The sequence below is a fragment of the Rhodococcus sp. MTM3W5.2 genome (genome assembly GCF_001984015.1).
GTDB lineage: Bacteria > Actinomycetota > Actinomycetes > Mycobacteriales > Mycobacteriaceae > Rhodococcus_G > Rhodococcus_G oryzae.
In genome coordinates, this window is sequence record NZ_CP019572.1 from 4,602,255 (window position 1) to 4,658,500 (window position 56,246).

Genomic DNA, 56,246 nt, shown 5'->3' on the forward strand with positions numbered 1-56,246 from the left:
GTCCAGATCCGCGTCGTCGAACACGACGAAGGGCGCGTTTCCGCCGAGCTCCATCGAGGTGCGCAGTAGGCCCTTCGCGGACTGCTCGATCAGCTTGCGCCCGACTCCGGTGGACCCGGTGAAGGTGAGCTTGCGCAGCCGCGGATCGTCGATCAGCGGCCCGGTGAGCGCGCCCGCGTTCGAGGTGGGCAGCACCGACAGGACGCCGTCGGGCAGCCCGGCGTCGGCGATGAGCTGTCCGAGCAACAGCATGGTCAGCGGCGTCTCGGCTGCGGGCTTGACGATCATCGTGCAGCCTGCGGCGAGGGCGGGCCCGATCTTGCGGGTCCCCATCGCCAGCGGGAAGTTCCACGGGGTGATCGCCAGGCACGGCCCGACCGGGGCCTTGCCGACCAGGATCCGGCCGGTGCCCGCGGGCGCGTGGGTGTAGCGGCCTGCGATCCGCACCGCCTCCTCGCTGAACCAACGGAAGAATTCGGCGCCGTAGGCCACCTCGCCCTTGCTCTCGGCCAGCACCTTGCCCATCTCCAGCGTCATCAGCAGGGCGAAGTCGTCGGCGCGGGCGGTGATCGCCTCGAACACGGCCCGCAGGATCTCGCCGCGTTTGCGCGCCGGGGTGGCCGCCCACTCGCGCTGGGCGGCCGCCGCCGCGTCGAGCGCCAGCAGGCCGTCGGCCGGGCCTGCGTCCGCGACCTCGACGAGGGGCTCGCCGGTCGCGGGGTTGACCACCGTGAACGTCGCGCCGCCGGCCGCGTCCACCTGTTTGCCGCCGATCCAGAGCTTCGTGGGAACCGACTCGATCAGAGTTCGCTCGTCCATGGCTCCATACTGCCCGCCCGCGCGCGTATTGGAAGGCCCCATCGAGTGTGCAGATCCCGCCGCGTCGGCCGAGTGGTCCCGACCGTAGGTGCACACTCGGCGAACCGCCGGACACGATCGATCAAGGAGCACCCGCACCGGGAAGCGCTGAGCGCCGCAGGTTCTCCCCCACTAGTCTCGACGTATGAGTCTCGACATCACCGCCACGGCCGCCTGGCAGGAGCTTCGCGCGCACCACGACGAGGTCGGGACGCGACACCTGCGCGAGATCTTCGCCGAGGACCCCAAGCGCGGCAGCGAGCTCACGGTAACGGCAGGCGATCTCTACATCGATTACAGCAAGCACCGGGTCGAACGCGAGACCCTGCGATTGCTGATCGAACTGGCCCGCGCGGCCGGGGTCGAGGAGCGCAGGGACGCGATGTTCCGGGGCGAGCACATCAACACCTCCGAGGACCGCGCCGTATTGCACACGGCGCTGCGACTGCCCGCCGACGCGGCCCTGGTGGTCGACGGCCAGGACGTGGTCGCCGACGTCCACGAGGTGCTCGAACGGATGGGGCGCTTCACCGATCGGCTGCGCTCGGGCGACTGGCGTGGGGCCACCGGTGAGCGCATCACCACCGTGGTCAACATCGGGATCGGCGGATCCGATCTGGGTCCGGTGATGGCGTATCGGGCGCTGCGCCACTACGCGGACGCCGGCATCGCGGCCCGGTTCGTCTCCAACATCGATCCCGCCGATCTCGTGAGCAAGCTGGCCGGTCTCGACCCGGCGACCACGCTGTTCATCGTCGCCTCGAAGACCTTCTCCACCCTCGAGACCCTCACCAACGCAACGGCGGCCAGGCGCTGGCTCACCGCGGCCCTCGGCGAGGACGCCGTCGCCAAGCACTTCGTCGCCGTGTCCACCCACGCAGAGCGGGTGTCCGAGTTCGGCATCGACACCGACAACATGTTCGGCTTCTGGGACTGGGTCGGCGGACGCTATTCCGTGGACTCGGCCATCGGGCTGTCACTGATGTGCGTGATCGGCAAGGAAGGGTTCGGCGAGTTCCTCGAGGGCTTCCACACCATCGACCGGCATTTCGCGACCGCCCCCCTCGAGAACAACGCGCCGGTGCTGCTCGGCCTCATCGGCCTCTGGTACTCGAGCTTCTTCGACTCGGACTCGCGTGCGGTGCTGCCCTATTCGAACGATCTCGGCCGGTTCGCGGCCTACCTGCAGCAGCTCACCATGGAGTCGAACGGCAAGTCGGTGCGCGCCGACGGGTCCCCGGTGACCACCCCGACCGGCGAGATCTTCTGGGGCGAGCCGGGTACCAACGGCCAGCACGCCTTCTATCAGTTGCTGCACCAGGGCACGAGGCTCTCCCCCGCCGATTTCATCGGATTCGCCGAGCCCACCGATGATCTGCCGACGCTCGACGGCACCGGCAGCATGCACGACATCCTGATGAGCAATCTGTTCGCGCAGACCAAGGTCCTGGCGTTCGGAAAGACCGCGGAGGAGATCGCGGCGGAGGGCACCGCACCGGAACTGGTGCCGCACAAGGTGATGCCCGGCAACCGGCCGTCGACGACCATCCTCGCCCCCCGGATCACCCCCTCAGCACTCGGCCAGCTGATCGCGCTGTACGAGCACCAGGTCTTCGTCGAGGGTGTCGTGTTCGGCATCGATTCCTTCGACCAGTGGGGCGTCGAGCTGGGCAAGACCCAGGCACTCGAGCTCGGCCCTATCCTCACCAACCCCGAAGCCCCTGCGGAGCAAGCCGATTCGTCCACCGACACCCTGGTGCGGTGGTACCGCAGCAGGCGGGGCCGCGCGGTCTGAGTTCCGCGCGGCGCCTAGAGCGTGTCGCCTATACGGTGAGGAACCACAGCGAAGGCATCCAGCGACCTTGCCCGAGTACCGGGAGTCGCGCCGGGTTGAGTTCAACTCACGCACGTTGACTGAGAGAAGCGCATGCCCCTGACCGAGTCACAGCTTTCCGCATTGCCCGAAGGATGGTGCGCGACCGCCCGGCCAAGCGACGAATGCGACTTGTCCCACTCCGGGATCACCGAGGAAGTCGCTGTAGAAGTGTCAGCCGAGCATCCGTTGTTCGGGGTGGCTGTTGAGGTCGTAGCGCACGATGTCGCCTTTGACGACGTTCTTCTCCAGCACGTGGAGGATCCCGAACGCTTTACCGAGGTGCATTTGACCTGGGCTCGACGAGCGGAGAGTTTCGGGCTCCCCTCGATCGAGTGCGATGGCAAATGGGAGGATTTCCTTCACCTGCAACGGGCGATATCTGCCGTGGTCGGTTCTGCTGCCGAAGAAGAGCAGCTCGGCCTACGGGAACCCATTACGGAAGCGGGCACACCGTCCCGACCGATTGTCGTGCGAGCCCCAGCACGCGGGCTCGACTCCGAGTCGGGCCGGTAAGGACGCAGGCGCTGTGAGCACTCGATCACCTGTGACGGCCTAAGTCTCTGTCAGGTCCGCGAAGTTCTCCGTGTATCCGAGGAGGAGCACCGCCGACCCCGCAGCAAGTCCGCGAGCTCGTTCCAGGCGTCGACGTCACGATGCCCGTACAGCTCCCGCAGATCGGCGATCAGGGCGTCGACGTCCCGCTGCCCTGGTTCGACGATGCTGTGGAACCCGAGCGTGGACGCGCCGATCCCGATCAGCGAGTACCCGTGCCGCTCGCCCATCCGGCGCGCCACCGCGTGGCATTCGAACGGCGTCCAGTCGCAGGCGAAGTAGCCGTTCGGCAGGTCGGCGAGCAGATCGGTGTCGTCCGTTGTCGGAAGGCACTGCACCACGTGCACGTCGTCCAGGACCAACCCCGGGTCGCGATTGAGCGCCACCAATGCCTCGATGTCGCTCGGCGCCGTGACGAGCGAGTTGCCCACGCCCTCCCAGCGCACAGCCCGGTCCGGATCTCGGAGCGCCGCTCCGGCCGACTCGAACACCGCCGCGTCGTAGGCGGCGAGCGCGTCGTCGGTGTCGTCGTCCGGGTACGCGATGTCTCCGTCCAGATCGTGCTTGGCGCGCGCATGTCCGCTCGTGTAGAGGCACTGGTTCGGATCGTCGAGCGTCAGAAAGCACCGGCCGACGCGGAGATGCGCCGCCTCGACCCGCCGAAACGCCGCGAGCAGCGCACCGAACGACTCCGGGTCGGTGATGAGCGCGACGCTGAGGCGGTTCGCGCCGCGGTGCTCCTCGTCCGGGAGTGCATGAAGGACCGCGCCCGCCACGTCGCCATAGTCCGCCGGCTGTCGCGTGCCGGAAACGGAGCGTTCCGCCATCACTGTTTCCTCCATCAGGGTTCGACCTTCCCGTGCGTCGTGTCGATCCATGATCGCCCAATTCCCCTGCGCCGAACGAGCCGTCGCCGCTTGAACACTGGCGCGGGCCGGCACCCGCTAGGCGACGTGACCGTGGGGCAGCAGGTGCGTCCACGCGTCGGTGGTGCGCACCGCGCCCCGTCGGTACGCGACGCGGGCGGCGAGTTCGTTCTCGTCGAGCCAGCGCAACGCGGCCACTCCCCGACTCACGGCAGCGGCCGCCGCCGCATAGGCCCAGAGACTGTCCTCGGTGATCACGGTGACACCGTCCAGTCCGCCGTCCGCGTCCCATTCCGCCAGGACCGCGGGACGTGCTGAGGACAGCGCCTTCCCGGTGAGCACCTCGATCGGCGCGCCCGCCCCGATCTCCACCTGCCATCCCCCGATCGGGCAGTGCCCTGCGGTCGAGATGGTGTCACCGATCCGGACCAAGACACCGCATTCGAGTGTGCCCGCGGCGGCTTGGGCCACCCGATCCGCGATGCCCGCCTTCGCGGTGCTGGTGAGGTCGAGATAGACCCCGAACGGGGCGAATACCGTGTCACCGTCCAGCCGAATGTCCTCGAACGTGCTTTCGGGGTGAATGGGAGGCACCCGGCACGGGTCCGCCGCGTCGCGGGAGAGCGGGTCGACGGCGCCCCCGGTCATCCGGGCCGCCCACAGCGCCGCCCGGATCAGCGCGGTGAGCCGTCGGCTGATCTTGACCGGCATGCCCTGGGAGAGGTTGACGGCATGGATCTCGGCATCGCCACGGGTGAGGTCGCAGGCCGCGCGGACCTCATCGAGCGTGGCCGCGGCGATATCGGCCGCAGCGCCGAGCGCGGCCCCCTCGGTCACCTGGATTTCCACCTCGCTACCCCAGGTGTGCCACTGCATGCTCGGAACCATGATTGTGCTCCACGGATGGGCCGCCGATGTGGCGGGTCTGCTGAAACCAGTATGCGCCAGGTTTCTGAGCTGGGACTGAGCGAATTTTCCCGTCGCAGCGATCGAATTGCCCAAAGGCCTGGATTTGCATGCGACTCGCAGTTACAGTTACCTCAACATCGAGACACCGCGGCCCGGAACGCCGCACCGAAGAGACGATGCCGTGCGCGATCGGCTCAGCAACGACAGCGACAGCGGGAGTAGCCATGACACTGACGACAGCGACCGATCGATCCGATCAGGCCCGGTACGACGAGTCCCTGACGATGCTGTCGGAAGCCTCGGTGCACAAGCACTTCGATCCCTTCGAGGACATCGACTGGGATTCCCCGGAGTTCGCGGTGATCCCGAACGATCCCCGATGGGTCCTCCAGAAGGAGAGCGATCCCCTCGGCAGCCATCCGTGGTACCAGGCGCTGCCCCTGGAGAAGCAGATCGAGATCGGCATGTGGCGGCAGGCCAATGTCGCCAAAGTCGGCCTGCAGTTCGAGAACATCCTGATCCGCGGGATGATGCAGTACGTGTTCTCGCTGGAGAACGGCTCCCCCGAGGCCCGCTACTGCACCCACGAGACCATCGAGGAGTGCAACCACACCCTGATGTTCCAGGAGATGGTCAACCGGATCGGCAAGGACACCCCAGGCATGGGGCCGCTGATGCGCTTCGTCTCGCCGTTCCTCCCTCTGGCCGGCTCGACGCTGCCGGTGATCTTCTTCATGGGTGTCCTCGCTGGCGAGGAGCCGATCGACCACATCCAGAAGGCCGTACTGCGTGAGGACGGCGTCATCCACCCGATCATGAAGGGTGTCATGGCGATTCACGTCGCCGAGGAGGCAAGGCACATCTCCTTCGCGCACCAGTTCCTGCGTCGGCGCGTCCCGAAGATGTCCAAGGTGGGGCGGTTCTTCGCCTCGCTCGCGATGCCAATCATCATGCGCATCCTGTGCGACGTCATCGTCATCCCGCCGAAGCAGTTCTGGCGCGAGTTCGACATCCCGAAGCAGGTCAAGAAGGACCTGTTCTGGGGCAGCCCCGAGGCGCGCCAGACCCTGCGTGACTACTTCGCGGACGTGCGGATGCTGGCCACCGACAGCGGGCTGATGAACCCCGCGTCGCGCCTGGTCTGGAAGGGCCTGAAGATCGACGGCAAGAGCTCGCGCTACCGCAGCGAGCCGGTCCGCAGCGCCGCCTGACCAGACCCCCAGATCGGAAGCTGTTTCGCAATGCCCCATGTCGTCACCCAATCCTGCTGCAGCGACGCGTCCTGCGTGTACGCCTGCCCCGTCAACTGCATCCATCCGACGCCGGACGAGCCCGACTTCCTGACCGCGGAGATGCTGCACATCGACCCGGCCTCGTGCGTCGACTGCGGTGCCTGCATCTCCGCGTGCCCGGTGGACGCGATCGTCCCGCACTCGAAGCTCGCGGAATCCCAGCAGCCGTTCCTGACGATCAACGCGGACTTCTACAAGGAGCCGCGCCCCCGGCCCGTGCTGGCGCCCGTCGTGCCCGCGCCCGAGGTCCGCCGCGACCGGGGTCCGCTGCGGGTGGCGATCGTCGGGGCGGGCCCGGCCGCGATGTACGCCGCCGACGAGCTGCTCACCCAGCCAGGGGTGCAGGTCAACGTGTTCGACCGGCTTCCGGTGCCGCACGGCCTGGTCCGCGCGGGTGTCGCGCCCGATCACCAGAAGACCAAGCAGGTCTCCCGGTTGTACGACAAGATCGCCGCCCAGCCGGGATTCGAGTACTTCCTGAACGTGGAGATCGGCGAACACCTGACCCACGACGAACTGCTCGCACATCACCACGCCGTGATCTACGCGGTCGGCGCCTCGACCGACCGCGGCCTCGGGATCCCCGGCGAGGACCTCCCTGGCTCGACCTCCGCGACGAACCTGGTGGCCTGGTACAACGGCCATCCCGACCACGCCGACGATCGCTTCGACCTGTCCCACCGACGTGCCGTCATCATCGGAAACGGCAATGTTGCGCTCGACGTCGCGCGGATACTGACCGCGGACCCCGACCGCCTGGCCGCCACCGACATCGCCCCCGCCGCCCTCGAGGCGCTGCGCGGCAGCCGGATCGAGGAGGTCGTGATCGTCGCGCGCCGCGGAATCGCCCAGTCCGCCTTCACGGTTCCCGAGTTCACCGGCCTTCTGGATGCCCCCGACGCCGACGTGGTGGTCCGTCCCGACGAGATGGTGCTCGACCCGACGACCGAGCGCCTCGCCCTGGACGGCGGACTCTCGCACGCGGTGGCGCAGAAGTTGTCGCTGCTCCGGTCCGCCCGCCGAGAACGCGAGCCGGGTCAGGATCGGCGGCGGATCTCGCTGCGCTACCTGTTGTCCCCGACCGCGATCAGCGGCGACGACCGGGTCACCGGCGTCGAGTTCGCCCGCAACGCGCTGACCGTCGGGAGGACGGCAGCGTGCGAGTCGAACCGACCGGCGAGACGGAACGACTCGAGGCAGGCCTCCTCCTCACCTCGATCGGCTATCGCGGGGTGCCGATCGCGGGGGTGCCGTTCGATCATTCGGCCGGAGTGATCCCCAATACCGACGGACGTGTCCTCGACGGACCGGGCGGATCCGTGCTCGCGGGCGCGTACGCCACCGGCTGGATCAAGCGCGGGCCGACCGGGTTCATCGGCACGAACAAGTCCTGCGCACAGGAGACCCTGACTCGGCTCGTCGACGATTTCAACTCGGGTCGGCTGCGCGAGCCCAGGTCGAGCGCGACCGCATTGAACCGGCTGGTGCGCGAGCGGCAGTCTGCGGTGATCGACCGCGCGGGCTGGAAGCTGATCGACGAGGCCGAGCGCAGGCGCGGCGCCGAACGGGGCCGCATCCGCGAGAAGATCACCGACCAGGCCGAACTCGCGCTCATCGCAGGGGAGGCGGGACGGGGCACCGAGGCGTCCGTGCTCGGGCGGCTCCGTCGGCGCCGGTAGTCTCCTGGCGCCGGACAGTGGACACGGAACCGGCCTATGGTGGATCGCGGAACCCGCAGTCCCCTAGGAGTGGAGTTCACTGATGAGCGAACAGGACATCCTCGCGAGCATCCGCCGGCTCGTCGACACCGAGCACCAACTGCGCGCGAAGACCGAGGCGGGCGAGCTCGATCCCGAGCAGGAGCAGAAGCAACTCGCCGCCATCGAGGAGACCCTCGACCAGTGCTGGGACCTGTTGCGCCAGCGCCGGGCACGTATAGACGCCGGCCTCCCGCCGGACGAGGTGCCGGTCAGCCCCGCAGGCCAGGTCGAGGGCTACCTGCAGTAGCCACCGGCGGAAGCGATCACAGGAACCGGCCGGTCAGCCGCTGAGGCAGAACCCGCAACGCCAGGTCGATCGGGCGCCACGGCCAGCCCGGGACGACGGCCCGCCGCGGCTCCCGCTCGATCGCCTTCACCATCGACCGCACGCCTGCGACGGTGTCCGCCATCAGCGGTGTCTTGGCCACCTTCTCGTTGATCGGGGTCCGGATGTAGCCGGGCAGGATGGTGGTGACGGCGATCGGGCTGCGCGAGAGTTCCGCGGCGAGCCCCTCCCCGATCGCGGACACCGCCGCCTTGCTCGCCGAGTAGGCGGTCTGCGCCTTCGGCAGTCCGCGCACCGCGCTCATCGAGGACACCAGCACCAGATGGCCTGCGCCGCGGGAGCGGAACAACTCCATCGCGGCCTCCGCCTGTGCGAGCGCACCGAGGAAGTTCGTCTGCGCGGTCTCCAGATTCGCCTCGGGCTTGCCGGTGCCGATCGGCGCGCCCTTGCCCAGCCCGGCGTTGACGACAATCCGATCGAGCCCGCCCAGCTCATCGTCGAGTTCGCCGAACACGCGGGACACCGCGCGGTGATCGTTGACGTCGAGGGTCCGGACCGCGACCCTGATCGACGGGTGCGCGGCGAGAAGTTCCGCGCGCAGTTCCTCGAGCCGATCGATGCGGCGGGCACACAGCGCGAGATCGCGCCCCTTGGAAGCGAACTGGCGCGCCATCTCCGCGCCCAGCCCGGAACTGGCGCCGGTGATCAGGATCGTGGTTCGCGTCTTCGCCGTGGAGGTCACAGCGGATGAGCCTAGCGCCGCGTCGGGGTCATCGCCGGGTGCGCACGTGCGCCCGCTCGCCCTGCGGCCCGAACAGGCTCAGGATCTCCGCGGGCTCTGGCCCGGGGTTGCCGAACCAGTGCGGGACGCGGGTGTCGAACTCCGCCACCTCGCCCGGCATCAGGATCACGTCGTGCTCGCCGAGCACCATCCGCACCCGACCGGACAGGACGTAGAGCCACTCGTAGCCCTCGTGCGTCAACAGCCGGGGCTCCACGGACGGAGTGCCAGGAGGGAAGACGTGCTTGAAGGCCTGGATCCCGCCCGGCCTGCGGGTCAGCGGGATGATCGTGACGCCGTTGCGGCTGATCGGGCGGGGGTGGATCCGCGGGTCGCCGGTCGCGGGTGCGTCGACGAGCTCGTCAAGGGGCAGCTGGTGCGCGCGGGCCAGCGGGAGCAGCAATTCGAGTGTCGGCCTGCGCTGCCCGGATTCGAGCCGCGAGAGGGTGCTCACCGAGATCCCGGTGCTCTCGGCGAGCTGCGCCAGCGTCGCGCCCCGCTGCTTGCGAATCGCCCGCAGTCGCGGTCCGACCGCGTCGAGAACGTCGTCGAGCGCGTGCGGGTCGTCGGCCATGCACCCATTTTGCCACTTTCGCAACGCAGCTTGCGGGAATCCTCCCGAGGGACGGACAGTGCAAGGACGAGGCGAACGAACGGAGGAGACGACGGTGGAGCAGAAGTACGACGTGGTGATCGTCGGAGGCGGTGCTGCCGGGCTCAGCGGGGCGGTGGCCCTGACCCGCGCGCGGCGCTCGGTATTGGTGGTCGATGCGGGCGAGCCACGCAATGCCCCCGCGGCACACGCGCACAATTACCTGACTCGCGAGGGCACCCCACCCGCCGAGCTGCTGACGGCGGGCAGGGCAGAGGCGCGGGGATACGGCGCCGAGTTCGTCAGCGGCACCGTGTCCTCGGCTCGGGCCGTGGACGACGGCTTCCGCGTGGAACTCGCCGACGGCGTGGCCGTGTCGGCCCGCAGGCTGCTGGTGGCCACGGGCCTGGTGGACGAGCTGCCGGACGTGCCGGGCGTCGCCGAGCGCTGGGGGCGCGAGGTGCTGCACTGCCCGTACTGCCACGGCTGGGAGGTCCGCGACCGGGCGATCGGGATCCTTGCGACCGGCCCGATGGCCGCGCACCAGGCGCTGATGTGGCGGCAGTGGAGCGCGGACATCACCGTGTTCCTGCACACCGCGGCCGAGCCCAGTGCCGAGGAACTCGAGCAGTTCGACGCCCGCGGCATCGTGGTCGTCCGCGGCGAGGTCGCCGGCCTGGAGGTCGACGACGACCGGTTCACCGGGGTCCGCCTGCGCACCGGCGAGCTCGTGTCGCGCGACGCGATCGTGGTCGCCCCGCGCTTCGAGGCCCGCGCCGGATTCCTGCGTGAACTCGGCCTCGAGCCCACCGAGCAGACGATGGCCGGGCACGTGATCGGCAGCTACGTCCCCGCAGATCCGATGGGCGCCACCGCGGTCAAGGGGGTGTGGGCGGCGGGCAACGTCTCCGACCTCAAGGCCCAGGTGATCGTGGCGGCCGCCGCCGGGCTGAACGCGGGCGCGGCCATCAATGCCGACCTCATCGCGGAGGACACCCGCCTCGCGGTGACCGCCAACGCGCACTCGGAGGATCCGGCGCCTGGCGGCCCGATGAGCATGTTCGACGAGCGGGCATGGGAGGAGCGATACCGCTCGAGGTCCGGGATCTGGAGCGGTAGCCCGAATCCCCACCTCGTGGCCGAGGCCGCCGAGCTGACGCCGGGCACCGCACTCGAGGTCGGCGCGGGCGAGGGGGCCGACGCACATTGGCTGGCCGAAAGGGGCTGGCGGGTGACCGCGGTGGACTTCTCGACCACCGCGCTGCAGCGGGCGGCCGCGCGCGCCGAGGCCCTCGGCGCGGACGTGGTGCACCGGCTGAACTGGGTGCACGCCGACCTGACGGCCGAGCCGCTCGAGGGTCTCTTCGACCTCGTCACCGCACACTTCATGCACCTGCCGGAGCCGCAGCGCGGTGTCCTGTATGCCCGGCTGGCGGCGGCCGTCGCGCCGGGCGGGAGCCTGCTCATCGTCGGGCATCACCCGTCCGACCTGCAGACCACCGTGCCGCGGCCACCGGTGCCGGAGCTGTTCTTCACCGCGGAGGAGCTCGCGGGCTCGCTCGACCCCGACCAGTGGGACATCGTGGCAGCCGAGGCACGGGCACGCACGGCGACGGATCCCGACGGCCGGGAGGTCACCATCCACGACGCGGTCCTGCGCGCCCGCAGGCGCGCCTGACCCGTCGCCCGCTATCCGGCGATCACTCCCGCTCGGCTGCGGCGGCCATCGCGGCCACCGCTGCGCCGACCTCGGCCTCGATGGTCGCCCTGTCGAGGCCGAGGCCGGTGAGCACGCCCGAGCCGTCCTCGAGTTCGAGCAGGGCGAGCAGGATGTGCTCGGTGCCGATGTAGTTGTGCCCCAATCGGAGTGCCGCGCGGAAGGTGAGTTCGAGGGCCTTCTTGGCCTGCGCATCGAAGGGGATGAGTTCGGGCAGCTCCCCTGCAGGCGCGGGCAGGGACGCCGTCGCGGCGGCACGGGTCGCCTCGAGCGCGACGCCCTGGGCGACGATCTGCACCGCGGCGAGGCCCTCGGGCTCGGTGAGCAGGCCGAGGACCAGGTGCGCGGGACAGATCTGGTCGTTGCCCGCGGCGCGGGCCTCGTTCTGCGCCGCCATCACCACGTTCTTGGCCCGGGGGGTGAACCGGCTGAAGCCCTGACTCGGATCCAGGTCCGGCGATTCGCCCTTCGGCACGAAGCGCTTCTGCGCGGCCTGCTTGCTGACGCCCATGCTGGCGCCGATGTCCTTCCAGGACGCCCCGGACCGGCGGGCCTGGTCGACGAAGTGCCCGATCAGGTGGTCGGCCACCTCCCCGAGGTGATCGGCCGCGATGACCGCGTCGGACAGTTGGTCGAGCGCATCGGTGTGCGCCTTCTTGATTCCCTCGATCAGGTCGTCGAGGCGGACGGGGTTCGTCATCTTCGTCGGATTCGCCATGCGTCAACCCTAGGTTGACATTCCCCGAGCCGTCAACCCTCGGTTGACGATCCGTTCACCACACGCGCCGTGGTGTCGACGCCGCCCGCGGCCGCGATGTGCTTCGCGGTGTCCACGTAGTGCCGCATCCGCGAGATCTTCCCTGTCCCGTCGAAGGACCACAGGTGCAGCTCCTCGTCGCGGTAGTGGCCCCCGCCAGGAACCACGGCGTCGATGCTGATCTCCGCGGCCACCTGGCTCTCGCCCGCCATGATCGACAGGACCGCGAACTCGCCGATGTCGAATCCGCCCACGATCCCGAAGAACTCGGCCGCGCCCTCGCGGCCGCCCCGCCGACGCAGCCACGGCACGTCGGCGCGTTGCGCGAAGTTGTCGGCCCAGTCCTCCCAGCGCACGTCCTCGGCGAGCATGCCGAGAACCGCACGGATGTCGCCACGCGCGAACGCGGCGTAGAGGGCGCCGACCGTCGCCGCATGGTCAGCGGCGGCGGCGCCGGGTTCGGTGCTCATAACGCCCCTCCTGCCCGAGGGTGTCTCGCGAACGGAAGTCCCACCTTGGAGTATCGGCCGGTCGAAATGCGCAGCGCAAGCATTGCGGAACCGTGATGCGCCGCCGCGCGAATGTCTCGCCCGCCGCCGCTGACCGCTCTACGGTGGGAACCATGGCCACATCGACGGACGAGTACGACGTCATCGTGATCGGCGGTGGGCCGGCGGGCGAGAACGCCGCCGCCTATGCCGTCGCCGGTTCGGATCGGAGCGCCGCGATCATCGAACACGAACTGCTGGGCGGCGAATGCTCCTACTGGGCCTGCATGCCCAGCAAGGCCCTGCTGCGTCCCGCCGAGGTGCTGGCGGCGGGCCGCGCCATGCCCGGCGTTCGCGAGACCATCGGCGAGGCGACACTGGACCGCCGCGCCGTGTTCACCCGTCGCGACGAATTCACCAGTCACCACGACGATTCCGGCCAGCGGCAGTGGGCCGCGTCGGTCGGCGTCGACGTGATCCACGGGTCCGCCGCCCTCACCGGCGAACGCACCGTCGAACTCTCGACAGGCGGCCACGGCGATCCCCCGACCCGAACATTGCGGGCGCGGCACGCGGTGGTGCTCGCCACCGGCACCCTCGCCTCGATACCGCCCGTGCCGGGGCTGCGCGAGGCGCTGCCGTGGATCTCCAGGGACGCCACCAACCTTCGGGAGGTGCCCGAACGGGTCGCCATCATCGGCGGCGGGGTGGTCGCCACCGAATGCGCGACGTGGCTGCTGGCCCTCGGGGTACGCGAGCTGACCGTGATCGTCCGCGGATCAGCACTGCTCGCGTCCGCCGAGCCGTTCGCGGGCGACCTCGTCACCGAGTCCCTGCGGGCGTCGGGTGCCACCGTGCTGTTCGGCACCAGCCCCGGCGCCGTGCGCCGCGAGCAGCCGCGCGACACCGGTGTTGGCCGGATCCACGGCGGACCTGTGACCATCACCCTCGACGGCCGGGAACGGGGCGAGATCACCGTCGACGAGGTGATCGTCGCGGCCGGACGCCACCCCGCCACCTCCGGTCTCGGCCTCGCCTCGGTGGGACTGACGGACGGGCGCACGCCCACCGACGACCACCTCGCCGTACTAGGCGTGCCCGGCGAGTGGCTCTACGCCGTCGGCGACGTCAACGGCCGCGCGGCGCTCACACACATGGGCAAGTACCAGGGTCGGGTGTGCGGCGACGTGATCTCCGCCCGGGCGGAGGGCCGCGCGTTGGACGGGGCGAGGTTCACCGCGAGTGCGGACCACGCCCAGGTGCCACAGGTGGTGTTCACCTCCCCCGAGGTCGCGTCCGTCGGGCGGACCGAGCGCGCGGCCCGCGCGGACGGCATCGATGTCGAGACCGTCGAGATCGATATCGCGGTGGCCGGATCATCGCTGGCGCGAGACGATTTCGCCGGTCGGGCGAAGCTGGTGATCGATCGCGGCACCGACACCCTCGTTGGCGCGACCTTCGCGGGAACCGAGGTGGCGGAGTTGGTCCACGCGGCCACCGTCGCGGTGGTCGGCGCGGTGCCGATGGAGTCACTGTGGCACGCGGTGCCGTCGTACCCGACGGTCAGCGAGGTATGGCTGAGGCTGCTCGAGGCCCGGCGTGGCTGACCCGTTGACCGTCGCCACCGACGCGGGTCTGGTCCGCGGCCGGGAACACGACGGGCTCAGGTCCTGGCGCGCGATCCCCTACGCCGCACCACCGGTGGGCGACCTCCGGCTGCGGGCCCCGCAGCCTGTCGCGCCGTGGCCAGGGGTGCGCGACGCGCTGGACTTCGGCCCGGCCGCTCCCCAGTCCGGGCGAGCCGAGCGGCTCGGGACCCGCACCGACGAGGACTGCCTGACCATGAACGTGCTCGCGCCCGCCGCGCGGAGTTCCACCCCGCGGCCCGTGATGGTGTTCATCCACGGCGGCGCGTACAGCGGCGGATCCACGGCCACCGGGCTCTACCGGGGCGACACGCTGGTCCGGCGTGGCGACATCGTGTACGTGTCGCTGAACTACCGGCTCGGCGCGCTCGGCTATCTCGACTTCAGCGAATACTCCACCCCCGAGAGAACTTTCGATTCCAACCTCGGTCTGCGCGATCAACTCGCGGCGCTGCGGTGGGTGCGCCGCAACATCGCCGCGTTCGGCGGCGATCCGGACAACGTCACGCTGTTCGGGGAATCCTCAGGAGCCAACGCGGTGACCACCCTGATGTGCGTACCCGCGGCCGAGGGCCTGTTCGCCCGCGCCATCGCGCAGAGCCCGCCCGCCGCCTCCGCGTACGGACCCGGCCGCGCCAAGGCCTGGGCGGCCGAATTCCTCGAGATCCTGGGCGCCGCCGACGATCCGGCCCTCGCGCTCACCACCGCCGACCCCGACGCCCTGGTCCGCGCGGGCGACGCCCTCACAGCGCGCGGCGCCGACGAGGCGCCCGGCACCAGGGCGTTCGCCCCGCTCGTCGACGGCGACCTCCTGCCGCGACACCCACTCGACGCGTTCGCCGAGGGCCTCGCGCATGCCGTCCCGCTGATCATCGGCACCAATGCCCGTGAGGGCACGATGTTCCCGCGGTTCCTCGACATCATCCCTACCGACCCGGTCCGGATCGAGAAGATGTTCTCGGAGACGGCCCCCGAGCTAAAGGCCCGCATCCTGGCTGCCTACCCGGGCTACCCGGATCGCAGGGCCGCCGTGCGGATCGGCGGTGACGCCACCTTCTGGGAGCCGTCGATCCTGGTCGCGCAGGCACACACGGCCACAGCACCGACCTTCGGCTATCGCTACGACTTCGCCCCACGGCTGCTGAACGTCACCGGCTTCGGCGCCACCCACGCGACCGAGCTACTCGCGGTATTCGGCGACGGCGATCGGATGCTCGGCCGGGCGGCCACCGCGCTGGGCGGGCGCCGTGGACTGCGGGAGGCCACGGCCATCATGCAGTCGCACTGGTTGCATTTCGCGCGGTACGGGGCGCCCCGGTCCACCTGGCCCGCCTACACGGTGGCGCGGCGCGAGACGCTGATCATCGACACCACGGCGCGGATCGAGCACGACCCGCAGGGCGACCTCCGCCGGGCATGGATCGGGTACCGGCACCGGCGCTGAGGGAGCGGCGAACCTATTTCAGCAACCTCGACAGTCGCCGGTCGGCGAGGATCTTGCCGCCGGTCTGGCAGGTCGCGCAGTACTGAAATGACCGCTCCGCGAAGGACACCTCACGGACGGTGTCGCCGCACACCGGGCAGGGCATGCCGGTCCTGGCGTGCACCCGCAACCCGGAGCGCTTCTCACCCTTGAGCCGCGCGGCGTCCTGGCCAACCGAGCGGTCCACGGCGTCGGTCAGCTCCGCCCGCATCGCCGCGTGCAGGGTGGCCACCTCCTCGGCGGTCAGCTTGTTCGCGGTGGCGAACGGCGACAGCTTGGCCAGGTGCAGGATCTCGTCGGAATACGCGTTGCCGATCCCGGCCAGCACGGACTGGTCCGTGAGCACGGTCTTGATCCGCTGCGAGCTCTTGCCCAGCAGCTCGGCGAAGGCCGGCTCGGTGATGTCGAGCGCGTCGGGCCCGAGCTTCGCGATCCCCGGCACCTCGGCGGGGGTGCGCACCACCCAGACCGCGAGCCGCTTCTTGGTGCCCGCCTCGGTGAGGTCGAAGGCGGGGGTCCCGCCGTCGGGGGTGAACAGGTGCACCCGCAACGCCAGCGGGCTCTTGCCGCCTGGCTTCGGCGGCGTCGCGCTCGGGTTGTCGGCCCAGCGCAGCCAGCCGGCGCGGGAGAGGTGCGTGATCAGCCACAGCCCGTCCTCGTCGCCGCACCGGATCCCCAGGTGCTTGCCGAACCGGGCGGCGCCGACGACGTCTTTGCCCTGCAGGTCGGTGATCGGCGGGTCGAATGTCTTGAGCACGCTCAGCGCCGCGATGTCGATCCGGCCCACCACCGAGCCGACGGCATGCGTGCGCAGGAACTGTGCCAGGGCCTCTACCTCGGGCAGTTCGGGCATGAGACCAGGGTAGGCGGCTTCGCCGCCCGTGCGCGCTTAATGAGTCCAGGGACTCGTCAACCGCGCACGGGCGCGTCAGCGCCTCAGCAGGTAGGTGTCCATGATCCAGCCCTTGCGCTCGCGCAGCTCGGCCCGCACGCGGATGATCTCGGCCTCGACCTCACGCAGATTCCCGGAGATCAGCACCTCGTCGCCGGTGCCCAGGTACGCGCCCCACCAGATCTGCACGTCGTCGCCTGGCACCTCGGTGAAGCTGCAGTCGGCGTCGAGCATCACCACGGCGTCCCGCACGCCCTCGGGGAGGCCGTCGCGCAGGCGTCGGCCGGTCGTGATGTGCACGGGCTCGCCGATCCGGTTGAGCACGATGCGGTGCTGCGCGGCCAGCGACTGCACACTCGTGACGCCGGGGATCACCGAGTACTCGAACGTCTCGATGCCCCGGGCGAGCACCCGCTCGACGATCCGCAGGGTGCTGTCGTAGAGCGACGGATCACCCCACACCAGGATCGCGCCGACGCCCTCGACGGCACCGAACCGCTCCTCGAAGATCGCGGCCCGCCGGTCGTGCCAGTCGTCGACCACGGTGCCGTAGTCCGCGGGGGTCCGGTCGCGCGGCGGGTCGACGATATCGACGATCCGATAGTCGCCGCGCATGTGCTCGTCGAGGATGCCGGTGCGCAGGTCGACGAGGTCCTGTTTCTCGGCGCCCTTGCCGATGACGAAGAACACCTCGGCGCGGTTCATCGCCTTGATCGCCTGCACGGTCACCTGGTCGGGGTCGCCGGCGCCGATGCCGATCACGAGGAGTTCACGCATGACGGCAGGCTATCGCCCGTGAGTCTTTCCGGTCCCCCGCGGGCCGAAAGGACTCACGGGTGGCGGAGCCGCCTAAACTGGCGGCCGTGCACACGCCCTACGAAGACCTGCTGCGACTCGTCATGGAGACCGGTACCCCGAAGGCGGACCGCACCGGCACGGGCACGCGCAGTGTATTCGGCCACCAGATGCGGTTCGACCTGTCCGAGGGCTTCCCGCTGATCACCACCAAGAAGGTGCACCTCAAGTCCATCGTCTACGAGCTGCTCTGGTTCCTGCGCGGCGAGTCGAACGTGAAGTGGCTGCAGGACCGCGGCGTCACGATCTGGGACGAGTGGGCCTCCCCCGAGGGCGAGCTCGGCCCGGTGTACGGCGTGCAGTGGCGGAACTGGCCCACGCCCAGCGGCGAGCACATCGACCAGATCGCCCAGGTCATCGAGACCCTCAAGACCGATCCCGACTCACGGCGGATGATCGTCTCGGCGTGGAACGTGGGCGAGATCCCGCAGATGGCGCTCGCGCCGTGCCACGCCTTCTTCCAGTTCTACGTCGCCGACGGCAGGCTCAGCTGCCAGCTGTACCAGCGCAGCGCGGATCTGTTCCTCGGCGTGCCGTTCAACATCGCGAGCTATGCGTTGCTCACCCACATGGTCGCCGCGCAGACCGGCCTCGAGGTGGGCGAGTTCATCTGGACCGGCGGTGACTGCCACATCTACGACAACCACGTGGACCAGGTCACCGAGCAGCTCGGCCGCGAGCCGTACGAGTACCCGAAGCTCGTGCTCGCGCCCCGCGATTCCATCTTCGACTACGAGTTCGAGGACATCGAGATCGTCGACTACCGCCATCACCCCGCCATCAAGGCACCGGTGGCGATCTAGTGCTCGGACTGATCTGGGCGCAGAACCCGGCAGGCGTCATCGGCCGCGACGGCGCGATCCCGTGGCGGATTCCCGAGGACATGGCCTACTTCAAGGACGTCACCTCGGGGCACCCCGTGGTGATGGGCCGAAAGACCTGGGACTCGCTGCCACCCAGGTTCCGGCCACTCACGGACAGGCGCAACATTGTGGTGACCCGCGACCCGGACTGGCGGGCCGAAGGCGCCGAGGCCGCGCACTCGGTCGAGTCCGCCATCGCGCTGGCGGGACCCGGCGAGACCTGGGTGATGGGCGGCGGTGAAATATACACCGCGGCAATGCCGTTCGCCGACCGACTGTTCGTGACCGAGGTGGACCTGGACACCGAGGGCGACGCCTACGCGCCGAGCATCGGCGAGGACTGGACGCCCGCGACGACCGGCGACTGGCTGACCTCGGAGCGGGACGGACTGCGGTTCCGGTTCCGCACCTACATCCGCGGCTGATCGGTTCCGTCAGTAACGCCCGATGGGTGGGGTGGTGCGTCATACTCCAAGGGCAGGTCTTTCCCCAAGCCCAAGGAGAGGCGCTTCATGGACAAGAAGTCATTGACAGCCGTCGCCCGGCAGCAGCTCAAGCTGGCCGCCGCGGCCACCAGCGGGCGCAGCTCGCAGACCATCTACGGGGGCCATCAGCGCAGCCTCCGGCAGACGGTCGTCGGACTGAGCGCGGGCGAAGTGATGGCCGAGCACGACAGCCCCGGCGAGGCCACACTGCTGGTGCTCAGCGGCAAGCTCGCGCTGATCAGCGGCGAGGACTCATGGAAGGGCTCGACCGGCGACATGCTGGTCATCCCTGCGGCCCGGCACAGCGTCGAGGCACTCGAGGACGTCGCGTTCCTGCTGACGGTGGCCGTGCCCAAGTAGCGGCCAGGCCGAGCGGGAATCACCCAGCGCCGCGCACCAACTCCGGATCCGGCGCGGGGATGAACGCGATCGACAGCAGCGAGCTGACGAACTCGCGCAGCGACTGCTCCTGCGTGATGTCCACGATGCCTTCGGTGACGATCAGCGACCCGATGATCCGAAAGGCCCACTCGGAGATCGCCTTCGGGCTGACCTCCGCGAGCTGCTCGGGGGTGAACAGCCGCTGGAAGTGCGGGGTCAGCAGGTCCGCACCGAGCTCGACGAAGGGCTTGGCCTGCACCGTGAACCAGGGCAGCACCACCTGCGGATCGTCGTGCAGGCCCTTCTGCAGCAGCGGGTGCGCACGCGCGTACTGGACGGCGAACACGATCGCGTCGACGAACCCGACCCGCAGGTCCCGTTCTTGTCCCCGCAACACCGGATCGAGCACGACGAAGAATTGGGTGATCTCCCGCTGGAACAGGGCGCCGAAGATCGCGTCCTGATCCCCGACGTACTTGTAGACGGTGGGCCGCGACAGTCCCGCGCGTTGCGCGATGGCCGCGTGCAGGCGGGAGGTGTACCCCAGTTCGATGACGCACTCCTTCGCCGCGTCCAGGATCTGCTCCCGGATCGCGTCCGGATCCACTGGTCTCACTGAAGGCCTCACCGGCCGATTCTATGGCGCGGCCGCCTCGGACGACGCCGACGCCAGGAGCCCAAAAGAATGTGAATTCGGTTCACAGGTATCTATTGACCTCACTCGTCGAGCGGTTTACGTTTTTACAGAGAACGAAAACGTGCACGCGAAATACCCGGCACCACACAGTGATCAGTCACGGAGGACAGCCATGTCGCAGGCCGCCACACCGCTCGACCGGGAGACGGTCGCGGATCGACTGCTCAAGGGCTCGGTCAAACGCTCGTACGCCCCCGTCGTGGACATCGACTGGGACGCGCCACTCGAGGAGGACAAGTACTTCCTGCCCCCGCACGTGCTGTCCCTCTACGGGACGCCACTGTGGGAATCGATGACCGAGGCGCAGCGGATCGAGCTCTCCAGGCAAGAATCCGCGAACATCCTCAGCGTCGGAATCTGGTTCGAGAACATCCTCAACCAGGCCCTGCTGCGGGCGTTGCTGCACAACGACCCGGCCTCGCTGCACACCCGGTACGTGCTCACCGAGATGGGCGACGAGTGCAGGCACATGACCATGTTCGGCCGGGCGATCGAGCGGATGGGCGCCAAGCCCTACCAGCTACGACGACACCAGGCCCTGGTGGTGAACCTCCTACCCAAGACGTTCCGCGGCACCATGCTGTGGGTGGCCGCCCTGATCGGCGAGGAGATCTTCGACGCCACCCAGCGCCGCGTACTCGACGACCCGCAGCTGCAGCCGATGATCTCGCGACTGATGAAGATCCACGTCACCGAGGAATCGCGGCACATCCGCTTCGCGCGCGAGGGCGTGCGCCGCCGGGTGGCGCAGAGCCATCGGATCGAGCAGCTGTGGGTCGGAACGGTGCAGGGCATCGGTGGTCCGCTGTTCCAGCGGTTGTTCACCAACCCGGTGATGTATTCGCGGGCCGGGCTCGACCCCAAGGAGGCCCGCAGGCAGGCACTGGCGAACCCCTACTTCCGGGAGAACCAGCGCCGCGGCTTCGAATCGCTCGCCGCGTTCCTGGAGGAGAACGGGCTGATGCGGGCGAGCTCCCGGGCGATGTGGCGGCGCGGCGGCTTCCTGTGATGCCCGAGACCGGGATCCTGGTCGTCGGCGCCGGATCCGCGGGACCGGGCATCGCGCGCGCTCTCGAGGGCTCCGGACGACACGGCCACCTGGTCCTCGACCTGTCCGGCCGGCCGGGGCCGGTCTCCTGCGACTTCGACGAGGCGACCGACCGATGGCGGGTGCGGACCGAGTCGGGCGAGATCCACCACCCGCGGATCCTGGTGGCAGGTCCGGGAACCACCATCTCGATCGCGGGCAGGGGCGGGGTGAGCCTCGAGGATGCTATGCGCGGCGAGCAGGCGGCCTATCTCGGCATCGCGCACACCGGCTTCCCCAACCTCTTCCTCGTCACCGACCGGCACGCCGCGGACGAGTCCCGTCACATCCGCACCTGCCTGACGATGATGGCGACCGAGGAGGCGACCCGGATCGAGCTGCGCGCGGGGGCCCAACGGGAGTTCAACCGGATCATCCACCGCACGCCCGCACGGTCCCTGTGGAAGCCGCGCGCCGTGCGCGGCCCCCAGCGGAACGCCTTCGAACTCAGCAATGTCGACGAACGCGAGGACGACGACGCCTACGCCGGGGCCGCGGCGCTGACGACCGACGAGGTCACCCTGTCGGTGCAGGTGCATCTGAGCGGCCATTTCGAACCACTCGACGGGAACTACCACTGGTACGGCCGGATCGCGGGCGACGAACTGACTGAGCTCAAGCAGCGGGGCCGATCCGCGATGCACCTCACCATCCCCGGCGGACCCGAGACGCCCGCGACGCTGGCCGAACAGGACCCATGGGGCAACTACCGGATCACCGGGGTCGGCGCTCCCCCGTTCCCGCTCGAACCGGTCGAGATCGTGGAGGTCCGCCCTCAGCAGGGCGCGGGGGCACGCTCTGTTCGAAACGGAACACGTTCTCCGGGTCATAGGCGGCCTTGACCTGCCGCAGGCGCTCGCGGTTGGGACCGTAATAGTCGCGCTCCCAATCCGATGCGGAGGCGTTGGGCACGTTGACGTAGGCACCGTCGCTGAACGGGCGCAGCGCGCGCCAGAAGCCGGCCGCCCAGCCGAGAGCCTTCGAGTTCAGCTCCGGATCGTTCCAGGCCGCGCCCGGCTCGCAGTAGAACAGCGCGTCGCGGTGCGGGAACGCCGACCCGCCGGGCGGGGCGTGCCGCACGGCACCACCGAAGCTCGAGCAGAAGAAGTTGCTCGGCGCGCTGGGCGTGTCGGCCATGTAGCGGACGACCAGATCGATCGCCTCGTCGGGGAACGGACGGGTGATGAAGTGGGAGTAGAACTTCCAGTTGGCCACGTCGTCCGGACCCCTGTCGACGCTGCCGTACACCGCGGGCCAGGCGTCCTCCATGACCGTCACCTCGGGGTCGCCGATCGTCAGCAGCGAGCGCAGCTGGTCGGTCAGCTCCCCGCGCGAGCCGTCGTAGAGCAACGCGGAGAGCTCGACCGCGATGGAATCGATCTCGAGCGCGCTGGTCAGCCGCTCGTCGGCGACCGGCGCATCCCGCTGCCACGTGCGCAGCAGCGCGCCCAACTCGGCGTGCCCGGTCCACCTGGCGATCAGGAAGGTGACATCGGATAGCTCGTGCAGCCTCAGCGTGTAGGACGTCGCGATCCCGAAGTTGCCGCCGCCCCCGCCGCGGCATGCCCAGAGCAGGTCGGAGTTGGTGGTCTCGGTGGCCTCGACCATCTTCGCCGAGCGCGCGCCGTCGGCCACCACGACCTCGGCGGCGAGCAGGTTGTCGCTGGCCATTCCCATGCGGCGGGTGAGCAATCCGAAACCGCCGCCCAGGATCACGCCGCCGAGGCCGACACCGCCCTCGGAGCCGGTAGGGACGACATATCCGCGCTGCCCGAGCGCCGCGACCACCTCCGCCTGGGTGAGCCCCGTCCCCACGGTCGCCGTGCGCGCCGTCTCGTCGATCTCGACGTCCTTCATCCGGCTGACGTCGACGACCAGGCCGCCGTCGAGCGAGGACCAGCCCTCGAGGCTGTGGCGGCCGCTCCTGGCGCGCAGGGCGATGCCCTCCTCCCGAGCCCACTCGACCGCATCGACCACCTCGTGCGCGTCGCAGCAGAACACGATCGCCTCGGGATAGCGGGAGTACAGGCGGTTCCAGCCGACCCGCGCCGCCTCGTAGCCCGGATCGCCAGGACGCACCACCTCACCTGTCAGCCTGGCGATAGCACTCACTCGGTCACCTCCGGTCAATGCTTGTAGACGCTGATATCGCCTGGCTCGGTCTCGAGAACCTCGCGGTCGAAGAACCACATGGCGAGGAAGAACAGCCCGCCCAATACGAGCAGACCCCCCACGATCAGGACGGGGACGAACGCCTCCCCCGGGGAAATCAGCACGAACAGCACGACCGCCATCCACACCAGCGCCCCGACCGCGACGGGCAGTTCGAACCGCCCGAGATTGAATCCGCCCTCCTTGCGGTCCAACCGCTTGCGCACCGCAAGGTAGAGGACAACGGTCGCTGCGTAGACGATGGCCGTGAGGAGCGTCCCAGCCACGATCAGCTTCAGCAGCGCATCGCCAGGAAGCGCGACCATCAGGACGACCCCGACGACGAGGATCAGGATCGTCGCCTGGATCGGGGTCTGCGTGCGCGGGTTGATTCGCCGCATCACGCGGTACGCCGGGAACCGGGAGTCGCGCGCCATGGCGAAGACGATGCGCGAACACGCGGCCATCGTCACCATCCCGGCGGCGAAGAAGGCGAACGTGATCGCGACCAGGAGTGTTCGCTCCATCACGGGACCGAGCTGATCGCGCATGATCGCGGCGACCGGCGACTCGCTCTTGCTGATCCGGGGGATGTCGTCGATCGCGACGGTGAGCGCGATCAGGAACACCATTCCCAGCGCCCCGGCTGCCACCACCGATCCCACGATCGCGCGCGGGACGCTGCGGAAGGGATCCTTGGCTTCCTCGGCAAGGTTCGCCGCCGCGTCGAAGCCGACGAGCGTCGCCAGGCCCATGATCATCGCGGCCATCAGCCCGCCGCCGACGGCGAAGTAGTCGGGTGCGTTCTCGGTGACACCGCGCGAGGTGAGGTTGCCCGCCCCGCCGTCACCCGTGATCAGGACGGCGACGATGAGCGCGATCGCCAGCACCACGACGATCACCAGCTCGAGCCCCACCGCGCTCGCGTTGATCATCGCGACGATGCGCGTGGAGAACACCACGAGCAATGCCTGGACGAGCATCATCACCAGCGTGATCACGCGCGCGGTGTCTTCGTCCGGCGCCATGCCGAAGAGCGGCATGAACGCCTGGCTGGCAAGGGCATTGTCGGTAGCCACGACACCGAACGACAGGTAGCAGACGGTCAGCCACCCGAACCCCCAGCCGATCTTCGGGTTGGCCAGGCGGGAGGCCCACTGGTAGGTGGAGCCGCTGAGCGGGATGCGTGCCGCGAACTGCGCATACACCAGGGCCACCAGGATCTGCCCGACCACCGCCATCACCCAGAGCCAGATCCCGACCGGCCCCGCGTTCAGCAGCACGTCGTCGTAGGTCCCGAAGATGCCGACAGCCACCGAGATGAACGCGAACGAGATCGCGAACACCTGAAAGGAACCGAGGGTCCGCTTCAGTTCCTGGTGGTAGCCACCACTCTCGACGGAACTCTCGGCGTCCGCCGCGCCCGCCGTAGCTTCGACCATCGCAGCCACCCCGTCTTCCGTCGGAAACCCGCGGGAGTTGTCGTGACAGGTCTCCGGGAGGTCAGAGCGAGACCGGTCTGTTTCATCGTCCTCCGATCGCGTACGGATGTCTGCGTTGGTTCGGGCTCCTAAACACTCTGGTCCGAGTCGCGATAGCGTCGAGGTCATGACCGATCTGTTCGAACGCGAGGGCGTGAGCGGCGTTCTCCATCGGCCCGCAGGGGATCCGACCGGCGCCCTTCTGCTCGCACACGGCGCAGGCGGCAACCGCGACGCCAAGATGCTGCAGCGGGCGGCAACGGAATTCGCGGAGCACGGGCTGCTCGTCCTCCGCTACGACCTGCCGTTCCGCCAGCGCAGGCCGAAGGGCCCGCCGAGCCCGTCCACCGCGGATGGCGATCGCGAGGGCATCGCGGCAGCCGCGACTGCGGTGCGCGAACTCTGCTCGGGCCCAGTGATTCTCGGCGGGCACTCCTACGGCGGCCGTCAGTCCACCATGCTCGCTGCGGAGCATCCCGAATCCTGCGACGGACTGGTGCTGTTCTCGTACCCGCTGCACCCGCCGGGAAAGCCGGAGAAGGCGAGGACCGCCCACCTCCCGGACCTGCGCGTTCCCTGCGTTTTCGTGCACGGCACCCGGGACCCGTTCGGGACCCCCGACGAGATGCGCGCTGCCCTCGAATTGGTGCCGACGCCGACACGACTGGTCCTGGTCGAGGGCACCGGACACGATCTCGCCCCTGACAAGAGCACGGCCGCGCCGCTGGCGGTCGAGGCCGCCGCCGAGCTGTTCGGATTCTGAGCCGACCTAGCGACCCGTCGCCCACCCGAGCGAGGCACCGAGCAGGGCCCGACTGTGCGGCGCGAACGGCCACGACGGGTCCGCGATGCGTCGCCGAAGGCTCGCCTCGGTCCACCACCCGCCGTCGGCGATCTCCTTGTCCTGGTGCCGGATCGGCCCGTCGTACTCCCCCACGAACGCATGGAGGTGGCACCGCAGCGGTCGGCCGGCCCAGCTCCCGTCCCAGGAGATCCGAGCCAGAGGCGACAGTCCGACGCCGGTGACCCCCAGTTCCTCCCCCAGCTCGCGGCGGGCGGTCTGCTCGGGGCTCTCCCCCGGGTCGACTCCACCGCCCGCGATGCAGTCGTGCAATCCCCCGAACACCTCCTTGTTGTGCGAGCGGCGGTGCACGTAGATCCACCTGCCGTCGAGGGACCTCAGCAGTACCCCCGCGCTGGCCAGCCACAGTCCTTCCGCGAACACCCGCGACCTGGGCGCGGTGCCGATCTCGCGGCCCGCGTCATCGAAGATCGCCAGCACCTCGTCCCTTGACCGCAGTTCGGTGCGCTCACTCATGCGCGGGATCACCGGCCTCACCCGAGGGCCGCGCGAACAGTCGCGCCGCGGCGGCCGCGATCCGCTCTGCCGTGAGCCCGTGCTGGGCCAGCAGGTCCCCGCGCCCGCCGTGATCGATGAAGGCACGTGGGAGGCCGAGTGGCAGAACGGGCGTCGTCACGTCTGCGTCGGCGCAGGCCTCCACGAGAAGTGCCCCCATGCCCCCGGAGCGGGCGGCATCCTCGACCGTGACGACGATGCGGTGACGCGCGGCCAGCTCGATCAGGGCCGGGCTGATCGGGGTGATCCAGCGCGGATCCACCACCGTGACTTCGATCCCGGAGCCGTGCAGGAGTGCGGCGGCGTCGAGGCACGGACCGGCCATCGCTCCGGCGGCGACCAGCAACACCTCCCGCGACGCCGTCCCAGACGAGTACACGATGTCCAGACCGTCCACCCGGGCGATCGCCGGGATATCGATCCCCGCAGTCGCTTTCGGATAGCGGATCACCGTCGGCCCACGATCGTCGGCGATGGCCTCGTCGAGGAGCTCGCGCAGGGAGGCGGGATCCCGCGGCGCCGCGACGCGCAGCCCCGGCACCACGCTCAGGATCCCGGTGTCCCACATGCCGTGGTGGGAGGCGCCGTCGGGACCGGTGATGCCGGCCCGGTCCAGCACGAAGGTGACCGGCTGCCGCTGCAGCGCGACGTCCATCAGCACCTGGTCGAAGGCCCGGTTGAGGAAGGTGGCGTAGAGGCACACCACGGGGTGCAGTCCACCCATCGCCAGGCCCGCGGCCGAGCAGACGGCATGCTGTTCGGCGATTCCCACGTCGAAGACCCGGTCGGGGAACGACCGGGCGAAGGGCCGAGCCCGACCGGGTTCGTCATCGCAGCGGTCACGCAGACCACGTCGGGACGACGCTCGCCGATCCGCACGATCTCGTCGCCGAAAACATCTGTCCACGTTGGCTTCCCCGGCGCCGCGGCGGTACCCGTCGCGGGATCGAGCACCCCGATGCCGTGCATCCGGTCGGCGTCGTCTGATTCCGCAGGCCCGTAGCCCTGCCCTTGGCTGTGACGACGTGCACGAGGACCGGCCGTCCGAGCGAGCAGGCATGGTCGAACGCGGACTCGAGGGCCGCCACGTCGTGGCCGTCGACGGGCCCGATGTAGGCGAGACCGAAGTGCTCGAACACGGTGTTCGCGACCCATCGGGGAGCAGCCGACGGTCCGGTGGCAGAGGCGTCCTCGGGGCGAGTTCTCCGCAGCGCGGCCAGGTGCGCCGCCAGGCCGCCGATCGTGGCGTCATAGGAGCGACCGTTGTCGTTGAGCACCACCACCACGGGCCTGCCCGATCCCGGGACGGACAGGTTGTTGAGTCCTTCCCATGCGAGGCCGCCGGTCATCCCGCCGTCCCCGATCACCGCGACGACCCGGCGCCCCTCCTCGCCCCGCAGCTGGAAGGCCTTGGCCAGTCCATCGGCGTAGGAGAGCGCGGTCGAGGCGTGGGAGTTCTCCACAGTGTCGTGCGCCGATTCACCCCTGCTCGGATAGCCCGACAGTCCGCCCTCCTGGCGCAGCCCGCCGAAGTCGGCACCGCGGCCGGTCAGGATCTTGTGGACATAGGTCTGGTGTCCGGTGTCGAAGATCAGGACGTCGCGCGGCGAGTCGAAGGCCCGGTGCAGGGCAACGGTCAGCTCGACGACCCCCAGGTTCCCGCCGAGATGCCCGCCGGTGGCGCACACCTTCTGGATCAGGAAGTCCCGGATCTGCGCGCACAGCTCGGCGACCTCATCGGGATCGAGGCCCCGGATATCAGCCGGACCGGTGAGCGTCGCGAGCAACGGCCATGCACCGAGATCACCCGCATCCACCGCGGTGGTCCGAGCTGGCGCCGACACGCCGGCCGACAAGCCGACGACGGCCACCTCAGCGGCCCAGCCTCGAATCCAGGTCTCGTACGAGCACTCCGGACAGAACTGAACTGGTGGTCATCGCAACGCCCCCTGAATCGAAGTGTTCTCACATTTCCTTCAGTACGCATGTGCCCGCTCGCTGCCTGCCCACACCCCCGGCAGGCGGCCGACTCACCCGACGGCCTGGCATGACCCTATTTCAGAGATTCCCCGATTGCACACCTATCGCGTGGGACACGACTGCTCTGGAAGCACATCCCGGCCCACGAAATCATTTGATCTTCAACATCTTCTGCCGGTTCGGCCTGGTCCCGACGCGCTCGATGCAGCAAAATCGAGACCATGACCGAACCCGAGATCGTCATCGAGACCACCATCGCGGCCGTGCCGGAACGCGTGTGGCGGGCGTTGCGCGATCCCGCACTCATCCGGCGCTGGCACGGCTGGGAATACGAAGTTCCCGGCGGGCTCGACGACGAGATCCGTGAGATCTACATCGACGGCGCCGACGCGGATGCCGAGGCGCTGACGCTGACGTTCCAGGGCGGCGACCGGTTCACCCTGAGGCCCGCCGCCGAGGGCACCGTCGTACGGATCACCCGACCCGCCAAGGGTTCCCACCCGGAGTGGGACGACTGGTACGAGGACGTCACCGAGGGCTGGACGACGTTCCTCCAGCAACTGAAGTTCGCGCTCGAGCGGCACGATCTCGCCGAACGGCACACCCTGTACCTCGACGGCCCGACCTCGGGGGCCACCGCGATGGAATTGCTGGGCGTGGCGGCGATAACCGGACCGCCCGGATCTGCCTACACCGCCCTCGTCGCGACCGGTGATGCCCTCAGCGGCACTGTGTGGTTCCGCGCGCCCAAGCAGCTCGGGCTGACCGTGGACGCCCTCGGCCCTGGACTCCTGATCCTCGCGATCCAGCCGCAGAACGAGCAGCGCCCCGGCGGCGGCGCCCAGATCATCCTGAGCGGCTACGGCCGGGGCGCCGAGGAGTTCGAGTCTCTCGCTGACCGGTGGACCCACTGGTGGGAGACCAGGGAGAGTCCCGGGACCTGCTGCTAGCTCATCACCATGCCCATGCTCGGCATCCAGATGGTGCTCTTGACGACGTCCTCCGGCTTCGGGCCGACCTTGTGCCAGAGCGAGCCGTAGACCGCGCCGACGACCATGCCCTTGCCGACGTTCAGCGGTGCGGTCGAGATGACGGTGGGGACGACCTTGTTGTTCTGATCGAGCCGGGTGATGCCGCTCGTTCCGTTGGCAAGGCTGTACCAGACGACGTTCAGTTCGGCGCCCGTCTGATTGTCGGCGATGCTCCCCGGTCCGCCGAAGAAGCCGAAGCGGAACTCGTTGTTCATGTTGGTGGCCACCCCCGAGCCGTAGAGCTGGCCGAGGACCTCGCCGCCCTGTCCGGTGTCGGAGTACGCGGGCACCGGGAAGATCTGCCCTGGCAGGGTGAGGACGGGCTTGCCGAGACCCTTCGCCACGTCCTGTGGCGAGGCGATCAGCCGCTCGATCGCCGCCTCCGCGTCGGCGTTGCCCGCGGCGGCGGCGCGCAGCCCGGAGGCGGCCGCGCCGGGGTCGGCGGGCTGGGCGGCGGGTGCGGCGGCGGCCGTCCCGGTGAAGAGAGCGGTCGCGGCTGCTGCGGACGTGAGGGCCACGGCAATCCGGCGGCGGACGGTGAATCGCTGCTTCATTGAGGCTCCTTTTACCGAAGGGTTAGCTATCAAAAGCATCGGAACCGGTCTGTTTCCGTTACAGCGACTACGCTGCGGCTCATGGTCGAAATTCCAGCCGACGGCCTGAATGCCCTGCTCAGCGACGTCCACGAACGGCTCAGCGAGGTCGTCACGTCGCCCGAGAAACTGCGCGATCTACTCCGCGCGACCCTCGTGGTGGGGGCGGGGCTCGAACTCGACCCCACCCTGCAGCGGATCGTGCAGGCGGCCACCCAGCTCCTCGGCGCCCGGTACGGCGCACTCGGGGTCCGGGCACCCGGCGGCGGGCTGTCGGAGTTCGTCTACGAGGGGATCGACGCGGGAGAACGAGCGACGATGGGACACCTGCCCGAGGGCCGTGGGCTGCTCGGACTGCTCATCGACGACCCCCGGCCCGTTCGCATCCGCGAACTCGACCGGCACGCGGCCTCGGTCGGGTTCCCGCCGAACCACCCGCCGATGAGCAGCTTCCTCGGCGTCCCGATCATCGTCCGGGGCCGGGCGTTCGGCAGCATCTACCTCACCGAGAAGCGGGACGCGCCTGAGTTCACCGACGAGGACGAAGTGATCCTCACCGTGCTCGCCGAGTCCGCCGCGCTCGCCGTCGACAACGCGCGGTTGTTCGAGGAGTCCCGTACCAGGGAACGCTGGCTGCGCGCGGTGGCGGCGATCAACTCGAGCCTGCTGATCGGCGGGTCCGTCCCGGAGACCCTCGACCTGCTGGTGCGCCGGGTCCGGGAGCTGACCTCGGCGGAGGCGGTCACACTGCTCGATGCCTCGTCCGGCACCGCGATCGTCGCGGCCACCACCGACCACCGGCGCGGCGACGCGGTGGCCGAGCTCGCAGGCACGCCGGTCGAGGAGGCGCTCCGGACCGGCCGGGCCCAGCTCGCCGAGCCCGCCTCGGGTGCGGGCCCGGCTGCGGCCCTCCCCGTGTCCGGGCCGCAGCACATCCAGGGCGCGCTGGTGGTGACCCTGAGAACGGGCGCCGACGCCTGGGAGGCCGACGAGCTCAGCAGGCTGGCCTCGATGGCGGATCTGGCGGCGGTCGCGCTGGAGTTCGCGCACCGGCAACGTCAGCAGCGACTGCTCGACGTCCTCGCCGACCGCGACCGCATCGCCAGGGACCTGCACGACAACGTCATCCAGCGCCTGTTCGCCACCGGCATGAGCCTGCAGAGCATCGCCTTGCCCGCGCCCGATGGCGAGGTGCTGGCCAGGTCCGTCGAGCAGCTCGACCGGACCGTGCGGGAGATCCGCACCACCATCTTCGACCTACAGACCGGCGACACCGCCGCCCCTGCGAGTCTGCGCAGGCGGCTGCTCGACGTGATCGGCGAGGTCACCCCGCAGTCCGCGATCACCCCCACGGTCCAGTTCTCGGGGCCGATCGACACCCTGGTCCCGGCGCCGGTCCACCCGCACGCCGAGGCGGTGTTACGGGAGGGACTGAGCAACGCCAGGCGACATGCGAGCGCCTCATCGATAGCCGTATCCATCACCGCCGCAAAAGAATTCACGATCGCGATCACCGATGACGGGATCGGCATGTCCGGCGACGAGCCACGAAGCGGACTGGCCAACCTGGACCGTCGCGCGGCCACGTGCGCCGGTCGGTGTGAGGTGACCGCGGCCGTCGGCGGCGGAACCGTCCTGACCTGGCGGGTACCGATGGGCGTGCCCGGCTAGCGGTCCCGTCCCGGCCTGCCCCGCAGCTCGGTGGCCAGCACCGCGGCCTGGGTCCGGCGCTGCATGCCGAGCTTCGCGAGAATCCTTGACACGTAGTTCTTCACCGTCTTCTCGGCCAGGAACAGGCGCCCCCCGATCTCCCGGTTCGTCAGCCCCTCACCGATGAGCTCGAACACGGCCCGCTCCTGCTCCGACAGCCCGGACACCGCGGCGCCCTGATCGCGTTGCGCGCGGATCCGGCCCAGCACCGCCGCGGTGGCGTCGGCGTCGATCAGGGAGCCGCCTGCGCCGACCGTCCGGATGGCCGCGACCAGGTCCGTGCCGAGGATCTGCTTGAGCAGGTACCCCGAGGCACCCGCCATCACCGCGTCGAACAGCGCCTCGTCGTCCGAGTAGGAGGTGAGCATCAGGCAGCGCAGGTCCGGCTGCGCCGAGCGCAGGTCCCGGCACAGCTCGACGCCACTGCCGTCGGGCAACCGGACGTCGAGGACCGCGACGTCGACCTCCGCCTTCGGCACCGCCACCAGCGCCTCACCCACCGAGGCCGCCTCGCCGACGACGGTGAAGTCTGGGACGCCCGCGAGCAGGTCCACCAGACCGCGGCGGACGATCTCGTGGTCGTCGACCAGGAAGATCCGCATGCTCATGGCATCGATCCCAGCACATCGGGGACCTTCGGCCCTAGCCCGGTCCGCCCGGCCCCGGGAATCCTTGACGCGGACCACCGGCACTGCGAATGGGGATCGACCGTGACCCGCGAACTGACCGAGCTCGAATTGCTGCACGAACTGGAGGCCGTGGCCGAGGAGAACGTGCATCGACACCTGTCGATGACCAAGGACTGGCACCCGCACGACTACGTGCCGTGGGACGACGGGCGGAACTTCGCCGCGCTCGGCGGGATCGACTGGGACCCCGGCCAGTCCACCCTCAGCGACACCGCCAAGGCGGCGATGATCACGAACCTGCTCACCGAGGACAACCTGCCCTCGTACCACCGCGAGATCGCCGAGCACTTCTCCCTCGACGGGGCATGGGGCACCTGGGTGGGCCGGTGGACGGCGGAGGAGAACAAGCACTCGATCGTCATGCGGGACTATCTGGTGGTCACCAGGGGCGTCGACCCGGTGGCGCTGGAGAACGCCAGGATGACGCACATGACCAACGGATTCGCGCCGGGCGGGAACGCAGGACTGCTCGATTCGGTCTCGTACGTGACGTTCCAGGAACTGGCGACCCGGGTCTCGCATCGCAACACCGGCAAGGCCTGCGGTGACCCGATCGCGGACCGCATGCTCGCCCGCGTCGCGGCCGACGAGAACCTGCACATGATGTTCTATCGCAACATCTGCGGGGCGGCCCTCGATGTGTCCCCGATCAGACCATCCGGGCGATCACCAAGGTGCTGACCAACTTCCGGATGCCGGGATCCGGCATGCCAGGCTTCCGCCGCAACGCGGTGCTGATCGCGAAGGGCGGCATCTACGACCTCCGCCAGCACCTCGACGACGTGGTCATGCCCGTGCTCCGAACCTGGAAGATCTTCGAGCGCAACGACTTCACCGCGGAGGGCGAGGAACAGCGCGAACGGCTGGAGCGGTTCCTGATCGGCCTGCAGGCCGATGCGGAACGATTCGAGGATGCCCGCGATCGTGCGCTCGCGCGCGCGGCTGCCCGCGACGAGGAGAAGGTGTCCGTGCGATGAGCGAGACGTCGGCGATGTTCGATGCGGTCCTGGAGATGGCGGCGGCCGCCAAGCGGGGCAACGTCATGCGGTGGACGGAGGCGAAGACCACCCAGCACCAGTCGGAGGGTCTCGCATTCATGAACTCGGTGCTGCTCGGCGTGCTCATCGAGAACGATGCCGTCCGCCGCGGGGTGCACCCGGCCGACGCGTGGGCCCAGCTGCGCGCGGGCGGTCTGGCGGACTTCGGCTGAAGCCCCGACCGCCCGCGGCCCCGACTAGGCCTTGTCCGTCGGGCGGACGATGAGCACCGGGCAGTCCGCGGTACGCATCAGCGCGTTGCTGGTCGAGCCGAGCAGCATGCCCTTGAAACCACCTCGGCCGTGGCTGCCGACCACCAGCAACTGCGCGCGCTCGGCGTACTCGCTGAGCACCCGCACCGGGCGATCCCTTGCCACGACCCGCTGCACGGAGACGTCGGGGTAGCGCTCGGTCCAGCCGGCGAGCCGCTCGGACAGCACCGCCTCCTCGAACGACTGGATCCCGCTCCAATGCGGGTCGTCGGCGGTAGCGCCAAGCGAGGGCTGGACCGACACGTCGCTCCAGACGTGCACCGCGACCAGCGTGGCGTGCCGGGTCGCGGCCTCCTCGAACGCCACCGCGACGGCCGCCTCACTCACCGCCGAGCCGTCGACCCCGACGACGACGGGACCCTCGGTCGGCGGCCTGCCGTCGAGGGTGCGGCCGCGGACGACCGCGACCGGGGCCGTCGAGTGCGAGGACACCGCGACGGTGACCGATCCCATCAGCGCTCCGGTGAACTCCCCGAGACCACGCGACCCGAGCACGATCATGGTCGCGCCGTCCGAATACTGCAGCAGCGTGTCCGCGATCTGCCCCTCGTGCAGCTTCGTGCTGATGTCGACAGGCGCGAGGCCGTCCACGGCCTGCGCGGCGAGCACCGCCGCGGAGTCCAGGTGGGCGCGGCCCGCGTTCATGAGGTCGTCGCCGTAGCCCCTGGCGAGGTACGGCTCGGAGTAGTAGTACGCAGGGACGTGCACCACCGACACGAGGACCAGCGGCGTCTTCCTCATCGCCGCGGTGCGTGCCGCCCACGCCACCGCCGCCGTCGAGGATTCCGATCCGTCCACACCCACCACGATGGGCTTTCCTGCGCTCATGGTTCTCCCTTCACGATCACGATTGGTCTGCCCGGACCATTGTCCTGAATTTGCCTGCGCGCTGTCAGGGTCGAAGGTCACTCTTGCGGACCGATCGGTGTTGCGCTGGTCACCCGACCGCCGGGATCACGATCTCCTGGACCGCCCACTTGTTCCCGTCGGGATCGCTGAAGTACACGAAGTTGCCCCACGGCTGACGGTCGATCGGGCTGATGTCGATGCCTCGGCTCTTGAACTCGCGCTCGGCTTCCTCGATGTCCTTGACCACCACCTGCATACCGACAACCGAGCCGGGCTCGGCATCGGTCACGCCCTTGCCGATACAGATCGAGCAGGCCGACCCGGGCGGCGTGAGCTGGACGAAGCGGAGGTCCTCGTTGACAGTGTGGTCGTGGTCCGCGTTGAAACCGAGCCGGACGTAGAACTCCTTGGCGCGGTCGATGTCGGTGACGGGGATCGCGACCAGTTCGAGCTTGATGTCCATGACCTGTCCTTCGTTTCGAATTGACTGAGCGACCCATCGAGTGTTGCGCGAATCGCGGTCAGGAACGGTCCTCATTCGTTTTCGACCCGGAAGGTTTCGCAAATGTTCAGTGGTGACCGCGCGCGGCGTCCGATTGCGGCATCGGCGGTGGCACCGGCTGCTGACCCGGTTCGACCACCACGAACTGCCCCATCAGCCCGTTGTCCTCGTGCCGGAGCAGGTGGCAGTGGAACATGTACGGGGTCGACGGGTCGGAGAAGTCGGTGAACCGCATCAGCAGTCGCAGGGTCCGTCCTGGCGGCAGATAGACGGTGTCCTTCGGCCCGGTCAGCGCGGGATCGTCCGTGTCCAGGACCTGGAACTGCACGTCATGGACGTGAAAGTTGTGCACTCCCCCGCTCACGTTGCGCACCTCCCAGACCTCCGTCGTACCGATTGTGACCACCTCGTCGATCCGCCCCATGTCCATCGACTTCCCGTTGATCTGCGTCGAGCTGGTCAGGTCGAACTTTCGGGTCACGCTCGGCACTCCCAGATCATCTTGCGCGGCAAGCGAACTCGGGACGATGGCAGTCGACTCGAGCCGGTCGGCCGCGCGCAGTTGCAAGATGTCCATGGTGTCCGACCCGCCTGCGAACCGGGTGCCCCAGAAGTCGGCACCGAGGTCGGGCGGCGTACTGCGCAACACTGGCGAGGTGCCCGCCGGAACGGCGACCACGATCTCCGCTCGTTCACCGGGCGAGAGCTGAAGGCTGGTCATCTCAACGGGTTTCGGCAACAGACCGCCGTCGGTGCCGATGAGCGAGAACCCGAGACCGGTGTCGAACCCGAACCGGTACACCCGCGCGTTGGACGCATTGAGCAACCGCAGCCGCACCCGCTCGGTGGTGACGTCGAGGTAGGGCCCCGGGGTGCCGTTGACGAGCACCTCGTCGCCGAGCACCCCGGTGTCGCTGAACATCGCCGCGCCGTCGTCCAGGCGGTCCCCGTCGAACTTCTTGTCCTGCACGATCACCGGGACGTCGTCGATGCCGTATCGGTCCGGAAGCATGGGCCCGGCAGGGTCGTCGACGAGGAACATGCCCGCGACACCGCGGTAGACGTGCTCGGCGGTCGCCCCGTGCAGGTGCGGGTGGTACCAGAGCGTGGCCGCAGGCTGATCGACCGTCCAGTGCGGCGACCAGGTGGTGCCGGGATCGACCATCTGATGCGGCCCGCCGTCCATGGCCGCGGGCAGGTGCATGCCGTGCCAGTGCAGCGTGCTGGCCTCGTCCAGGCCGTTTCGCACGTTCATCCGGACCCGCTCGCCGCGCTCCGCGCGCACCGTCGGGCCGAGGTAGGAGCCGTTCACGCCCCAGGTCTCGGTGCCGGGACCGTGCCCGAGGTCGGTGGTGCCACTGCGCAGTTCGAGGTCGAATTCCCTGGTCCCGTCCGGGGCAATCGTGGACGCGGCGAGTGGCGGGATCGCCAGCGGGCGATCGAAGCGCACCTGACCGGCGGTGTCCACCCTGGCGCTCTGCCACGCATAGACGACACCGCCCGCCACGACGCCGATCACGATGGCGACGGCGGCGAACAGACCACCGATCACCCGCAGCCACCGAACGCGTGTTTTATCCATGCCCCCGATGCTCGCCGGTCGGCCACGCCGCCACATCCAGGAAGCCACCCAGATTCGCACCCCGAGAAACCCCGAGTGGCGCCGGCGTCAGCCCCGCTCGGCGTCGCCGAGGTAGTCGGTCAAGCGCCCAGCCCGGCGACCCGCCAGGACCGCCGTGCCCCGGATCGCCGCGAACCAGGCGAACAGCGACACCACGCTCGCCGACACCACGAACCCGACCCGTCCGTCCGCGGTCAGCACCGCCCCGACGTCGAACGGGGGCAGCAGGTGGAACATCAGCAGGGGCACCGCGAGGACCACCACGATCGCGGCCGGGAACACCCCGTACGGCAGCACCACCAGGATCAGCCAGCGCGCCACGACCGACCGGAACCGGCGCCGGTTCGCCCATCGCCACCTCAGTGGACGCTGGTGATAGGGGAAGACGACGCCGACCCAGCCGGACAGCGCGAGCGGGCCGAGCGGGATCACGCACAGCCCGACCATCATCAGCGCGGCCAGCGTCATGTCGTGTTCGACGACCCCGAGTGCGAGGGCGACCGCAGTGCAGGCCGGTGCGACCATCAGCCACAGCACGATGGTCTTGGCCCGCAGCAACCGTTCGATCGCGGCGCCGTCGGACAGCACGATCATTGCGTCGGCCGGGTCCTGTCCCAGCACATTGGTCGCGGACACGTCCGCGTACATCCACCCGGCCATCGCGATCGGGAATCCCCACGCGCCGGTGAAGTCGAACAGCCAGCTGCGCGGGATGAGGAACCAGGCGACGCAGACGAGCGCCGCATTACCCAGCACCGTCATCGGCACCTGTGCGGGCCACCGCCACGCTCGCACCCACTCCGAACGGACGGCCGCGACCATCGTGTGGCGCATCCCCCGACAATAGGCACCAGGTCCCGGTGTTCGCAGCTCAGCCGACATCCCTCCGACACCGCAGCATCGCAGCGCGGTGACGGTGGGTGGCCTGCGCCTCGCTCAGTGCGCTGTCGTCTGCCAGGTCTCGGTTTGCTGATTCGCGATGCCGACGAGTCGGTCGAGCCCGAAGTTGATGTCGAGCAGGTGCGTGTCGAACAGGGGTAGCTCGTTGATCGCCTCCGGAACGGTCATCTCGAGACGGTAGCGGTGGAAGCCGTTCGTCTCGACGCATTGCCCGACGCCGCGGCCCTTGCTCGTCGTCCACGTGGATGCCGAGGTGGGCAGCCCCTCGGGCAGCTTCGTGTAGTCCATCAGGACCGCGATGATCCCGAACGAGTAGGGCGCGCTCGGCACCGTCGCACCGACGGGGCGCGCATCTCCGCTCAGCACTGCGGGATCCGTGCACGCGACCTGGAACCCAGGTCCGTTGGGCAGCCCGAGTCGCTGCGTCAGCAGGTCATGTGAACTGTTCCCGAACAGCGAGGGCAGCCCGATCAGTTCGGTGGAGTACGCGGTCACGCACCCGGCCTCGCCTCGGCGAGTACACACCGGAATGTTCGCGAAGTCCCCTCCCACGGTGCTCCCCGCGGCGGTGGTGACGTTGCCACCCATCAGGAACGCACCGACCAACTGCTTGCGCAGCTGGGGGTTCGGGTCGACGTGCTCACGGATGAGCTTGCGCAGCATCAGCGTTCCCTGCGAGTGCCCGACGAAGATGACACCGCGACCGTCGTTGTCGTGCGCGAGGTAGTCGTTCCACGCAGCGAGGACATCGCCGTAGCCGACGTCGATCGGTGCATCCAGTCCGGCGAGCGCGACGGGCATCCCCAGCAAGGGCACCTGCCGGTAGACCGGCGCGAACACCCGGCAGACGCTCGAGAAGTGGGCGGCCTGGAATCGCGCGATGGATTGCACCTCTGGCGATGCGACCGGGTCGGCGTTCAACGCCACCTGGTTGCTGACAGTCGGGTACACGTAGAAGCAGTCGACCGGCTTGTCCGATTCCTCGACCGGCGCCGGGTCTGCGACCTCGCCGGTGAGCAGGTCGGTGGTATCCCGCGGAAGGTCGCAGGGGTCCGAGGCAGTGTCCGGATTGCACAGCCACTGCGTGTTGGTACTCGGCGCGGCGACGGCCGGAGCCTGTACGCCGATCGCCAGCACGGGCCCCGCGATCACGGATGCGAGGACAGCACCCAGCCACACTCGCCGTCGTGACTCCGATCGCCTTGGCCGCCGGATGCCGGGCCGAGATTGCCGAGCCTTCATTGATACCCCCTCGATGTGGTCTGCCGCACAGTGAGTGGGCAGCGATTGTCCAGGCGTTTCTCGATCGGTCGAGTCCCCGACAGGCCTGGCATCCGGGACTCGTGGTGTGGCGCCGGCCAGGTCTTGGCGTCCAGCGCGATCGATCCGACATCGACTGTCTTGCAGCCTTGTTGAGCGGGGACTCCAGCGAACCGGTCCCGCAGCCACAGGATCACGCTCGGGACGGCGGCCACCTCCAGGCTGAGGTGTTCGCCGTCGGCAACGCTGAGGGCGTCATGGTGCTCCTGGTTCGCTCGGGCGCTGGAGACGGTGCTGCGCGTGCCGTTCTGCGTGACGGCCCATGGGATGTGCGTCACATTCTCGGACGATTAGAGCACGATTGATTGTTCGAAACAAGAGAGCTTTTCCATAAGCGAGAGTGGCCGAGGTAGCCTGTCGGCGTGGCCACGACATCACCAGAGCTGCCGAAGTCGCGCCGGATCCGTGGGCTCGACGCCGAACAGCGCCGGGCCCAACGGCGAGAGCAGATCCTCGATGCGGCACTCGAGTTGTTCGCCACGCGCGGCTACCTGAACACCTCGATCGAGTTGCTGTGTCAGACGGCGTTTGTCAGCACCAAGAGCTTCTACGAGGTGTTCGGCGGGCGTGAGGAGTGCGCACTGGAATTGTTCGAGCGCACGTCCGATCAGCTCCGCGTCCAGCTGGGGGCGGCGATGGCCGAGGCATCCGACGATGCGGCCGCGGCCCACGCCCTGCTGGCTGCCTTCGTCGGCGCGCTCGCCGAGGATCCGCGCCGGGCGCTGGTCACCTTCGGTCTGGCCGGCGCGGACTTCCCCGGATTCGAGAAAGTGCGGCAGCGCAACAGGGGTTGGGCGGCACGGGAACTCGAGGAGTTGTGGCGACGCAACGGCAGAGTGGGCGACCACCAGCGGGTCGCGGTCGCGGTGGTCGGCGGGATCTTTGATGTCATCGGGGGTTGGCTAATCGACGCCGACGTGACGGATACAGCCCTCGCCCGCGAGCTCGTCGACGACCTCGCGGCCTACTACAACGCGGTCGTCCGCGGCCTGGCCCCGAGGGAAGGCGAGTCGATCAACTGACGACGGCCCGGGGGCTGCCGCTGAACCCCCTCGTCGAGGGCGCAGCTCCCGTCGCCGCCTCTCGGCCGACGCGACGGGAGCTGCACGCTCGAGGGATTCAGTCGACGAGCTTGCGGAACTGGTCGATCAACGCGACGCGGCCGGCGGAATCGCCCGCCAGCGGGCTCACGGTCAGCGTGGTGACGCCCGCCTCGGCGAACGCCGCGACCCGCTCCTTGACGTAGCCGGCGGGGCCGATGAGGGAGATCGCGCGCACCAGCTCGTCCGGCACGGCCGCGACGGCCTCCGCCTTCTTGCCGGACAGGTACAGCTCCTGGATCGTCGCGGCCTCGGTCTCGTAGCCGTACCGGCAGGCCAGGTCGTTGTAGAAGTTCTTGCCCTTGGCGCCCATGCCGCCGATGTACAGCGCCAGGCTCGGCTTGACCCACTCCAGCAGGTGGTCGACGTCGTCGCCGATCGCCAGCGCGGGGCCCGCGTAGATCTGCAGCTCGCCCAGGCTGGGGTCGCGCTTGGCCTTGCCCTGCGCGAGGGACTCGCCCCACACGTCGTTCGCGCGCTCGGGATCGAAGAAGATCGGCTGCCAGCCCTCGGCGATCTCGGCGGTCAGCGCGACGTTCTTCGGGCCGAGCGCGGCGATGACGATCGGGATGCGATCGCGCACGGGGTGGTTGATCAGCTTGAGCGGCTTGCCGAGTCCGGTGCCCTTCTCCGCGGGCAGCGGGATCTGGTAGTACTTGCCGTCGTACTGGACCTTCTCGCGCCGCCACACCTGACGGCAGATGTCGACGATCTCGCGGGTCCGGCCGAGCGGGGCGGTGTACGGCACGCCGTGGAAGCCCTCGATCACCTGCGGTCCGGACGCGCCGAGACCGAGCACGAACCGGCCGTCGGAGACGAAATCCAGGCCCGCCGCAGTCATCGCCATCAGCGACGGCGTCCGGGTGTAGATCTGGAAGATTCCCGACGCCAGCTCGATCGTCGAGGTCCTCGCCGCGAGGAAGCCGAGCTGGCTGACCGCGTCGTAGGAGTACGCCTCCGCGATGAACGCGATGTCGAGGCCGGCGCGCTCGAGGTCGGCGACCTCCGCGACGGTCTCGGCGAACCCGCCGCTGTAGGTGATCTGCATTCCGACTCGCACCCGGACACCTCTAATCGACTCGATGTGAATATCACCTCGCACCCTACGCAGTACCGCCGCGAAATCGAATGACAGAACCGACCGGCATTTGTGACCGAAGTTCTACGATCGCGCGGTGGCGAAGAGATCCCGGTTCGACTGGCAGCGCTCGCACGTCATCGTGACGGGCGGCTCGCAGGGCATCGGTGCCGCGGTCGCCCGCGCCGCGCGGGCAAGGGGCGCGGCGGTATCGGTCATCGCCCGCGGCGAGGAGCAACTCCGGGCCACCGCAGAGCCGATCGGCGCGGCCTGGGCCTGCGCCGACGTCACCGATCCGACGGCAATGCAGCGGGCCGTCGACCAGCTCGAGGCGCGCTCCGGTCCCTGCGACGCCCTCGTCGCCTGCGCCGGGACCGCGTTGCCTGGGCGGTTCCTCGAGGTACCCATCGACGAATTCGAGTCGCAGATGCGGCTGAACTACCTGGGCGCGGTGCACGCCGCGCGCGCGGTGCTGCCCGGGATGGTGTCCCGTGGGCGCGGCCACCTCGTGCTGACCAGTTCCACGGCGGGAGTGATCGGAGTAGTCGGCTACACCGGATACGGGCCGAGCAAGGCCGCGGTGCACGAGCTCGCGCACTGCCTGCGCTACGAGGTCGAGCCGGCGGGCGTCACGGTCGCCGTGTTGTATCCCCCGGACACCGACACCCCCGGTTTCGCGGCGGAGAACACCCGCAAACCCCCGGAGACCGCGGCCGTGTCGGGCGCGATCACCCCGGTCTCCGCGGACGTGGTGGCGGCGGCCGTGATCGCCGGAATCGACAAGGGCCGCCACCACATTGCGATCGACCTGCTCACCCGGGTGCTCGTGCGGGCAGGCGGCATCGTCGAACCGATCGTCCGCCCGATCCTGGTCCGCACGATCCGGAGGGCTAGGGAATCAGGATGAACTTGCCGCGCGGATGGGGCCGCTGGAGCTCGGCGTGTGCGCGAGCGGCCTCGGCGAGCGGAAAGGTCTTGGCCACAACGACTTCGAGTTCGCCGCGCGCGGCCGTCTCGATCAGCCCGAGCCGGCCCGCCTCTCGGAGACCGACGCTGTCGGGATTGCCTCCGCCGATCGCGACGAAGCCCTCCCCCTGCGCCCGGCCGAACGAGACGATGGTGACGATCCGCTTGCGGTCGGAGACCAACGCGAGCGAGACGTCAACCGCCTCATCCGTTCCGGCGGTGTCGAAGGCGGCATCGACACCGTTCGGGGCCAGCTCGCGCACCCGGGCCTCCAGCCCGTCCCCGTAGGTCACCGGGATCGCCCCGAGGCCGCGCAGGTAGTCGTGATTGGCCGCCGCCGCGGTTCCGATCACCGTGACGCCCTTGGCGACCGCCAGCTGCACGGCGAGCGAGCCGACGCCGCCCGCTGCCCCGTGGATCAGCAGGGTCTCGCCCTCGATGACCCCGGTCACGACGATCGCCTCCGCGGCGGTGCCGCCGGTCACCAGCAGCCCCGCGGACTGCTCCCAGGTCAGTGCCTGCGGCCGCGGGAACACCGACTCGGCCCCGAGCACGAGCCGCCGGGTGTAGGCGCCCGCGCCCGCATAGGCGATCACCTCGTCGCCCACGGCGATGGGGCCCGCGGGACCGACCGCCGCCGGACCGACCGCGAGCACCACCCCCGACGCCTCGACTCCCGGCCGGATCGGCAGCATGGACGCGTCGGCACCGAAGGCGCCGCTGTAGAGCTTGTGGTCGATGGGATTCACGCCCACCGCGCGCAGCTCGAGAAGCACCTGCCCCGGACCTGGATCGGGCAGCGCCTCCTCGATCACCGTGAGGACCTCGGGTCCTCCGAACGCGTTCGCAACTACGGACTCGGTGGTGGTCATGATCACGGCAACCACCGACAGCGGCGAGTGATTCCCGACACCCGCTTGACCTGAACAATGGTTGAGGTTGCACGCTCTGTCCATGCAGCGCGAACCCGCGCGGCGGAAACCCGGTTACTAGGAGCGCGCCATGTCCACCATCCTGCGTCCGACCACCTCCCCCGACTCGACGACCCTCAGCCTGGGGCGGTGGCAGACAATCCTCGCCGCGACCGTGGCGGCCGTGGTGGGCAACCTCGCGATCTACCTGATCGCCCTGATCGCGGGCGGCTCGCTCGAGGTCATCGACAAGGGCACCGCCAAACCGATCTCCGCGACCGGAATCGTGGGGATCTCGGCATTGCCGACCGCGATCGGCGTCGGACTGGTCGTGCTGCTGTCCCTGCGGTGGGCGGTCCTGATCCGGGTCGGCCAGGTGGTCGGCGCGGCTCTTCCCCTGCTCACCATCGCGCTCGCCGCGATGGCCGACACCGACGGCGTCACGAAGACCGCCCTGATCCTGATGCACGTGCTGATGGCGGCGGCGATCGTGGCGAGCCTCGAACTGCTCCGCCGCCGGGTCGTCGGCCGGGCGAACGGCTAGGAATCAACCCGTACCCGCTACACTCCTACCGTGCAATACGGCCCGCAGGTGCTCTGCGGGCCGGACGCCCTCGTAGCTCAGGGGATAGAGCAACCCTCTCCTAAAGGGTAGGTCGCAGGTTCGAATCCTGCCGAGGGCACCACCACGGCCCGACAGCGACGCCCGCTCAGGTGGGCTGCCGCCTCCCCGTGAACGCGATGAGCCGCTCGAGAGCCCCAGCGCCCTCCTCGACGGGTACCGGGTCCCCGAAATCCCCACTCTCCCGCTGCGGCGGCCCGATGACCGTGTTCGCCAGTCCCAGTACGTAGCTCGCGAGCTGGTCGGGAACCTCGAGCCCTTGCCCCGTCGCCACCGCGAAATCCCATGCGTGGACAAGGAATTCGATCGACAGGATGCTCACGGCCGTCGTCGCGGGCATCGGGGTCGAGCCCGGCGACACGGTGCCGTGCAGACCGCGGCGGTGCCAGCCCTCGGTCGCCGCCGCGGCGGCGTCGGCTATCCGCACCTCCACAGCCTCGTCCGCGGCGGCGACCGGCATCGTCGCGCCCCCAGCCGACCCGAGGCTCGCGATCGACCCGAGCAGGTGCTCGGCCAACTCGGCGACCGTGAAGTCGCGGCACGGGGTCCGCCGCTGCATGTCGTCGGCGGTGAGTCCGCGCAGCACTCCCTGCAACACCACAAGCGTGGCTTCGGCGCAGGTGAGTTCGTCCGTCGGTTCGAGCGCGACCGCCCAGTCGTCTGGTCCCGCGTCGCCGCTGCGGGCGGCGACGGCCAACCGGTCGAGGTAGTGATTCCACACCTCGGCGTGGCTCGGCGCCTGTGCGTCGGTCAGGCCATCGTGCACCCACCGGATCTCGGTCGAACCGTCAAGCGGGGTCAGCGTCATCGCGACCGTCGAACCACCCGGCGGCAGGTCGTCGCTGTCCTCCCACCACCACCGGAGCTTGAGTCGTTGACCGGGCACGACCTCTTCGAACGTGCCGGACGCGGAGTGGCCGGGCACCACCGTCCACCGGTACCGCCCGCCCTGACGCAGATCGACCCTCGCGGCCACGGTCAACCATCGTCGCAGCCGTTCCGGACGGCTGATCAGCTCGAACGCCGCGTCAGGCTCGAGCGCAACCTCGACGGTCCTGTCGAATTGCGTCACGGGTCTCCTTCCAGGCGACCCCCATCTATGAATATATCGCCGATGCCCCCGGATCGACCCCGAAACCGACCACCCGACTGGTTACCACCTGGACGGCAGACAAGGTGATCAGGGCGGGTTTTTTCGCCGCTACGCGCTGCCCGCACGGGCTCCGTGGGTTAGCGTGTTACGCGTCTACCCGGGAAACCACCGTCACAGCGTTCGACCGTCACTGCATTGGATCGATGCAAGGGAGCTCGGAGTATGCGTCAGCGCCTCCGCTTTTTGACAACAACGCTCGGTGTCCTGCTCCTGCTGGCGGGGCTGGCCCTGCCCGCGACTGCCACACCGGCGGGACCCCTCTACCCCACGCCCGATCCGGACCCCTTCTATCTGGCCCCGCCCGACCTTGCGAATCTGCGTCCCGGCGATGTGGTCCGGGTCCGCCCCATCGACGCCTCGCTGTACGCGAACAGCGACGGCTGGCAGGTCGCGTTCCGCTCGACCAACTCCACCGGCAAGCCCATCATGGGCATGACCACGGTGTTCCTGCCCCACGGCATCAAGAATCCGCCGCTCGTCTCCTACCAGGCGATCATCAATTCTCTGGGCACCAAGTGCAACCCCTCGCGGGCGCTGTTCAACGGCGAGTTGAACGACGCCCCCGGCATGTACCTGCCGATCAACCGCGGTTGGGCGGTCTCGGTGCCCGATCACATCGGGCCGACCGGGGCCTACGGTGCCGCCAAGCTCGGCGGCCTGATCACGCTCGACAGCGTTCGCGCCGTGCAGAAGGTGGCCGAGCTGGGTCTCGCGAACAGTCCGGTCGCCCTTGCCGGGTACTCCGGCGGCGGCATGGCGAGTGCATGGGCGGCGGCGCTGCAACCGACCTACGCACCCGAACTGAAGCTCGCCGGGGTGGCCGCGGGCGGCATCCCGGCGGACCTCTGGGAGATGGTGCAGGGCCTCGGCCTCAACCCGCATCCGGGCTTCGGCCTCGCCTTCGCGGCGGCCATGGGACTCGAACGCGAGTATCCCGAGCGGCTGCCGGTCTCGTCGCAGCTGAACCCGACGGGCCTGTGGTTCCGCGACTGGGTGACCAACGAGTGCCGTCGATTCCTGCTCTTCCACGGCGTGTTCCGCAACGCGGAACAGCTCGCCGCGTCGACCAGCCTGTTGGGAAGTCCGGAGGCACTCGGGGTCCTACGCGAGAACAGCCTCCGGTACTACCCGACGATCCCGACCGTACCGATGTACATCTGGCACGGCATGTACGACGGGCTGACCCCCTATGACGCGGTAGCCGATGTCGCACACCGGTATTGCGCGGCAGGAGCACCCCTGACCTTCGTGCCGTACGACATCGCCGAGCACATGACCACCGCTGCGGCCGGGTTCGGCGACGCCTGGAACTACGTCGAGGCGCGCTTCCGTGGGGAGCCGGCTCCCACTCGTTGCTGAGTTAGTCCGCACGCGATGCTCACGGCGCCGGGCACACCGCGGCGGTGAGTGCGCGACTGGCGGCGGGAGACCGCGCTTCATCGGTGAAGTCCTGGTTCAGCGAGATGGTTACGGCCCGCCCGGTCGCCGGAACCACACCGGCGTAGGTGATCGACCCTGAGATGCCTCCGCTGTGGCCCCAGAAGTACTGTCCGCACGGCATCGATAGGCGCATCAACCCGAGACCGTATGCCATCGTGCCGCTTTCGCCGATGGCCCGGACATTCTGCATCTCGGCCAATTGGGCTGGCGGAAGCAGTTTGCCGTCGAGGAGAGCGGTGAAGAAGCGGTTGAGGTCCGCGCCGCTGGCGACCATCGCGCCCGCCGCACCGGCCGCGGACACGTTCTGGCTGGTGTAGTCGGTCCGCCGGCCGCCGACCTCGGTATAGCCGATGGGATGCGGGCCACGCATATCGGTTTCGTCCGGTGCCGGGTAGTAGGTGTCGTGGAGGCCGAGTGGTTCGACGATGCGACGGGTGATCTCCACGCCCACCGAAGCACCGGTGATCCTCTCGATCACCATCCCGACGATGGCGTAATTCGTGTTGGAGTACTCCCATTTCGCTCCGGGCTCGAACGCGGCGGGACCGGTCAGCGCGGTGCGCAGGACAGCGGCCATATCCGCGGTCTGCCACCGTGCCTGTTCGCTGAGGATCTCCATTTGCCAAGGCATCGGCGTCGCACCGAACTCCGCCGCATACTCGGGGAGCCCGCTGGTGTGCTGCAGCAGATTTCGGATCGTGATCCGGTTCCCGTCGATACCCGGCCCATGCACCACTCCGGGCAGATACCGCTCGACCGGGGCGTCCAGTTCGGCCTTGCCCTCGGCCACCAACTGCAACATGACCGTCGACACGAATGTCTTTGTGTTGCTGCCGATCCGGACCCGGGCATTGTCAGCGAACGGCTCTCCGGTAGCCAGATCGCCGACGCCCGCGGTGACCCGCCAGCTGCGCCCCCTGTCGTCGATCACCGCCTCCGCACCCGGATATCCCAGCTGCACGGCATCATTGAGAGCCGCCGCGACCTGCTCCCTCCCCAGTTCTCGCACGTCGGACGCATCGTCCACACCGCAGGACGTCGCCGTCACCATCGCCGCCACCAGCACCGCAAGTTTCACCTTCACACCATCAAGCTACGACGAATGGCCGTCTGTGATCAGGCAGCCACCACCCGAATCTCGGGTGGTGCTGGCACCACCGTCCACCAGGCCGAATACGAAAGTCCCACCCAGCGGGAGACACCGGACGCACCGCTCTCGGCGCCTACCTACGGTGCTTCAGGACCGCGCGCCGTTCCGGCGCCGAAAACTGATTCGAGAGTGGGTCTTTCGTGCAGGCAACCAATCAGGTCATGCGTTCCGCCCGAAATCGGGTTCATCTCGTCAGCACCGTCGCGGTGTCCGCGGCCCTCGTCCTGTGCGCCGCACCGTCCGCGAGCGCCGTTCCCGACTTCGGATCCACCGGGTCCAGCGGCAACGGCGACCTGGAGCTGACGTACGTCAACTCGCTGACAGTGCCCACCGGCACCCCGTTCGACGGGTTCCCGATCGGCGGGCTGTCGGGCATCGACTACGACGCGCAGCGCGGCGAATACGTCGCCATCAGCGACAACCGCGGCGAGCAGGGCCCGGTCCGCCACTACTCGCTGCGCCTGCCGCTCGACCAGGCCGGCAGGCTGACCACGGCCGACTTCACGGCCCAGGCCGCCCTGCTCGACACGAATCAGGCTCCCTACGCCCCCAAGACCGCGGACACCGAGTCGATCCGCTTTCTCCCCGGCTCCGGCACCCTCCTCTACACCAGCGAGGGATCCGCTCGCATCGGCCTGCCCGGCTTCGTCCGTGAGACCGCCCGCGACGGCGCGTTCGTGCGGGACTACGCGCTCCCCGAGGCATACGCGCCGACGGCCGCCCCGCCGTCGGGATTCCGGGACAACCTCGGCTTCGAGGCCATGACCGTCGACCGCGCGGGCACCACCGTCACCGCCGCGAGCGAGAACGCCCTGGCCCAGGACGGCCCGGCCATCTCGGATCAGGTGGGCAGCTCGTCCCGCGTCCTGCGCCTTGACCGGGCCACCGGCGCCAACCTCGGCGAGTTCGTCTACGAGGTCGACCCCGTCCGCCTCGCGCCCGGCGAGGCGTTCAATCCCGTGTCGTCGGTGAACGGGATCGGCGAGATCCTGGCGATCGACGACTCCGACTATCTCACCGTGGAGCGCAATGTCTCGGCGGCAGGTGGATTCTCGGTGAAGCTGTATCGGACCAGCATCCACGGTGCCGAGAACGTCGCGGGCAGGGCCGTCCTGAGCGGAACCGAACGGAAGATGCGCAAGGAATTGGTCTTCGACTTCGCCGCGGCAGGGGTGAACCCGGAGTGCATCGAGGGCATCACCTGGGGTCCCACCCGACCGGACGGCACCCGCACCCTCGTGCTGGTGGCCGACGACAACTTCGGCATCGCAGGAAAGACCACGTTCCACCTGCTCACCGTCGGACGCTGACATACCGACCGTTCCTATTGCTCTGGCTCTCGATTCTGGGCACTATGACCGGGTGTCCAGAATCGGCCATCGTCCCGCCGTCCTCGTTTCTCTCGCCGCGGTGTCCGCGCTGATCCTCGGCGGGTGTTCTGCCGGGGCCGAGTCCGAGGCGGGGCCGACATCGATTCCCGAGGCGTACACCAAGCTGCCCGCCACCGCGGCGGTCGGCAACTGCGGCCCGGGCAGCGGGGCCACCGTGGCCGACGGCGAACTCACCATCGCCACCGATTCACCGGCCTACGAGCCCTGGATCGTCGGCAACGACCCGTCGAACGGCAAGGGCTTCGAGGGCGCGGTTGCCCGCTCGGTGTCCGAGAAGCTCGGGTACCGACCGGATCAGGTCGAGTTCATCCGGGTGCCCTTCAACGACGCGATCGCGTCCGGCGAGAAGAACTTCGACTTCGACATCAACCAGGTCACCATCGTGGGCGACCGGCGCGATGCCGTCGACTTCTCGTCGCCGTACTACGCGGTTGCACAGTCCATCGTCGCGATGAAGGGGACCCCGGCCGCGGCGATCGATTCCCTCAACGGGCTCGCCCCCTTCCGGCTCGGCGCGCAGAGCGGCTCCACCAGCCTGGCCTCGATCACCGGGACGATCCGGCCGTCCCGGCCGCCCGTCGAGTTCGCCACCAACGACGAGGCGAAGGCCGCACTGGCGGCGGGCACGATCGACGCGCTGGTCGTCGACATCCCGACCGGATTCCAGATCACCGCAACCGATCTGCCGAACAGCACACTGATCGGCCAGTTCCCGCGCCCGAACACGGTCACCGAGTTCTTCGGCCTGGTGCTCGAGAAGAACAGCCCGATGACGGCATGCGCCTCCGCGGCCGTCGACGCGCTCTACGCCGACGGCACGCTCGACCGGCTCGCCCAGACCTGGCTGGCCGACACGGCCGGGGTTCCGGTCCTGGGCTGACAAAGGCGGATTCCGATCGAACGCCGGTGCCGATCGTCGATCTGTCGTAGCCTCCCCTCGGATCCCGGCGGGACGACCGGGTGCGCAATCACGAGGGGCGGACGGCGATGACACGCGGAGTTCGGGCACGGTTGATCGGTTCACTGCTGGCGGCGACGGTCGTGCTCACGCCCGGCCTGCTGGTCCCGGCGGCCGCCTCGGCCCAGCCGACCACCCCGACGTCCAGCTCGAGGGCGCCAAGAACTTCCGCGACATCGGCGGCTACCTGACCGCCGACGGCCGCCGGGTACGCGAGGACCTGGTGTACCGGTCGAACAGGCTCAGCAAGCTCACCGACGCCGACCAGGCGAAGCTCACCGCGGCGAATGTCACCCTTGACGTGGACCTGCGCAACGCCATGGAGCGCAAGGACGAACCGGACCGTCTGCCCGCAGGCGTCGAGTACAAGGTCGCGGATGTGGTGAGCCTGAACAACGGGCTCGGATTCCACGAGTTCGTGCCGATCACCCTGGGGCGGGCCATCATCGACGCGGCCGTCAAGGGTTCCTCCGACATCGGCCAGAGCATCGGCTACCCCTTCATGGTCAGCTTCCAGGGCTCCGACGTCGCGTTCCGCGACCTGCTCACCGCGATCGCGCAGCAACAGAGCGGCGCGGTCGTCTACCACTGCAGCGCGGGCAAGGACCGCACCGGATGGGCGACCGCCGTCCTGCTGACGATCCTCGGCGTCCCCCGCGCAACGGTGAACGCGGACTTCCTGGCCAGCAACACCTTCCTCGGCCGCAGCGACGCCGTCGAACAGTCCTGGCTCGACGCCGCGTTCGATCAGGTCAACCGGCTGTACGGCAGCTTCGACCGCTACGTGCGCGACGGGCTCCGGCTGGATCAGAACACGGTGAACACGGTGCGGGCCAAGCTCCTGGTCTAGTCCGACCTAGGCGTAGAGGGTGACGAACGTGCGCAGCGAGCCCTCGATGTCGCCCTTGAGGGCGCGGGCGACGCCGGAACCGATCGGGCCGAACAGCGGCGCCCCGCCGAGGTCGATGTTCAGACCGACCTCGGCGCCGTCACCCTTGGGCGTCACCGAGAGCGTGAGGTTCACCTTGACGCCGCCCTTGCCGTCCCCCTTCAGGAGCAGGGTCTTGGGCGGGTTGTACTCCTTGATGACCCACTTGATCCGATTCCGCATCCCCTTGACCGAGACCACCGACTCGGCGGTGGTCCCGGCCGTCAGCTGCTCGGGGATCTCGGAGCGCCAACCGTCGTGAATCGAGAGCCACTTCTCGAATTCCTCCAGAGCGCTTGCCTTCTCCCACGCTTCCTGTGGGGACAATGGCACATCGATCGACACCTTCAGCTTCGCCATTGACGAATCGTAGCGAACAGTCAACGCTCCGCTAGTGGGCGACGGCCTTCTCGACGCCGACCCCGGTCAGGGAGCGAACCTCCATCTCGGCCTGCTTCGCCGCGTTCTCCTGCTTGGCCCGGCCGACGTGGGTGCCGACGATGCCGAGCAGGAAGGCGAGCGGGATGGAGACGATGCCGGGGTTCGCCAGCGGGAAGAAGTCGAAGTCGGCGCTCGGGAACATCGACGAGGCCTTGCCGGACACCGCTGGCGAGAACACGATCAGCACGAGGCAGCTGATCAGGCCGCCGTAGATGCTCCACAGGGCGCCGGTGGTGTTGAACCTCTTCCAGAACAGCGAGTACAGCAGCGTCGGCAGGTTCGCGGAGGCCGCGACGGCGAAGGCGAGCGCGACCAGGAAGGCGATGTTCTGCCCCATGGCGAGAATGCCGAGGACGATCGAGACCAGTCCGATGACCACCACGGTGATCCTCGAGACCCGGACCTGCTGCTCCTCGGAAGCCTTGCCCCGCTTGATGACACTGGCGTAGATGTCGTGGGCGAAGGAGGCCGAGGCGGTGATCGCCAGGCCGGCCACGACGGCGAGGATGGTCGCGAAGGCCACCGCGGAGATGACCGCGAGGAAGATGGTGCCGCCGAGTTCGAACGCGAGCAGCGGCGCGGCGGAGTTCTCCTTGCCCGGCGCCGCGAGGATCTTGTCGGGCCCGACCATGCGGGCGGCGCCGTATCCGAGTACCAGGGTGAACAGGTAGAACGCCCCGATCAGGCCGATCGCCCAGGTCACCGATCGCCTGGCCTCCTTCGAGGTGGGCACGGTGTAGAAGCGCATCAGCACGTGCGGCAGTCCTGCGGTGCCGAGCACCAGCGCGATGCCGAGCGAGATGAAGTCCAGCCGCGACATGGAGCTGATGCCGTACTTCGCGCCGGGCGCGAGGATGTCGCGGCCCGCGACCGCCTCGTTGGCGGAGCCGTTGACCATCGCCTGCGCGTCCGCGAGCAGCTGCGAGAAGTTGCCCTTCACCGCGAAGAGCACCAGCACGAACATGATCCCGGCGCCCAGGATGAGCAGCACGGCCTTGACCATCTGCACGTAGGTGGTGCCCTTCATGCCGCCGATGAGCACGTAGACGATCATCAGGACCCCGACCACCGCGACGACGACGGCCTGGCCGACCTTGCCGTTGATGTTCAGCAGCAGGGCAACGAGTCCGCCCGCGCCCGCCATCTGGGCGAGCAGGTAGAACAGCGAGACCACCAGTGTGGACAGCGCGGCGGCCATCCGGACCGGACGCTCCCGCAGCCTGAAGCTGAGCACGTCGGCCATCGTGAATCTGCCTGTGTTGCGGAGCAATTCGGCAACCAGCAGCAGCGCCACCAGCCAGGCGACCAGGAAGCCCACCGAGTAGAGGAACCCGTCGTAGCCGTAGACGGCGATGGCCCCGCGATGCCGAGGAAGGAGGCGGCCGACAGGTAGTCGCCCGCGATGGCGAAGCCGTTCTGCGGGCCGGAGAACTGGGCGCCGCCGGTGTAGAAGTCGGACGCCTTCTTGGTGGTGCGGCTCGCGCGGATCACGATGGTCATGGTGATCACGACGAACGCCACGAAGATCGCGATGTTCAGTGCCGGGTTGCCGACCGAGGCCGTACCCGCTGCCAGAATGGTCACTTGGCCGGTCCTTCCAGCTCTTCGCGGATCGCGGTGGCGCGGGGATCGAGCTCGCGGTTCGCGAACCTCACGTAGAGCGCGGTGATGACGAAGGTCGACACGAACTGGCCGAGCCCGAGGATGACGCCGAGGTTGACGTTGCCGATCACCTTGGTGGCCATGAAGTCGGTCGCGTAGGTGGCCAGCAGCACGTACGTCGCATACCAGGCCAGGAAGAACGCGGTCATCGGGAAGACGAAGCGCCGCAGCCGGCTACGCAACTCCTGGAACTCGGGACTGGCCTGCATGTCGATGAAGGCCTGCGCGTCCGGGGTCGGTCGCTCGGGCGACCTCTCCGGGATCAGGTCGGCTGTGGTCACTGCGGACTCCTCGGTCGGTGGGGCCAGATCCCGTGAGGACCGGCAGGTCACAGACGCTAGTGAGACCCAGGTCACAGAGACAGACAGTGGCGGCGGTCACACGCCGAAGCGTCGGATCCCTCGCCGGACGGTCGCCACCACACGACGAACGGCGAACGGCGTAGGCGGCTGCGCCGCCTGTGAGTACGTATGGGGTCCATAGGGGCCATAAGTACTCACAGGGACCGGAGGTCCCCTTCCCGGTCCCTTCCGACGCCGAGCCGTTCCGGCGCGTGCATTCGGGCGAAGGTCCGGCCGATGTCCTGGGGCACCCGGCCGCGGGTGCCCCGGCTGACGAGCACCATGACCAGGAACGCCAGCGGCACGCTCACCGCAGCCGGGTAGCCGACAACCGCCCCTGGCCAACCGGTCAGCGTCCAGTCCGCCCATCCGCCCGGCGCCCCTCCGACCGAGGTCAGCAGGGCCGCGGCCCCGGCCACCAGGCCACCGGTGACCATCCCGGCCGCCGCCCCGACCGCCGTCAGCCCACGCCACCAGATACCGAGCACCAGCAGCGGGCACAAGGTGGACGCCGCGACGGCGAACACCAGCCCTACGGTCCGGGACAGGTCGACGGACACCATGCCGAGCGCGAGCAACAGCGGCACGACCCCCGTCAGCACCGCCGCCACCCGGAAGTCGCGGACGCGGCCGCGCAGCACGTCGGTGCTCAGCACGCCCGCGACGCTGACCAGCAGCCCCGAGGAGGTCGACAGGAATGCCGCGATCGCCCCGGCCGCGACGAGTGCGGCCAGCAACTGGCCGCCGGGACCGGACAGCACCGACCCGGGTAGCAACAACACCGCCGCATCCGAGGTGCCGGTGATGAGCAGCTGCGGCACCCACAACCTCGCGAACACCCCGAGCAGGGTCGGGAACAGGTAGAACACGCCGAGCAGCCCGATCACCGCCAGCGAGGTCCTCCTTGCCGTCCGGCCGTCCGGGTTGGTGTAGAAGCGGACCAGCACATGCGGCAGACCCACCGTGCCGAGAAAGATCCCGATCATCAGCGAATACACCTGGAAGAGCGGGTGCTCGCCGCCGAGCCCCGAACCGGGCTCGAGCCAGTCGGCGTCCGTGGCGGGGGCACCCGCGACCACCGGCACCGGCGAGCCCGCCTCGAGGACCAGCGCGGTCCCCGCGCCCAGCTCGTGTTCACCCGGCCCAAGGGTGATGATGCCGTCCACGTCCGCGCCGTCGAGGGTTCCGTGGACGCCTGCGGCGATCGGCCCCGACACCTGGACGACGACGTCGGTGGTGATCTCCACCGTGGTGCGCTCCCCCACGGTGGGCGGCGCGGGCGCACCGAGATCGTGCTCCTCACCGAGGAAGTGCACCCCGAGCACCAGGGCGGGCACCGCGACCGCCGTGAGCTTGAGCCAGTACTGGAATGCCTGCACGAAGGTGATCGAGCGCATCCCGCCGCCGACCACGTTCGCGATGACGATCAGCGCGACCGCGACCGCGCCGACCCAGGTGGGGATGCCCAGCAGGATGCCGACCGTCAGGCCCGCACCCTGGAACTGCGGGACCATGTACAGAGTGCAGATCACCGCCACGACCACCATGGCAAGTTTGCGCAGTCGGGTTGAACCCAAACGGAATTCGGCGAAGTCGGGAACCGTGTAGGCGCCGGACCTCCGCAACGGCGCGGCCACGAACAACAGCAACCCCAGGTAGCCGGCCGTGAAACCGACCGGATACCAGAGGGCGTCCGCGCCGTACTTGGCGATCAACCCGGCGACACCGAGAAACGATGCCGCCGAAAGGTATTCACCGGAGATCGCGGCGGCGTTCCAGCGTGGACCGACGCTGCGCGAGGCGACCAGGAAGTCCGAGGTGGTTCGCGCCAGCCGCACCCCGTAGATGCCGATGGCCACCGTCACCACCGCCGCGGCCAGCAGGCCGAGCACCGTTGCCACCGGGATGGGCTGTCCGGACACCGTGGCCACCAACCGCGCTCAGTCGTCGGCCAGGTCGACGAACTCTTGCTCGTTGCGTTCCGCGCGCCCGATGTAGAGCCTGCCGACGATCAGCAGCACCGGGTACACCAGGACCCCGAGGACCAGCCAGGGCAGCCGGATCCCGAGCACCTCCGCCTCGGCGAGCCCGGGAAACGCGATGATCAGCAGCGGCACCGCGGACAGCAGCCCGGCGGCGAGCAGGGCCAGCCGCAGGGCCAGCCCCAGCTGGGCGCGGACCAGCCCGCGGATCATCGCGTCGCCGACCTCGGTCTGCTCCTGGACCTCCACCCGAGTGCGCACGATCCGGGCGCCGTGCCTTTTGGCCAGCACCACCCGCTCCCTCGCCCTCGGCGCTCCCCCTGGCGCTGTCACCGGCCGGTCCAGCTCTGCCGCGGCGCACGCACCAACCGATCCTTGAGCTCCCTGGTGTGCCGCCTGCTCACCGGCAGCTCGACGGCCGGTCCGTCGCCGACGGCCCGCAGACACACCACCGTGCCGTTGCCGACGCTGCGGATCCCCGTGACCAACTGCAGCGACACCAGGTACGAGCGGTGCACCCGAAGGAATCCGGCCTGTTCCCAGCGGCTCTCCAGGGCTGAGATCGGGATCCGCACCAGATGCGACCCGGTCGCCGTGTGCAGCCTGGCGTAGTCGCCGTCGGCCTCCACCCAGGCCACCGCGGATCGGGGAACCAGGGTCGTGACGCCGCCCAGTTCGACCGGGATCACCTCATCCGCGTCCGGTTCGGGCCTGCCCGCGCCCGCACGCTCGTGCTGCTGTTTGAGCGCGACGATCCTTCGGACCGATTCCGCCAGCCGTTCCTCACGCAACGGCTTGAGCAGGTAGTCGACGGCTCCGAGGTCGAACGCCGCGACCGCGCGATCGTCGTGCGCGGTCACGAACACCACCGCGGGCGGGTCGGCGAATGCGGCGAGCACCCCGGCCAGCTCCAGCCCGTCGAGGCCGGGCATGTTGATGTCGAGGAACACCGCGTCGATGGCCGCTGACCTGCCGAGACGATCCTTGATCACCCGCAGCGCGGTGGTGGCGTCGCTCGCGGTGAGGATGTCGCCGACCGAATCCTGGGCGCGCAGCAAATAGGCCAGCTCGTCGAGGGCGGGGCGCTCATCGTCGACGGCAAGCACGGTCAGCGGGGCGAGCGTCGGCCCATCGGAGTTCTGCGTCACAACGGAACCATCGTGCCATGGGTGAATCTCCCCGACGTCACACTCAGGCCCGGATTCCGGGACGGAACTTCGGCACCCGCATGCTCACCTTGGTGCCAGCGCCCGGCGCCGTCTCCACCACCAGCCCGTAGTCGTTCCCGAACGCGGCGCGCAGTCGGTCGTCCACGTTCGCCAGGCCGACGTGCGCGGATTCCCTGGCGCTCGGCCGGTCGCCGCCGGACTTGATCGCGTCCAGCGAGCCCGAGCGCAACAGCTCGGGATCCATGCCGACGCCGTCGTCCTCCACGCTGATGACGCAGTCGGTGCCCTCGTCCGCCGCGACGATGCTCACGGTTCCACCCTGCGGCTTACTCGAGATC

At 69.1% G+C, this 56,246-nt stretch carries 52 protein-coding genes, 1 tRNA gene and 7 pseudogenes (2 of these 60 cut by a window edge); 27 read left to right on the top strand and 33 right to left on the bottom strand.

Annotation, left to right across the window (positions count from 1 at the left end; all coding sequences use genetic code 11):
- Window positions 1-819 carry the 5' portion of an NAD-dependent succinate-semialdehyde dehydrogenase gene (locus BTZ20_RS20840; protein ID WP_077042664.1) on the bottom strand. The gene continues 633 nt to the left of window position 1, outside the view, so only the first 819 of its 1,452 coding nucleotides appear in the window; the start codon lies at window positions 817-819; its stop codon lies beyond the left edge, outside the window.
- Between the two features lie 184 nt (window positions 820-1,003).
- Here BTZ20_RS20840 and pgi point away from each other — a divergent pair, with 184 nt between their 5' ends.
- Window positions 1,004-2,653 carry a glucose-6-phosphate isomerase gene (gene pgi / locus BTZ20_RS20845; RefSeq protein ID WP_077042665.1) on the top strand — a complete coding sequence of 550 codons (1,650 nt, stop codon included), beginning with the start codon at window positions 1,004-1,006 and terminating at the stop codon, window positions 2,651-2,653.
- A gap of 644 nt (window positions 2,654-3,297) precedes the next feature.
- On the opposite strand, the gene BTZ20_RS20850 is transcribed toward pgi, so the two are convergent.
- Window positions 3,298-4,113 carry a hypothetical protein gene (locus tag BTZ20_RS20850; protein WP_223263448.1) on the bottom strand — a complete coding sequence of 272 codons (816 nt, stop codon included), beginning with the start codon at window positions 4,111-4,113 and terminating at the stop codon, window positions 3,298-3,300.
- A 117-nt stretch (window positions 4,114-4,230) separates the two neighbouring features.
- Complete coding sequence (locus BTZ20_RS20855) at window positions 4,231-5,040, bottom strand: FAD:protein FMN transferase (RefSeq protein WP_077042666.1); 810 nt, start codon at window positions 5,038-5,040, stop codon at window positions 4,231-4,233.
- 245 nt (window positions 5,041-5,285) lie between these two features.
- Here BTZ20_RS20855 and BTZ20_RS20860 point away from each other — a divergent pair, with 245 nt between their 5' ends.
- The 3 genes and pseudogenes from BTZ20_RS20860 (at window position 5,286) to BTZ20_RS20870 (ending at window position 8,360) form a co-directional block, all read left to right on the top strand.
- On the top strand, window positions 5,286-6,272 hold the full coding sequence (locus BTZ20_RS20860; protein WP_077042667.1) for an AurF N-oxygenase family protein: 987 nt from the start codon (window positions 5,286-5,288) through the stop codon (window positions 6,270-6,272).
- Between the two features lie 30 nt (window positions 6,273-6,302).
- Window positions 6,303-8,032: pseudogene (locus tag BTZ20_RS20865) on the top strand (FAD-dependent oxidoreductase).
- An 82-nt stretch (window positions 8,033-8,114) separates the two neighbouring features.
- Window positions 8,115-8,360 (top strand): DUF2630 family protein, encoded by a 246-nt coding sequence (locus BTZ20_RS20870; protein ID WP_077042668.1) that lies wholly within the window; start codon window positions 8,115-8,117, stop codon window positions 8,358-8,360.
- 16 nt (window positions 8,361-8,376) lie between these two features.
- Here the strand turns inward: BTZ20_RS20870 and BTZ20_RS20875 are convergent, their stop codons facing one another.
- On the bottom strand, window positions 8,377-9,141 hold the full coding sequence (locus tag BTZ20_RS20875; RefSeq protein WP_077042669.1) for an SDR family oxidoreductase: 765 nt from the start codon (window positions 9,139-9,141) through the stop codon (window positions 8,377-8,379).
- Between the two features lie 28 nt (window positions 9,142-9,169).
- Complete coding sequence (locus BTZ20_RS20880; protein ID WP_077042670.1) at window positions 9,170-9,754, bottom strand: helix-turn-helix domain-containing protein; 585 nt, start codon at window positions 9,752-9,754, stop codon at window positions 9,170-9,172.
- 94 nt (window positions 9,755-9,848) lie between these two features.
- On the opposite strand from BTZ20_RS20880, the pseudogene BTZ20_RS29555 reads away from it, so the two are divergent.
- Window positions 9,849-10,781 (top strand): annotated as a pseudogene (locus BTZ20_RS29555) (NAD(P)/FAD-dependent oxidoreductase); the annotation flags it as partial.
- A 48-nt stretch (window positions 10,782-10,829) separates the two neighbouring features.
- Window positions 10,830-11,450 (top strand): class I SAM-dependent methyltransferase, encoded by a 621-nt coding sequence (locus tag BTZ20_RS29560; protein WP_317616104.1) that lies wholly within the window; start codon window positions 10,830-10,832, stop codon window positions 11,448-11,450.
- A gap of 22 nt (window positions 11,451-11,472) precedes the next feature.
- Here BTZ20_RS29560 and BTZ20_RS20890 read toward each other — a convergent pair whose 3' ends face one another.
- A complete protein-coding gene (locus BTZ20_RS20890) occupies window positions 11,473-12,207 on the bottom strand; it encodes a Clp protease N-terminal domain-containing protein (RefSeq protein ID WP_189636522.1) in 735 nt (244 codons plus the stop codon).
- Window positions 12,208-12,239: 32 nt separating this feature from the next.
- Window positions 12,240-12,716 carry a nuclear transport factor 2 family protein gene (locus BTZ20_RS20895; protein ID WP_077042672.1) on the bottom strand — a complete coding sequence of 159 codons (477 nt, stop codon included), beginning with the start codon at window positions 12,714-12,716 and terminating at the stop codon, window positions 12,240-12,242.
- Between the two features lie 152 nt (window positions 12,717-12,868).
- Between BTZ20_RS20895 and BTZ20_RS20900 the strand changes: the two genes are divergently transcribed.
- Both BTZ20_RS20900 and BTZ20_RS20905 read left to right on the top strand, forming a co-directional pair.
- The gene (locus tag BTZ20_RS20900; protein WP_077042673.1) at window positions 12,869-14,341 is read left to right on the top strand and encodes a dihydrolipoyl dehydrogenase family protein; all 1,473 of its coding nucleotides are present in this window, start codon (window positions 12,869-12,871) and stop codon (window positions 14,339-14,341) included.
- Entirely contained in the window at window positions 14,334-15,824 is a 1,491-nt protein-coding gene (locus tag BTZ20_RS20905; protein ID WP_077042674.1) for a carboxylesterase/lipase family protein, read from the top strand. Before BTZ20_RS20900 ends, BTZ20_RS20905 begins: the two co-directional genes overlap by 8 nt.
- 13 nt (window positions 15,825-15,837) lie before the next feature.
- Here BTZ20_RS20905 and BTZ20_RS20910 read toward each other — a convergent pair whose 3' ends face one another.
- Window positions 15,838-16,716, bottom strand: coding sequence for an Fpg/Nei family DNA glycosylase (locus tag BTZ20_RS20910; protein ID WP_077042675.1), 879 nt, complete (start codon window positions 16,714-16,716; stop codon window positions 15,838-15,840).
- A 75-nt stretch (window positions 16,717-16,791) separates the two neighbouring features.
- Window positions 16,792-17,532 (bottom strand): precorrin-6A synthase (deacetylating), encoded by a 741-nt coding sequence (cobF, locus tag BTZ20_RS20915; RefSeq protein ID WP_077042676.1) that lies wholly within the window; start codon window positions 17,530-17,532, stop codon window positions 16,792-16,794.
- A gap of 122 nt (window positions 17,533-17,654) precedes the next feature.
- Here cobF and BTZ20_RS20920 point away from each other — a divergent pair, with 122 nt between their 5' ends.
- From BTZ20_RS20920 to BTZ20_RS20930, 3 genes are all read left to right on the top strand, one after another.
- Window positions 17,655-18,413, top strand: a complete 759-nt coding sequence (locus tag BTZ20_RS20920; RefSeq protein ID WP_262982616.1) for a thymidylate synthase — start codon at window positions 17,655-17,657, stop codon at window positions 18,411-18,413.
- Window positions 18,413-18,898: a dihydrofolate reductase gene (locus tag BTZ20_RS20925; protein WP_077042677.1), complete on the top strand. Its 486-nt coding sequence runs from the start codon at window positions 18,413-18,415 to the stop codon at window positions 18,896-18,898. The genes BTZ20_RS20920 and BTZ20_RS20925 overlap by 1 nt, the downstream gene beginning before the upstream one ends.
- A gap of 87 nt (window positions 18,899-18,985) precedes the next feature.
- Window positions 18,986-19,318: a cupin domain-containing protein gene (locus tag BTZ20_RS20930; RefSeq protein ID WP_027500871.1), complete on the top strand. Its 333-nt coding sequence runs from the start codon at window positions 18,986-18,988 to the stop codon at window positions 19,316-19,318.
- 19 nt (window positions 19,319-19,337) lie between these two features.
- Here the strand turns inward: BTZ20_RS20930 and BTZ20_RS20935 are convergent, their stop codons facing one another.
- A complete protein-coding gene (locus BTZ20_RS20935) occupies window positions 19,338-19,967 on the bottom strand; it encodes a TetR/AcrR family transcriptional regulator (RefSeq protein WP_077042678.1) in 630 nt (209 codons plus the stop codon).
- 181 nt (window positions 19,968-20,148) lie between these two features.
- Between BTZ20_RS20935 and BTZ20_RS20940 the strand changes: the two genes are divergently transcribed.
- Both BTZ20_RS20940 and BTZ20_RS28515 read left to right on the top strand, forming a co-directional pair.
- Window positions 20,149-21,045, top strand: coding sequence for an AurF N-oxygenase family protein (locus tag BTZ20_RS20940; RefSeq protein ID WP_077042679.1), 897 nt, complete (start codon window positions 20,149-20,151; stop codon window positions 21,043-21,045).
- Between the two features lie 386 nt (window positions 21,046-21,431).
- A pseudogene (locus tag BTZ20_RS28515) lies at window positions 21,432-21,806 on the top strand (DUF4873 domain-containing protein); the annotation flags it as partial.
- 31 nt (window positions 21,807-21,837) lie between these two features.
- On the opposite strand, the gene BTZ20_RS20950 reads toward BTZ20_RS28515, so the two are convergent.
- Window positions 21,838-23,235, bottom strand: a complete 1,398-nt coding sequence (locus tag BTZ20_RS20950; RefSeq protein ID WP_077042681.1) for an FAD-binding oxidoreductase — start codon at window positions 23,233-23,235, stop codon at window positions 21,838-21,840.
- 14 nt (window positions 23,236-23,249) lie between these two features.
- Window positions 23,250-24,716, bottom strand: coding sequence for an APC family permease (locus BTZ20_RS20955; protein WP_077042682.1), 1,467 nt, complete (start codon window positions 24,714-24,716; stop codon window positions 23,250-23,252).
- A gap of 166 nt (window positions 24,717-24,882) precedes the next feature.
- Here BTZ20_RS20955 and BTZ20_RS20960 point away from each other — a divergent pair, with 166 nt between their 5' ends.
- On the top strand, window positions 24,883-25,518 hold the full coding sequence (locus tag BTZ20_RS20960) for an alpha/beta fold hydrolase (protein ID WP_077042683.1): 636 nt from the start codon (window positions 24,883-24,885) through the stop codon (window positions 25,516-25,518).
- A gap of 6 nt (window positions 25,519-25,524) precedes the next feature.
- Here BTZ20_RS20960 and BTZ20_RS20965 read toward each other — a convergent pair whose 3' ends face one another.
- Window positions 25,525-26,073, bottom strand: a complete 549-nt coding sequence (locus tag BTZ20_RS20965) for an NUDIX hydrolase (protein ID WP_077043875.1) — start codon at window positions 26,071-26,073, stop codon at window positions 25,525-25,527.
- Window positions 26,066-27,899: pseudogene (locus BTZ20_RS29940) on the bottom strand (1-deoxy-D-xylulose-5-phosphate synthase). The gene BTZ20_RS20965 and the pseudogene BTZ20_RS29940 overlap by 8 nt, the downstream one beginning before the upstream one ends.
- Window positions 27,900-28,313: 414 nt before the next feature.
- On the opposite strand from BTZ20_RS29940, the gene BTZ20_RS20975 reads away from it, so the two are divergent.
- A complete protein-coding gene (locus tag BTZ20_RS20975; RefSeq protein ID WP_077042684.1) occupies window positions 28,314-29,042 on the top strand; it encodes an SRPBCC domain-containing protein in 729 nt (242 codons plus the stop codon).
- Here BTZ20_RS20975 and BTZ20_RS20980 read toward each other — a convergent pair.
- On the bottom strand, window positions 29,039-29,677 hold the full coding sequence (locus tag BTZ20_RS20980; RefSeq protein ID WP_077042685.1) for a Tat pathway signal protein: 639 nt from the start codon (window positions 29,675-29,677) through the stop codon (window positions 29,039-29,041). The two genes, BTZ20_RS20975 and BTZ20_RS20980, sit on opposite strands and share 4 nt — an antisense overlap.
- 81 nt (window positions 29,678-29,758) lie before the next feature.
- Here BTZ20_RS20980 and BTZ20_RS20985 point away from each other — a divergent pair, with 81 nt between their 5' ends.
- Window positions 29,759-31,387: a GAF domain-containing protein gene (locus BTZ20_RS20985; protein WP_077042686.1), complete on the top strand. Its 1,629-nt coding sequence runs from the start codon at window positions 29,759-29,761 to the stop codon at window positions 31,385-31,387.
- Here the strand turns inward: BTZ20_RS20985 and BTZ20_RS20990 are convergent.
- Window positions 31,384-32,034 carry a response regulator gene (locus tag BTZ20_RS20990; protein ID WP_027500880.1) on the bottom strand — a complete coding sequence of 217 codons (651 nt, stop codon included), beginning with the start codon at window positions 32,032-32,034 and terminating at the stop codon, window positions 31,384-31,386. The genes BTZ20_RS20985 and BTZ20_RS20990 overlap by 4 nt on opposite strands.
- A gap of 102 nt (window positions 32,035-32,136) precedes the next feature.
- On the opposite strand from BTZ20_RS20990, the pseudogene BTZ20_RS20995 reads away from it, so the two are divergent.
- A pseudogene (locus BTZ20_RS20995) lies at window positions 32,137-33,092 on the top strand (acyl-ACP desaturase).
- Window positions 33,089-33,325 (top strand): hypothetical protein, encoded by a 237-nt coding sequence (locus BTZ20_RS21000; RefSeq protein ID WP_027500882.1) that lies wholly within the window; start codon window positions 33,089-33,091, stop codon window positions 33,323-33,325. Before BTZ20_RS20995 ends, BTZ20_RS21000 begins: the two are co-directional and overlap by 4 nt.
- A gap of 24 nt (window positions 33,326-33,349) precedes the next feature.
- Here the strand turns inward: BTZ20_RS21000 and BTZ20_RS21005 are convergent, their stop codons facing one another.
- The 6 genes and pseudogenes from BTZ20_RS21005 to BTZ20_RS29945 all read right to left on the bottom strand — a co-directional run.
- Window positions 33,350-34,252: a universal stress protein gene (locus tag BTZ20_RS21005; RefSeq protein WP_077042687.1), complete on the bottom strand. Its 903-nt coding sequence runs from the start codon at window positions 34,250-34,252 to the stop codon at window positions 33,350-33,352.
- Window positions 34,253-34,361: 109 nt separating this feature from the next.
- A complete protein-coding gene (locus BTZ20_RS21010) occupies window positions 34,362-34,736 on the bottom strand; it encodes a glyoxalase superfamily protein (protein WP_077042688.1) in 375 nt (124 codons plus the stop codon).
- Between the two features lie 106 nt (window positions 34,737-34,842).
- Complete coding sequence (locus BTZ20_RS21015) at window positions 34,843-36,357, bottom strand: multicopper oxidase family protein (protein WP_077042689.1); 1,515 nt, start codon at window positions 36,355-36,357, stop codon at window positions 34,843-34,845.
- 87 nt (window positions 36,358-36,444) lie between these two features.
- Entirely contained in the window at window positions 36,445-37,230 is a 786-nt protein-coding gene (locus BTZ20_RS21020) for a hypothetical protein (RefSeq protein ID WP_083742774.1), read from the bottom strand.
- A gap of 102 nt (window positions 37,231-37,332) precedes the next feature.
- Entirely contained in the window at window positions 37,333-38,448 is a 1,116-nt protein-coding gene (locus BTZ20_RS21025; RefSeq protein ID WP_223263450.1) for a DUF3089 domain-containing protein, read from the bottom strand.
- An 86-nt stretch (window positions 38,449-38,534) separates the two neighbouring features.
- Window positions 38,535-38,789: pseudogene (locus tag BTZ20_RS29945) on the bottom strand (hypothetical protein); the annotation flags it as partial.
- 189 nt (window positions 38,790-38,978) lie between these two features.
- Between BTZ20_RS29945 and BTZ20_RS21035 the strand changes: the two are divergent.
- Complete coding sequence (locus tag BTZ20_RS21035; RefSeq protein WP_077042692.1) at window positions 38,979-39,638, top strand: TetR/AcrR family transcriptional regulator; 660 nt, start codon at window positions 38,979-38,981, stop codon at window positions 39,636-39,638.
- 97 nt (window positions 39,639-39,735) lie between these two features.
- Here BTZ20_RS21035 and BTZ20_RS21040 read toward each other — a convergent pair whose 3' ends face one another.
- On the bottom strand, window positions 39,736-40,776 hold the full coding sequence (locus BTZ20_RS21040; RefSeq protein WP_077042693.1) for an LLM class F420-dependent oxidoreductase: 1,041 nt from the start codon (window positions 40,774-40,776) through the stop codon (window positions 39,736-39,738).
- 115 nt (window positions 40,777-40,891) lie between these two features.
- Here BTZ20_RS21040 and BTZ20_RS21045 point away from each other — a divergent pair, with 115 nt between their 5' ends.
- On the top strand, window positions 40,892-41,701 hold the full coding sequence (locus tag BTZ20_RS21045) for an SDR family NAD(P)-dependent oxidoreductase (RefSeq protein ID WP_077042694.1): 810 nt from the start codon (window positions 40,892-40,894) through the stop codon (window positions 41,699-41,701).
- Here the strand turns inward: BTZ20_RS21045 and BTZ20_RS21050 are convergent.
- Window positions 41,685-42,632 (bottom strand): NADP-dependent oxidoreductase, encoded by a 948-nt coding sequence (locus BTZ20_RS21050; protein WP_077043877.1) that lies wholly within the window; start codon window positions 42,630-42,632, stop codon window positions 41,685-41,687. The two genes, BTZ20_RS21045 and BTZ20_RS21050, sit on opposite strands and share 17 nt — an antisense overlap.
- Window positions 42,633-42,762: 130 nt before the next feature.
- Between BTZ20_RS21050 and BTZ20_RS21055 the strand changes: the two genes are divergently transcribed.
- Both BTZ20_RS21055 and BTZ20_RS21060 read left to right on the top strand, forming a co-directional pair.
- Window positions 42,763-43,215, top strand: coding sequence for a DUF6069 family protein (locus tag BTZ20_RS21055; RefSeq protein WP_077042695.1), 453 nt, complete (start codon window positions 42,763-42,765; stop codon window positions 43,213-43,215).
- Between the two features lie 66 nt (window positions 43,216-43,281).
- Window positions 43,282-43,357 (top strand) — tRNA-Arg (locus tag BTZ20_RS21060).
- A 24-nt stretch (window positions 43,358-43,381) separates the two neighbouring features.
- On the opposite strand, the gene BTZ20_RS21065 is transcribed toward BTZ20_RS21060, so the two are convergent.
- A complete protein-coding gene (locus BTZ20_RS21065) occupies window positions 43,382-44,365 on the bottom strand; it encodes a TIGR03086 family metal-binding protein (protein WP_077042696.1) in 984 nt (327 codons plus the stop codon).
- Between the two features lie 243 nt (window positions 44,366-44,608).
- Here BTZ20_RS21065 and BTZ20_RS21070 point away from each other — a divergent pair, with 243 nt between their 5' ends.
- A complete protein-coding gene (locus BTZ20_RS21070; RefSeq protein ID WP_077042697.1) occupies window positions 44,609-45,805 on the top strand; it encodes a lipase family protein in 1,197 nt (398 codons plus the stop codon).
- A gap of 19 nt (window positions 45,806-45,824) precedes the next feature.
- Here the strand turns inward: BTZ20_RS21070 and BTZ20_RS21075 are convergent, their stop codons facing one another.
- Window positions 45,825-46,964: a serine hydrolase domain-containing protein gene (locus tag BTZ20_RS21075; protein WP_145982381.1), complete on the bottom strand. Its 1,140-nt coding sequence runs from the start codon at window positions 46,962-46,964 to the stop codon at window positions 45,825-45,827.
- 233 nt (window positions 46,965-47,197) lie between these two features.
- Between BTZ20_RS21075 and BTZ20_RS21080 the strand changes: the two genes are divergently transcribed.
- The 4 genes from BTZ20_RS21080 (at window position 47,198) to BTZ20_RS21090 (ending at window position 50,235) form a co-directional block, all read left to right on the top strand.
- A complete protein-coding gene (locus BTZ20_RS21080) occupies window positions 47,198-48,346 on the top strand; it encodes an esterase-like activity of phytase family protein (RefSeq protein ID WP_083742980.1) in 1,149 nt (382 codons plus the stop codon).
- Between the two features lie 61 nt (window positions 48,347-48,407).
- On the top strand, window positions 48,408-49,307 hold the full coding sequence (locus BTZ20_RS21085; protein WP_077043878.1) for a transporter substrate-binding domain-containing protein: 900 nt from the start codon (window positions 48,408-48,410) through the stop codon (window positions 49,305-49,307).
- 107 nt (window positions 49,308-49,414) lie between these two features.
- Entirely contained in the window at window positions 49,415-49,576 is a 162-nt protein-coding gene (locus BTZ20_RS28520; RefSeq protein ID WP_223263452.1) for a hypothetical protein, read from the top strand.
- A complete protein-coding gene (locus BTZ20_RS21090; protein ID WP_262982617.1) occupies window positions 49,573-50,235 on the top strand; it encodes a tyrosine-protein phosphatase in 663 nt (220 codons plus the stop codon). The genes BTZ20_RS28520 and BTZ20_RS21090 overlap by 4 nt, the downstream gene beginning before the upstream one ends.
- Window positions 50,236-50,241: 6 nt before the next feature.
- On the opposite strand, the gene BTZ20_RS21095 is transcribed toward BTZ20_RS21090, so the two are convergent.
- The 7 genes and pseudogenes from BTZ20_RS21095 to BTZ20_RS21125 form a co-directional block, all read right to left on the bottom strand.
- On the bottom strand, window positions 50,242-50,673 hold the full coding sequence (locus tag BTZ20_RS21095) for an SRPBCC family protein (protein WP_077042700.1): 432 nt from the start codon (window positions 50,671-50,673) through the stop codon (window positions 50,242-50,244).
- Between the two features lie 31 nt (window positions 50,674-50,704).
- Window positions 50,705-52,338 (bottom strand): annotated as a pseudogene (locus tag BTZ20_RS21100) (cation acetate symporter).
- Window positions 52,335-52,697: a DUF485 domain-containing protein gene (locus BTZ20_RS21105; protein ID WP_077042701.1), complete on the bottom strand. Its 363-nt coding sequence runs from the start codon at window positions 52,695-52,697 to the stop codon at window positions 52,335-52,337. Before BTZ20_RS21105 ends, BTZ20_RS21100 begins: the two are co-directional and overlap by 4 nt.
- 215 nt (window positions 52,698-52,912) lie before the next feature.
- Complete coding sequence (locus tag BTZ20_RS21110; RefSeq protein WP_077043879.1) at window positions 52,913-54,679, bottom strand: cation acetate symporter; 1,767 nt, start codon at window positions 54,677-54,679, stop codon at window positions 52,913-52,915.
- An 18-nt stretch (window positions 54,680-54,697) separates the two neighbouring features.
- Window positions 54,698-55,033, bottom strand: coding sequence for a hypothetical protein (locus tag BTZ20_RS21115; RefSeq protein WP_411269090.1), 336 nt, complete (start codon window positions 55,031-55,033; stop codon window positions 54,698-54,700).
- 35 nt (window positions 55,034-55,068) lie between these two features.
- The gene (locus tag BTZ20_RS21120; RefSeq protein WP_077042702.1) at window positions 55,069-55,887 is read right to left on the bottom strand and encodes a LytR/AlgR family response regulator transcription factor; all 819 of its coding nucleotides are present in this window, start codon (window positions 55,885-55,887) and stop codon (window positions 55,069-55,071) included.
- Window positions 55,888-55,930: 43 nt separating this feature from the next.
- Window positions 55,931-56,246 carry the final stretch of a sensor histidine kinase gene (locus BTZ20_RS21125; RefSeq protein WP_077042703.1) on the bottom strand. It continues 887 nt past the right edge of the window, so only the last 316 of its 1,203 coding nucleotides appear in the window; its start codon lies off the right edge, out of view; the stop codon is at window positions 55,931-55,933.

Bases quoted from the DNA above. Each gene is read 5' to 3' on its own strand.
- BTZ20_RS20940 (WP_077042679.1), top strand. From the start codon at position 20,149: ATGTCGCAGGCCGCCACACCGCTCGACCGGGAGACGGTCGCGGATCGA.
- cobF (WP_077042676.1), bottom strand. From the start codon at position 17,532: ATGCGTGAACTCCTCGTGATCGGCATCGGCGCCGGCGACCCCGACCAG.
- BTZ20_RS28520 (WP_223263452.1), top strand. From the start codon at position 49,415: ATGACACGCGGAGTTCGGGCACGGTTGATCGGTTCACTGCTGGCGGCG.
- BTZ20_RS20880 (WP_077042670.1), bottom strand. From the start codon at position 9,754: ATGGCCGACGACCCGCACGCGCTCGACGACGTTCTCGACGCGGTCGGA.
- BTZ20_RS20895 (WP_077042672.1), bottom strand. From the start codon at position 12,716: ATGAGCACCGAACCCGGCGCCGCCGCCGCTGACCATGCGGCGACGGTC.
- BTZ20_RS21070 (WP_077042697.1), top strand. From the start codon at position 44,609: ATGCGTCAGCGCCTCCGCTTTTTGACAACAACGCTCGGTGTCCTGCTC.
- BTZ20_RS21015 (WP_077042689.1), bottom strand. From the start codon at position 36,357: ATGGATAAAACACGCGTTCGGTGGCTGCGGGTGATCGGTGGTCTGTTC.
- BTZ20_RS20855 (WP_077042666.1), bottom strand. From the start codon at position 5,040: ATGGTTCCGAGCATGCAGTGGCACACCTGGGGTAGCGAGGTGGAAATC.
- BTZ20_RS20870 (WP_077042668.1), top strand. From the start codon at position 8,115: ATGAGCGAACAGGACATCCTCGCGAGCATCCGCCGGCTCGTCGACACC.
- BTZ20_RS20955 (WP_077042682.1), bottom strand. From the start codon at position 24,716: ATGGTCGAAGCTACGGCGGGCGCGGCGGACGCCGAGAGTTCCGTCGAG.
- BTZ20_RS20930 (WP_027500871.1), top strand. From the start codon at position 18,986: ATGGACAAGAAGTCATTGACAGCCGTCGCCCGGCAGCAGCTCAAGCTG.
- BTZ20_RS20860 (WP_077042667.1), top strand. From the start codon at position 5,286: ATGACACTGACGACAGCGACCGATCGATCCGATCAGGCCCGGTACGAC.
- BTZ20_RS20965 (WP_077043875.1), bottom strand. From the start codon at position 26,073: ATGAGTGAGCGCACCGAACTGCGGTCAAGGGACGAGGTGCTGGCGATC.
- BTZ20_RS20990 (WP_027500880.1), bottom strand. From the start codon at position 32,034: ATGAGCATGCGGATCTTCCTGGTCGACGACCACGAGATCGTCCGCCGC.
- BTZ20_RS20900 (WP_077042673.1), top strand. From the start codon at position 12,869: ATGGCCACATCGACGGACGAGTACGACGTCATCGTGATCGGCGGTGGG.
- BTZ20_RS21020 (WP_083742774.1), bottom strand. From the start codon at position 37,230: ATGCGCCACACGATGGTCGCGGCCGTCCGTTCGGAGTGGGTGCGAGCG.
- BTZ20_RS20920 (WP_262982616.1), top strand. From the start codon at position 17,655: ATGGAGACCGGTACCCCGAAGGCGGACCGCACCGGCACGGGCACGCGC.
- BTZ20_RS29560 (WP_317616104.1), top strand. From the start codon at position 10,830: ATGTTCGACGAGCGGGCATGGGAGGAGCGATACCGCTCGAGGTCCGGG.
- BTZ20_RS20980 (WP_077042685.1), bottom strand. From the start codon at position 29,677: ATGAAGCAGCGATTCACCGTCCGCCGCCGGATTGCCGTGGCCCTCACG.
- BTZ20_RS20910 (WP_077042675.1), bottom strand. From the start codon at position 16,716: ATGCCCGAACTGCCCGAGGTAGAGGCCCTGGCACAGTTCCTGCGCACG.
- pgi (WP_077042665.1), top strand. From the start codon at position 1,004: ATGAGTCTCGACATCACCGCCACGGCCGCCTGGCAGGAGCTTCGCGCG.
- BTZ20_RS20975 (WP_077042684.1), top strand. From the start codon at position 28,314: ATGACCGAACCCGAGATCGTCATCGAGACCACCATCGCGGCCGTGCCG.
- BTZ20_RS21005 (WP_077042687.1), bottom strand. From the start codon at position 34,252: ATGAGCGCAGGAAAGCCCATCGTGGTGGGTGTGGACGGATCGGAATCC.
- BTZ20_RS21095 (WP_077042700.1), bottom strand. From the start codon at position 50,673: ATGGCGAAGCTGAAGGTGTCGATCGATGTGCCATTGTCCCCACAGGAA.
- BTZ20_RS20985 (WP_077042686.1), top strand. From the start codon at position 29,759: ATGGTCGAAATTCCAGCCGACGGCCTGAATGCCCTGCTCAGCGACGTC.
- BTZ20_RS21050 (WP_077043877.1), bottom strand. From the start codon at position 42,632: ATGACCACCACCGAGTCCGTAGTTGCGAACGCGTTCGGAGGACCCGAG.
- BTZ20_RS20890 (WP_189636522.1), bottom strand. From the start codon at position 12,207: ATGGCGAATCCGACGAAGATGACGAACCCCGTCCGCCTCGACGACCTG.
- BTZ20_RS21000 (WP_027500882.1), top strand. From the start codon at position 33,089: ATGAGCGAGACGTCGGCGATGTTCGATGCGGTCCTGGAGATGGCGGCG.
- BTZ20_RS20960 (WP_077042683.1), top strand. From the start codon at position 24,883: ATGACCGATCTGTTCGAACGCGAGGGCGTGAGCGGCGTTCTCCATCGG.
- BTZ20_RS21080 (WP_083742980.1), top strand. From the start codon at position 47,198: ATGCGTTCCGCCCGAAATCGGGTTCATCTCGTCAGCACCGTCGCGGTG.
- BTZ20_RS21010 (WP_077042688.1), bottom strand. From the start codon at position 34,736: ATGGACATCAAGCTCGAACTGGTCGCGATCCCCGTCACCGACATCGAC.
- BTZ20_RS21055 (WP_077042695.1), top strand. From the start codon at position 42,763: ATGTCCACCATCCTGCGTCCGACCACCTCCCCCGACTCGACGACCCTC.
- BTZ20_RS20850 (WP_223263448.1), bottom strand. From the start codon at position 4,113: ATGGCGGAACGCTCCGTTTCCGGCACGCGACAGCCGGCGGACTATGGC.